Below are 57,671 nucleotides of genomic sequence, written 5' to 3' on the forward strand. Positions count from 1 at the left end.
GCGGTGCAGTCCTAGACAGCTCCACCACACCGGAGGTCTTCGCCATGATCAAGCACCGGCACGTGTCAACAACGCTCGTGATCAATACACCTAGGCCCTGTCCGGCGGATCACGGTCGGAGCCATAAGCGGATCGCGGCGGCGGTTACGGTGCCATGGAAGACGTAGGCCCTCTTGAGGACCTCGATCATCTGCGGTGCGTCGCCCCACTGGCCGGGCGTGAGCAGGAAGGCCATCGGCCGGCATCCGCCTTCACCCGCGAGGTGGATCTTGCAGGTCAGGCCGCCCCGGGACCGTCCGAGTCCTTCGTCGGGGCGGTGGTGCCGGGGCGTTGTCCTTTTTTCGGGACGCGTGGCTTCCCCTTCCGGGCGCCGGCCGCGTGCTGATGGGCACGGCAGGACGTCGAGTCGACGCCGACCATGCTCCAGTCGATCCGGCCCCCGAGATCGGCGTCGGCCTGGACGGCGCGCAGGATCCGGTCCCACGTGCCGTCCGCCGACCAGCGCCGGTGCCGCTCATGGACGGTCTTCCAACCGCCGAAACGCCCGGGAAGGTCGCGCCACGGTATGCCCGTTCGGACCCGGAACAAGATCCCGTTAATCATCTTCCGGTGATCGGTCCACCGTCCGCCACGCCGTCCCGATACCGGCAAGTACGGCTCCAGCCGGACCCACTCCGTATTCGTCAGATCACCCCGCCCCATACCGGGTACAACGAGCAGGCAATCCGACGGTCACACGATCCGCCAGACACTGCCTAGACGCCCAGGAGACCTTCACGGCAGCCCAGGAACTCCTCGCCGCCCGTGGCCGCGGACCCCAGGAGAACAAGGGCCGCCGCAGCCGCAACCACTACATCTTCCGAGGGGCCATGACCTGCGGTCTGTGCTCGCGGAAGATGCAAGGCCAGCAGAGCCACCACGAGCCCTACTACCGCTGCCGCTTCCCCGAGGAGTACGCGCTCGCCAACCGGATCCAGCACCCCCGCAACGTCTTTCTCCGGGAAGCGGACGTCATCGGCCCGCTCGACTCCTGGCTCGTCCGGGCATTCGCCCCCCACCGACTGGAAACCACGCTCACAGCCCTGGCCGAGGCAGCCAGGAACGACACCGAGGACAACGGCGCGGAGACGGAGCGGATCCAGCAGCAGCTCCGTGAGTGCGACACCAAGCTCGCGCGCTACCAGGCCGCCCTCGACGCCGGCGGAGACCCGGCCACTATCGTCGGATGGACGAATCAGGTCACGGCCGAGAAGACCAAAGCCCAGGCACGCCTGCGCGCGATACCCCGGAAGGCGGCCTCGTCGAAACAAGACATCAAGACCCTCATCACCGGCCTCGGCGACATCATCGCCGCGATCCACGGCGCCACGCCTCAGGAGAAGGCCGCCGTCTACCGCAGCCTCGGCATACAAGGCACCTACCACCCCGGAAAACACCAGGTCCGGACAGAGGCGAACCTCTATCCGGACCTGGTCACTGCTTCCGCATCACCCCGTGGGGTAATGGTTCGTGTCCGAGGGGGGACTTGAACCCCCACGCCCGATAAAGGGCACTAGCACCTCAAGCTAGCGCGTCTGCCATTCCGCCACCCGGACGAGTGGTCGAACCGCGGGTTTGTGCGCGGCGACGGGGATAACGATACCAGGGGATCGGGGTGGTCCTCACCCGTATATGTGGTGGTCAGGGGGCGCGTGGGGGGCCGTGTGGGATATGCCGTACGGCACCCCACGCGCTCGCGGGGCGGTGTCAGTGGCTGTCGGTCAGGGGCAGGGTCAGGGCATCAGGTGGTAGTCCGGGAAGTTGCCCGGCGGGCGTTCGCCCGGAGGGCCGTCCGTGACCGCTCGTACGAGGAGTTCCCCGCCGACGAAGGCGCCTCGCCAGGAGTGGCCGAAGCCGCCGAAGAGTTCGTCGCGGTCGCCGCGGGAGCGGGGCTTGCCGTGGCCTACCTTGAAGGCGCGGATCTGCGGGGAGAGCCGGGCGTAGGTGGCCGGGTCGTCGGTGGAGAGAGTGGCGACGAGGGCGCCGTTCGAGGCGTTCATCGCGGCCAGCAGTTCCGCCTCCGTGTCGACCAGGACGATGGTGTCGACCGGGCCGAAGGGCTCCGCGTGGTGCAGCGGTGAGGACGGCGGCGGATTGAGGAGAGTCACCGGCGGGAGGTACGCGCTGGTGTCCTGGCCAGGCAGGAACAGACCGTCGGACAGCGATCCCTCGTGCAGCGGGACCGCGCCGCGGCTGATCGCCTCGGCCACATGGTCCGCCAGCTCCTTGGCCTTGGCCGCGTTGATGAGCGGCCCGAAGTCGAGCTCGGGCAGCGGGTCCCCGGACTGCTCGACCGCCAGGGGATGGCCCAGCCGGATGGAGCGTACGGCGGGCAGATACGCCGCGAGGAAGTCCGCGAAGAGCGAGCGCTGGACGACAAAGCGCGGATACGCCGTGCAGCGCTGCTTGCCGTAGTCGAACAGCTTGGGGATGACGGCCGTCAGGGCGCTCCAGTCGCTGTAGTTCCAGATGCCCCAGGTGTTCAGTCCCTCCTGTTCGAGCACATGGCGCTTGCCGAGGTCGGCCACCGCGGTGGCGATCCTGGCGCCGGTGTCCCGGCCGCCGACGAAGGAGACACAGCCGATCTCCGGTGAGCGCACGAGCGCCTCGGAGAGCTCGCCGCCGCTGCCGCTGACCAGGGTGATCGGGATGCCCTCGCGGACGGCGAGCGCGGAGGCCAGCGTCAGACAGGCCACTCCCCCGTCGGTGGGAGCCTTGGCGATCACGGCGTTGCCGGCCAGCGCCTGCACCAACATGGCGTGGACCAGGACCGACATCGGATAGTTCCAGCTCGCGATGTTGGAGACCGGGCCCGCCAGCGGGCTCCGGCCCTCCAGCATCCGGTCCACGTTGTCCACGTACCAGCGCACGCCGTCGATCGCACGGTCGACGTCGGCCTGGGCGAGGCGCCACGGCTTGCCGATCTCCCACACAAGGAGCAGGGCGAGCAGTTCACGGTGTTCGGTGAGCGCGTCGAGCGTGGCGCTCACCCGCGCCTTGCGCACCGTGAGCGGAACGTGCCGCCACACGCGGTGCTCGTCCAGACAGGCTCGCACAGCCTGCTGGGCGGTGGCCGCGTCCAGCCGCGGCGGGCCCGCTATAGGACTCCCGTCGACCGGGCTGGTGGCGGGCAGGGCGCGGCCGTCGGACTGCCACGAGCCGGCCCAGAGATTCAGCACACGGTCGTCCTGGAAGGCCTCGGGCGCCACGGCGAGGCAGCGCTCCCAGGCGTCGGACCAGGCTGTGCCGGGCTTCAGCGACAGAGTCAATTGAGGAGTGAGGGTGGGTGCCATTGAGGGTCTCCGCTTTCAGGGGCGGGAAATGACATGGCTCGGCTTGCCTGCCGTGGAAGCCGGAAGGCAAGGAGTGGTGATGTAGGTGGAGATAGCAGTGGAGATGGAGAGAATCAGGTCGTCATGGGACTCGTCATGGGACGCGATCTCTTGCTTATTTCGACTTACTCGGCTTACTTGACGTCGGCTTGCGCCGCGGCACGCACTCCGTTCAATTATGAGTGACGTCACGTGTCGCCGCGAGGCGGTCGAGGACCAGCCTCGCCGTCTCCGAGGGAGTCGAGCCGACCCGTACGCCGACCGCCTCCAAGGCCCGTTTCTTGGCCTCGGCCGTCCCTGAGGAGCCGGAGACGATCGCCCCCGCGTGCCCCATGGTCTTGCCCTCGGGCGCGGTGAATCCGGCGATGTAGCCGATCACCGGCTTGCTGACACGGGCCGCGATATAGGCCGCCGCCCGCTCCTCCGCGTCGCCGCCGATCTCACCGATGAGCACGATGATCTCGGTGTCCGGGTCGTCCTCGAACGCGGCGAGGCAGTCGATATGGGTGGTGCCCACGACGGGATCGCCGCCGATTCCTACCGCCGAGGAGAAGCCCGTCTCGCGCAGTTCGTACATGAGCTGATAAGTGAGCGTGCCGGATTTGGAGACGAGTCCGATCCGGCCGGGCTTGGCGGCGATGTCCGCCGGGATGATGCCCGCGTTGGACTGTCCTGGACTGATCAGTCCGGGACAGTTGGGACCGACGATACGGGTGCCCCGCTCCTTCGCGTACGCCTGGAAGGCGACCGCGTCATGGACCGGGATGCCCTCGGTGATCACGACCGCCAGTTCGATGCCCGCGTCCGCGGCCTCGATGACGGCGGCCTTCGCGAACGGCGGCGGTACGAAGACGACCGTGACATCCGCGCCCGTCGCCTCCATGCCTTCACGCACCGAGCCGAAGACGGGCACGGCGCGGTCGTCGAAGTCGACGGTACGGCCCGCCTTGCGCGGGTTGACACCGCCGACGACATCGGTGCCGGCGGCGAGCATCCGCCGGGTGTGCTTCATGCCCTCGCCGCCGGTCATGCCCTGGACGAGGACCTTGCTCTCCTTGGTCAGAAAGATCGCCATGGTGTCCGCTCTCCTTGAGCCGGGTGGCCGGATCCGGGTGGTCGGGCCTCTTGGTGCCGGACGTGCCGGACCTCTTGGTGGTGAGGCGTCCTGGCCGGCTATCCGGCGGACGCCAGTACGGCGGCCTGGCGGGCCGCCCCGTCCATCGTGGTGACCTGGTCCACGAGCGGATGCGCGCGGTCCGCGAGGATCGCACGGCCGCGGGCGGCGCTGTTGCCGTCGAGGCGCACCACGAGCGGCTTGGTCAGCCGCACCGATTCCAGGGCCTGGACGATCCCTTCGGCGACGGCGTCACAGGCCGTGATGCCGCCGAAGACATTGACGAACACGGACTTGACGTCCGGATCGGAGAGGATGACGGACAGCCCGTCCGCCATCACCTGCGCGGACGCCCCTCCCCCGATGTCGAGGAAGTTGGCGGGACGTGCGCCGCAGCCGGCGACCACATCGAGAGTCGACATGACCAGGCCCGCGCCGTTGCCGATGATGCCGACCTCGCCGTCGAGCTTGACGTAGTTGAGCCCCTTGGCCGCCGCGGCGGCTTCGAGCGGATCGGCGTGCGGATCCTCTCCGGTGTCGCCCCAACGCACCTGCCGGAAGCGCGCGTTGTCGTCAAGAGTGACTTTGCCGTCGAGGGCGATAATCAGCCCGTTCGCCGTACGTACCAAAGGGTTCACCTCGACCAGCAGGGCGTCCTCGCGGACCAGCACCTGCCACAGCGCCTGGAGTACCGGAACGGTGTCCGGAGGCAGCTTCGCGGCGGCGGCGATCTCCGCCGCCTTGGCCTCGGTGACTCCCTCCCTGTGATCGATCGGGATACGGGCGACAGCCTCCGGACGGCTGGCCGCGACCTCCTCGATCTCCATTCCGCCCTCGGCCGAGGCGATCGCGACGAAGGTCCCCGCCGCACGGTCGAGGACATACGAAACGTAGAACTCGGCTTCGATGTCGACTGGTTGAGCGAGCATCACCTTCCTGACGGTGTGGCCCTTGATATCCATGCCGAGGATCTGACGCGCGGTCAGTTCGGCGGCGGCCGGGTCGATCGCGAGCTTGACGCCGCCCGCCTTCCCCCGGCCGCCCGTCTTCACCTGTGCCTTGACGACCACACGGCCGCCGAGACGCTCGGCGGCGAACCGGGCCTCCCTGGCCAGTTCCACCACTTCGGCCTCGGGCACCGGGATGCCGTAGTCCGCGAAGAGTTCTCTTGCCTGGTGCTCATACAGATCCATGCCGGCTCCCATTTGACGAAAGTGCCGCACGCCCCCTGGACACCATCCACCGGATGCGGGATAACAAGCTTCATACAGTATTCGTCGACTGTATGCAATGTACCGGGAGGGCCACCGCCCTCCCCTACGAAGGGACAGGACCGCCCTCATGTCCGATGCCAGCCAGGAGCTTGTTTCCGGTGGTCATCTGGTCGCCAAGGTACTCAAAGCGGAAGGTGTAGAGGTCGTCTACACCCTCGGCGGCGGCCGGATCACCGACCTCCATGACGGCTGCGCCGACGAAGGCATCGACGTGGTCGGCGTACGGCAGGAGCGGACGGCCGTCCATGCCGCCGACGGCCACGCGAGGATCACCGGCCGGCCCGGCTGCGCGCTGGTCACCTCCGGTCCCGGTATCACCGACGCCCTCACCGGCGTCGCGGGCGCGTTCCGCGCCGAGTCCCCGATGCTGCTCATCGGCGGCCGGGGCGCGGACGGCCGGCACACGATGGGGTCGCTCCAGGAACCGCCGTACGTGGACCTGATGGACCCGGTCACCAAATTCGCCGCCACCGTGCCGGACCCGGCACACGCGGCCGGCCTGGTGTCGATGGCGTTCCGCGAGTGCTACCTCGGCGCGCCCGGCCCGTCCTTCCTGGAGATCCCGAGCGATGTACTGGATGCCAAGGTGCCACTGGAGAAGGCCCGGATCCCCGAGGCCGGTCACCACCGGGCCCCGGCCCGCGCGGCCGGTGACCCCGAGGCCGTCGAGAAGCTCGCCGATCTGCTCGTCCGGGCCGAGAAGCCGGCCGTCCTGCTCGGCGGCCAGGTCTGGACGACCCGTGGGACGGACGCCGCCGTCGCGCTGGTGCGGGCGCTGAACGTACCCGCCTATACGAACGGAGCGGGCCGTGGCACCCTGGCGCCCGGCGATCCGCACCACTTCGAGCTCTCCCGCCCGTACGCGTTCGCCAACGCCGATCTCATCGTCGTCGTCGGCACTCCGTTCGACATCCGCGTGGGATACGGCACACGGCTCTCGCCGACCGCGACCGTCGTCCAGATCGATCTCGACCACCGCACCGTCGACAAGAACCGCGACATCGATCTCGGCATCACGGGCGACGCGGGCCTGGTGCTCTCGTCGGCCACCGAGGCCGCGAGCGCGCGGATCGACTCGGGCTCCGTCCGGCGCAAGGCCTGGCTGGAGGAGCTGCGTACCGCCGAGCGGACGGCGGCCGACAAGCTGCTGCCGCAGCTCACCTCGGACGCCGCGCCCATCCACCCGTACCGGCTGGTCCATGAGATCGACCGGTTCCTCACCGAGGACTCGGTCTACATCGGCGACGGCGGCGGCATCGTCACCCTCGCCGGCCAGATCGTCCAGCCCAAGTCCCCCGGTCACTGGCTGGATCCGGGCCCGCTCGGCACGCCCGGTGTCGGCATCCCGTTCGTCCTCGCCGCCAAGCGGGCCCGGCCCGACAAGGAGGTCGTGGCGCTCTTCGGCGACGGCGCCTTCCCGCGGACCGGCTGGGACTTCGAGACCCTCGTCCGTCACAACCTGCCGTTCGTCGGCATCATCGGCAACAACTCCCCGATCGATCCGACCCGTTACGCCGAGGCCGCCGCATACGGCCACAAGCGTGAGCGGGCCGGCGGCCACCACCTCGGAGACATCAGCTACGACACATTCGCCCAGATGCTGGGTGGTTACGGCGAAGAGGTACGCGACCCGGCCGACATCGCGCCCGCGCTCCGGCGGGCCCGCGAGTCCGGGCTGCCCTCGCTGATCAACGTCCGGGTCGATCCCGACGCGTACGTCCCCGCAACCATGAACCAGACCAGGTACAAGTAGAGGAGCCCCCTCATGACGCAGGCTCTTGAGACCGCAGTGGGAACGAAGGCGCTCACAGGCATACGGGTGCTGGACATGACGCACGTTCAGTCCGGGCCCTCGGCCACGCAGTTGCTCGGCTGGCTCGGCGCCGACGTGCTGAAGCTGGAGGCACCCACCGGCGACATCACCCGTAAGCAGCTCCGTGACATCCCCGATGTCGACTCGCTGTACTTCACGATGCTCAACTGCAACAAGCGGTCCATCACCCTCAACACCAAGACGGAGCGCGGCAAGGAGATCCTCACGGAGCTCATCCGCCGCTCCGATGTGATGGTGGAGAACTTCGGTCCGGGAGCCGTGGACCGTATGGGGTTCACCTGGGAGCGCATCCGGGAGATCAATCCGCGGATCGTCTACGCCTCCATCAAGGGCTTCGGCGACGGCCCGTACACCAACTTCAAGGCGTACGAGGTCGTCGCGCAGGCCATGGGCGGCTCGATGGCCACCACCGGCTTCGAGGACGGGCCGCCGCTCGCGACCGGCGCGCAGATCGGCGACTCCGGCACCGGCATCCACGCCGTCGCCGCCATTCTCGCCGCGCTCTTCCAGCGTGAGCACACCGGCCGCGGCCAGCGCGTCAATGTGGCGATGCAGCACGCCGTGCTCAATCTCTGCCGGGTGAAGCTGCGCGACCAGCAGCGGCTGGCCAACGGCCCGCTCGCCGAGTACCCGAACGAGGACTTCGGCGACCAGGTGCCGCGCAGCGGCAACGCGAGCGGCGGCGGCCAGCCCGGCTGGGCGGTCAGATGCGCGCCCGGCGGCCCCAACGACTATGTGTATGTGATCGTCCAGCCCGTCGGCTGGCGGCCGGTCACCGAGCTGATGGGCCGGCCCGAGCTGGCGGACGACCCGGAGTGGGCGACGCCGGAGGCCCGGCTGCCCAAGCTGAGCAAGATGTTCCAGCTCATCGAGGAGTGGACGAGCACCCTGCCCAAGTGGGAGGTGCTGGAGAAGCTCAACGCCCACAACATCCCGTGCGGACCGATCCTCTCCACCAAGGAGATCATCGAGGACGCCTCGCTGGCCGCGAACGACATGGTCATCGAGGTCCCTCACCCCAAGCGCGGTTCGTTCACCACCGTCGGCAACCCGCTGAAGCTCTCCGACTCCCCCGTGGACGTCGTCACCTCACCTCTGCTGGGCGAGCACAACGAAGAGGTGTACATCGGCGAGCTCGGTCTCGACGACGAGGAACTGCGCCTGCTCAAGTCGAACGGAGTCATCTAGCCGATGGACAGCACGGAACCGAATCAGCAGGCCGTACGGGCGGTCCTGGACGCCGCGCTCGCCGCAGGCCGTACGGCCCTGACCGCTCCCGAGGGGAAGGCCGTCACGGACGCGTACGGCATTCCCACCCCGGCCGAGGCGCTCGCCGAGACCGTCGACGACGCCGTGGCTCTCGCGGACCGGATCGGTTTCCCGGTCGCACTGAAGATCGTCTCTCCGGAGATCCTGCACAAGACGGAGGCGGGCGGTGTGAGAATCGGCCTGAATTCGACCGCGGAGGTACGTGGCGCTTTCCTGTCGATCGTCACCAATGTCCGGGCGTACGACCCGGAGGCGCGGATCTTCGGCGTCCAGGTGCAGCAGATGGTGCCGGCCGGTACGGAGGTGCTGATCGGCACCGTCACCGACCCGACCTTCGGCAAGATCGTGGCCTTCGGCCTCGGCGGAGTCCTGGTGGAGGTCCTGAAGGATGTCACTTTTCGGCTCGCGCCGGCGACGAGGGACGACGCGCTGTCGATGCTGGACGGGATCCGCGCCGCGGAGATCCTGCGCGGCGTGCGCGGCGGCGCGGCCGTCGACCGGGAGGCGCTGGCCGGGCTGGTGGTCAAGGTGTCACGGCTGGCGGCCGACTTCCCCGAGATCGCGGAGGTCGACCTCAATCCGGTGTTCGCGTCCGAGAACGGGGTGATGGCCGCCGACGTACGGATCCTGCTGACCAGGGAGGTTCCGGCCGCGCGGCGTACGTACACCCGCGAGGAGATCCTCGCGTCCATGGGACGGCTGATGAAGCCCGCCTCGGTCGCGGTGATCGGGGCCTCCGGCGAGCAGGGCAAGATCGGCAACTCGGTCATGCGCAATCTGATCGACGGCGGTTTTCCGGGCGAGATCCATCCGGTGAACCCCAAAGCCGATGACATACTCGGCCGTAAGGCGTACAAGAGCGTGATGGACGTGCCTGGTGAGCCTGATGTGGCGGTCTTCGCGATCCCCGCGAAGCTCGTCCCGGCGGCCCTGGAGGAAGTCGGCCGCAAGGGCATACCGAACGCCGTGCTGATCCCGTCCGGCTTCGCCGAGAGCGGCGAGCACGAACTCCAGGCGCGGATCGTGTCCATCGGCGAGGAGTACGGCGTACGGCTGCTGGGGCCGAACATCTACGGCTACTACTCCACCTGGCAGGACCTCTGCGCCACCTTCTGCACACCGTACGACGTCAAGGGCGGCGTGGCGCTGACCTCGCAGTCCGGCGGTATCGGTATGGCGATCCTGGGCTTCGCCAGGACCACCAGGACGGGCGTCTCGGCGATCGTCGGCCTCGGCAACAAGTCGGACCTCGACGAGGACGATCTGCTGACCTGGTTCGGCGAGGACCCGAACACGGACTGCATCGCGATGCATCTGGAGGACCTCAAGGACGGGCGCGCCTTCGTGGAGGCGGCGCGCGCGACCGTACCGAAGAAGCCGGTGGTGGTCCTCAAGGCCGGGCGCACGGCGGCCGGGGCCAGGGCGGCGGGCTCGCACACCGGCGCGCTCGCCGGTGACGACGCGGTGTACGACGACATCCTGCGGCAGGCCGGTGTCATCCGGGCGCCGGGGCTGGGCGAGATGCTGGAGTACGCGCGGGCGCTGCCCGTGATGCCCACTCCGCGGGGCGGCAATGTCGTGATCATCACGGGCGCGGGCGGCTCCGGTGTGCTGCTCTCGGACGCCCTCGTCGACAACGGTCTGTCGCTGATGGAGATCCCGCCGGATCTGGACGCGGCGTTCCGTGCCTTCATCCCGCCCTTCGGCTCGGCCGGCAATCCGGTGGACATCACCGGTGGTGAGCCTCCCTCCACCTACGAGGCGACGATCAGGCTGGGCCTGGAGGATCCGCGGATCCACGCGCTGGTGCTCGGGTACTGGCACACGATCGTCACTCCGCCGATGGTCTTCGCCGAACTGACGGCGCGGGTCGTGGCGGAGTTCCGGGCCCGTGGCATCCACAAGCCGGTGGTGGCGTCGCTCGCGGGCGATGTGGAGGTGGAGGAGGCGTGCCAGTACCTCTTCGAGCGCGGTGTGGTGGCGTACCCGTACACCACGGAGAAACCGGTCGCCGCGCTCGGTGCGAAGTATCAGTGGGCGCGGGCTGCGGGGTTGCTGTGATACGCCGCGAGCACACCGAAACGGCCGGGGGTACGGGGGTTGCCCCCGGGAGAACACAGCCGGTGGGCACGGGCTGCGGGGCTGCTGTGATACGCCGCGAGCACACCGCATCCGCTGATATGACACACCGTCAGAACACACAGTCGTCCGGTGGACCGGGTTTCGTACCCGGGGCCGCCGGAGGTCCGGGGGTTGCACCCGGGACAACACAGCCAGTGGGCCAGGACCGCGGGATCTTCACGAGACACCGTCAGTTCCGTATCCCTGGCAAACCTGGCGCACCGTCAGAACGGCACACCGGTCAGGTGGTTGGGAGGTTACCGATGACCTAGCCCGCCCGGGGCAGCACGAAAGGTTTTGGACAGGGGGCGCTGGCCAGCTCTTTCGATGCAAGGGGTGCAACACCACATGACAACTACCGAGATCCCTACTTCCGTCCCCTACAAGGAGGTGACGGACGGCAACGGCCGTGTGTACCGGATCGGTGAGACCGACCGGCACATCATGGGCCGTCCCCGATGGACGATGGTGCTCTTCCCTTGGATGGGAATGATGGGCATCAGTTCGTCGGAGTACGCGTTCACCTCGGCGGAGGACACTCTGCACGAGGCACACCTGTGGAGCAGCGGGCATATCTTCTGGCTGATGGGTGTCTGGATCTTCTTCCAGGCGGCCGTGGCCTTCCCCGCAGGGCAGCTCCGTGAGAGCGGCAAGCTGCCCGCCCGGTACGCCATGATGCTCGGCGCGCTGGGTACGGTCCTCGGCTATCTCTCCCTGGCCTTCGCGCCGCATGTGATCGTGGCGTACATAGGCTTCGGAATGTTCAGCGGCATAGGCGCGGGTCTGGTCTATGCCACCTGTGTGAACATGGTCGGCAAGTGGTATCCGGAGCGGAAGGGAGGCAAGACCGGCCTCGTCAACGGCGGTTTCGCCTATGGCTCCGTGCCCTTCGTCTTCCTCTTCACCTCGTACATGGACCTGAGCAACTACCAGACAGTTCTGGTGGCTGTCGGTGTCATCTGCTGCCTGGTCGTCGCCGTCGCCGGCTGGTTCTTCAAGGACCCGCCGAAGTACTGGTGGCCCACGGGAGCGGACCCGCTCAAGACGTCGGAGGACCCCCGTATCCGGCGTGCGCTGGCGAAGAACCCGCCGGCGCTGAAGCAGTACACACCGAAGGAAGCGGCACGGACACCCGTGCTGTGGATGATGTGGTTCTGCCTGCTCTGCACGGCCGGAATCAATATCTTCGGTATCGCCTTCCAGGTGCCCTTCGGCAAGGACATGGGCTTCGCGGGCGGGATCGTGGCAACCGCGATGTCGCTCAAGGCGATCGTGAACGGAACGGGACGCGGTGTCATCGGCTGGATCTCCGACCGGTACGGACGCCGTAACACACTGATCTTCGTCTGTCTGGTCCTGGGCAGCGCGCAGTTCGGTGTGCTCGTCTCCGGCTCCATGGGAAGCATGCCGTTCTTCCTGTTCTGCTCGATGGTCTCCGGCTTCGGCGGCGGCGCGATCTTCCCGCTCTTCGCGGCGATGACGGCGGACTACTTCGGCGAGAACAACAACGCTTCCAACTACGGCATGGTCTACAGCTCCAAGCTGATATCCGGCCTGGTCGGCTCCGGTATGGGAGCCGTGGTGGTGGCCGCCTGGGACTACGAGGGCGCGTTCATCATCGCCGGAAGCATCGGTCTCGCATCGGCGGTACTGGCCTTGTTCCTGAAGGCGCCAGGCAGGCCGAGTCACAAGAAGATCCAGCCCAACCCCAACCCGATCGGTCGGGAGATCGCCTGAAATGACAGCACAACCTCTCTCCGGTACGTCCGCGTCGGCTTCGGCCGGCGCGGGCTACCGCGAAATCACCGACGCACGCGGCCGTGTCTATCGGATCGGTGAATCCGACCGGCAGATCCTCGGCCTCCCCCGCTGGACGATGGTGGCGCTGCCCTGGCTCGCCATGCTCGCCATCAGCGTCTTCGAGTACGCCTTCGGGGCTGCGGAGGAGACCCTGTCCAAGGCTCATCACTGGAGTTCGACGAACACCTTCTGGGTGCTCAGCGTCTGGATCTTCTTCCAGGCCGCCGTCTCCTTCCCGGCCGGCCGGCTGCGGGAGAAGGGCATCCTCAACAGCAGGGCGGCCATGCTCATCGGCTCGTTCTTCTCGCTGGTGGGATTCGTCAGCCTCAGTCATGCGCCGAACATCTGGCTCGCGCTGGTGGGCTTCGGCCTGCTGGGCGGGCTCGGCTCCGGACTGATCTACTCGACCTGTGTGAATATGGTCGGCAAGTGGTACCCGGAGCGCAGGGGCGGCAAAACCGGGCTGGTCAACGGGGCGTTCGCCTATGGCGCCGTGCCGTTCATCTTCCTCTTCACCTACGGTTTCGACACCTCGAACTACCACACGGTGCTCGATCTGGTGGGGATCTATGTCCTGGTGCTGACGCTGGTCTCGGGCCTGTTCTTCAAGGATCCGCCGAAGAACTGGTGGCCGGAGGAGGTGGATCCGCTCAATATCGCCGGGGATTCGAAGACCGGCAGGGCTCTCGCCAAGAACCCGCCCGCGGTACGGCAGTTCACGCCGAAGGAGGCGTTGAAGACGGGTGTGGTGCCACTGATGTGGCTCTGCATGCTCTGCTGTGCCGGTGTGTCGATCTTCGGTATCTCGTTCCAGGTGCCGTTCGCGAAGGAGATGGGCTTCGGCCCGCTCATCGCGGCGTCGTCCATGGGTGTGATGTCGGTGATCAACGGCACCGGGCGTGGTGTGGTGGGCTGGCTGTCGGACAAGCTGGGCCGGCGGACCACGCTGACCTATGTGTGTCTGACGCTGGCCGTGGCCCAGTTCGGTGTGCTGTGGGCGGGCGAGATCCGCAACCAGACACTGTTCCTGGTCTTCGCCTTCCTGTCGGGCTTCGGCGGCGGTGCGTTCTACCCGCTGTTCGCCGCGCTGGTGCCCGACTACTTCGGGGAGAACAACAACGCCTCGAACTACGGCATGGTCTACAGCGCCAAGCTGATCAGCGGCTTGTTCGGCGGTGGTCTCGGCGCGGTCGTGGTGGCCTCGTGGGGCTTCGTCGGCGCGTACGTGGCATCCGGTGTGGTCTCGCTGATCGCCGCGGGACTCTCACTGGTACTGCGGCAGCCCGGCGGTCCGGAACGCGGGCGAAGGAGTGTCGTACTGCCGTGGGCGCGTACGCGCGCGCCGGGTGAGGCGCCCGCCTGACCCGGTGAGGGCGGGCGTCATCACACAGACGGCCCTCCGCGCGGCTTCCTCGGAAGTCGCACGGAGGGCCGTTCTCCGTGTGTGGCAGGCGTTGTGCGCGGCGGACGTTACCGCCGTTCGCGCAGCGAGTGCAGATGCGCGGAGGACTTCTGGGCGAAGGTGATCGAGTCCACCGGCTGGTCGTGCTCGACCTGCCAGTGGTGGTCACGGCGGCCACCGCGGGTCTTGTTCACCGCCGATATGAAGCGCTGGTAGTCGATGTCACCGTCACCGACGTCCACCATCCGGTACCCGTCGCGGGCGGTGATGTCCTCGATGCCGTCCTTGACATGGAAGAGCGGATAGCGGTCGGGCTGCTTGAGCACATAACGCAGCGGATCGAAGGGCGCGGGCTTGCCCTCCGCAGTCTTGCTGAAGCGGAACTGGCCCGCGAAGGCCCAGTAGATGTCCATCTCCAGATAGACCAGATCGGGATCGGTCTCGGCCAGCAGTACGTCGTAGAGACGGACGTCGGGCTGGTCGGTGGCGAAGGAGAACTCCTCCGCGTGGTTGTGCTGGTAGAACTTCAGCCCACGCCGTCTGGCCGCCGCGCCATAGGTGTTGAAGTCCTCGGCGGCCCGCTTCCAGGCGTCCACGGTGGAGCCGTAGCGGAACGGTCCCGAGGCCGTTCCCACATGTTCCAGACCGAGGGTCTGGGCGTCGTCCAGGACCTTTTCGAGGTTCTGGGCGAAGCTGTAGGCGTCCGGGTTGTTGTTGTCGTAGTAGTTGACATGGCTGCCGATGGGCTTGAGCCCATGGTTCCTGGCCAGCCGCTTGAGCTGAGGCAGTGTGATCTCTCCGGCGGAGCCCTGGGTGTATCCGGCGAACTCGATCTCGTCGTAGCCGAAGCGCTCCAGCTCGTCGAAGACCTTGGCGAAGCCGATCGTGGAGACCTTGTCGCGCAGCGAGTAGAGCTGGATGCCGAGGCGGCCCGGAGGCAGGACCGGCTGTCCCTTGCCGTGTCCGTGCCCGTGCCCATCGCCGTGGCCATGTCCCTTGCCGTGTGCGGCGGCCGGGGTGGCCGCGGCACCGAGGACCGCGGCGGCGGTGGCGCCGGCCGCGACTCCGAGCATGCTCCGTCTGCTGAGCTTCTGCGCGAGCTCGGGATCGGCTGACTTCTTGCGGCTCATTGCGGAACTCCTTCTGTCAGTGGGGTGTCAGTGCAGTCCGGCAAGGTGGAGGAGGAGTGACTTCACATCGGTGGCCGCGACACGGCCATCGACGGCATCGGGGGTGGAGCAGAGGATGAGCGGACCTTCCTCGTCGCTCGCGGGAAGCCGCCCGTGGCTGCCGCGGATCGGTGAGGGATCGAGAGGCACGACCGCGAGCCGGTAGCGCATACCGAGCTTCTTGCGGGCGATCGCCTTGGCCGCCTTGAGCTTGACGTACGGATCGAGCGGATCCATGAAGAGCTCGACCGGGTCGTATCCCGGCTTGCGGTGGATCTCGACAAGCTGGGCGAAGTCCGGCGCCCGGTCGTCGTCCAGCCAGTAGTAGTACGTGAACCACGCGTCGGGTTCGGCGATGGCGACCAGTTCGCCCGAGCGCGGATGGTCGAGACCGTGCGCCTTCTTGCCCTCGTCGTCCAGGATCTCGTCGATACCGGGCAGGTCCTGGAGCGCCTCACGGGTCGCGTCGAGATCCTCGGGACGGCGCACATAGACATGGGCGAGCTGGTGGTCGGAGACGGCGAAGGCCCGGGAGGCCATCGGATCGAGATACTCCATGCCGTCCTGGGTGTGGACCTCCAGCAGCCCGGCCCTGCGCAGCGCCCGGTTGATGTCGACGGCCCGGGAGACCCGGGTGATGCCGTACTCGGAGAGCGCGACGACGGTACGGCCCTCCTCCCTGGCGTCGGCCAGGAGCGGTGCCATCGCGGTGTCCAGCTCGGCCGCCGCGCGGTGGGAACGCGGGTCGTCGGGACCGTAGCGCTGGAGGTCGTAGTCGAGATGCGGCAGATAGCAGAGCGCCAGATCGGGTGTGCGGGTGCGGATGATGTGGCGGGTGGCGTCGATGATCCACTGGGAGGAGACGATGTCGGCGCCCGGGCCCCAGAAGTGGAAGAGCGGGAACGTGCCGAGCTTCTCGGTGAGTTCGTCGTGCAGCGCCGGCGGACGGGTGTAGCAGTCGGGCTCCTTGCGGCCGTCGGCGTAGTAGACCGGGCGCGGGGTGACGGTGTAGTCGGTGTCCGCGCCCATCGCGTACCACCAGCAGATATTGGCGACCGTATAGCCGGGATGGACACGGCGGGCGGCGTCCCAGAGCTTGTCGCCGGAGACCAGACCGTTGTGCTGGCGCCAGAGCAGTACGTCGCCCAGCTCGCGGAAGTACCAGCCGTTGCCGACGATGCCGTGTTCGGCCGGGAGCGTGCCGGTGAGGAAGGTGGACTGCGCGCTACAGGTGACGGCGGGCAGCACCGTGCTCAGCGGAGCCTGGGAGCCGGTGCCCGCCAGCTTGCGCAAGTTCGGCATGTGCGCGAGGAGTTGAGGCGTGAGCCCGACGACATCCAGCACCAGCAGCGGCGTTGGCTTCGGGGCCGGGGCCGACTCCGGGGCCGGGGCTTCGGCGGCGGTGTCGGCCGGCGGTGCGGCCGAGGTCTCGGTCATGGCAGCTCCTTCAGGCCGAGGTCGACCAACAGGTCGCGGGCCAGGGTGAGTTCGGCGGCGATGCCCTCGGCGAGCTGCCCGCGCGAGCGCGGACGCAGCTGGACCGGGAGCGCCTGCCAGGTATAGGTCTCGACCTCCAGATGGCGGGTCCGCGGCGCGGCGCCGCCGATCAGCCTGGTCAGGGCGTCCTGGAGCACGGGAAGCGTGGAGGTGAGCGGCGGCGCGGGCGGCGCGTGCAGCGGGACATGGAAGTGCGCGCGCCAGGGAGCGCCGTCGGGCAGCGCCTCGCCGCCGAGTGCCTCGTCCAGATCGTCGGTGCCGCGCAGCCCGGCGGCGGTGCGCGTACGGGTCTGGTGGAGGAAGCGCGGCTCGGCGAACGCGCCGAGGGCCTCCCGTACCTCCGGCAGATGCGGGTTCTCGGCGTGCAGCGCGGCGGAGAGCTGGGCCTTGGGGATGACGACACCCGCGGCCTCCAGCGCGCCCAGGGCGGTGGCCGGATCCTCGAAGGAGGTGGCGAGATGGCAGGTGTCGATACAGATGCCGATCCGGTCGCTGCCGATCTCCGTGAGCGGGCCGATCGCGTCGGCGGTGGTCTCGACGGTGCAGCCGGGCTCCGGTTCCAGGGCGATCCTGATGGACTTGCCGGTCAGCTCCTCCAGCGCGTCGAGCCGTTCGGCCAGCGTGGTCAGCGCGGTGCGGGCGGCACCGGCCGCGGTGGCGTCGAAGGCGGTGCGCCAGGCGAGCGGGAGGGTGGAGACGGAGCCCTCGGTGACATCGTCCGGCAGCAGCGCGGCCAGCAGCCTGGCCAGATCGCTGGTGTGGGCGAGCCGCTCGGGATCGGCCCAGTCCGGCTTGTAGACGCGGTACTTGACCTCTTCGGCGCCGAATCCCTCGTACGGAAAGCCGTTGAGCGTGACGACTTCGAGGCCGCGCCGGTCCAGCTCGGCACGGAGTCCGCGCAGCGCGGCCGGATCGTTGATCAGGGCCTGGGCCGCGCCCTTGGCGAGCCAGAGGCCGATGCCGAGACGGTCGCGGCCGAGCCGTTTGCGTACCGGCTCGCAGTGGTCGCGCAGTTGGGCGAGTACGCCTTCGAGATTCTCGGCGGGATGGACATTGGTGCAGTACGAGAGATGGACGGTGGAGCCGTCGGGATGGCGGAAGCGCATGGGATCACTCCCCGCCGCGGAGAATGGAGTTGCCCTCGTGGAGGGCCTCCGGCGCGGGGACGTCGAGCTGGAGTCTCCCGCTGAGCCCGTAGAAGGCGACGGGATTGCGCCACAGGACCTTGTCGACGTCGTCCTCGCCGAAACCGGCGGCGAGCATCGCGTCCGCGACCTTGCGGGTCTTGAGCGGATCGCTCTTGCCCCAGTCCGCGGCCGAGTTGACGAGCACCTTGTCGGTGCCATGGGCCTTGAGGACGGCGACCATCCGGTCCTCGTCCATCTTGGTGTCGGGATAGATGGAGAAGCCCAGCCAACTCCCGCTCTCCGCCGCGTCCTTGACGGTCGTCTCGTTGAGATGGTCGAGCAGGACCCACTCCGGGTCCAGCGCGGATTCCCGTACGACGTCGACGGTGCGGCGCAGACCGGACAGCTTGTCGCGGTGCGGAGTGTGGACCAGCGCGGGCAGTTGGTGGTCGGCGGCGAGCTGGAGCTGTGCGGCGAGCGCGGTGTCCTCGGCCGGAGTCATGGAGTCGTAGCCGATCTCGCCGACGGCGACGACACCGTCCTTGACGAGATAGCGCGGCAGGGCGTCCAGCACGGGCGCGCAGCGCGGATCGTTCGCCTCTTTGGGGTTGAGGGCGAGTGTGCAGTGGTGGGCGATGCCGTACTGGGCGGCGCGGAACGCTTCCCAGCCGAGGAGCGCGTCGAAGTAGTCGAAGAAGCTCGCCGGAGAGGTACGGGGCTGGCCCAGCCAGAAGGACGGCTCGACCAGGGCGCGCACACCGGAGGCGTACATCGCCTGGTAGTCGTCCGTGGTGCGGGAGGTCATATGGATGTGGGGGTCGAAGATGCGCATCAGGACTCCTCGCCGGTCAGATTCAGCGCGTGGTGCAGGTCGGCGGGTACGGGACGGCCGGCCGCGGTGCGCTCGGCCGCGAAGTCGGCGAGCATACGGGCCAGTTCGGCGTCTCCGTGGGCGCGTCTTTCCAGGCCGTCGACGGCGGTGACGGGCACTTCGGTGAAGAGGCATTTGAGGATGGCGTGCCGCCAGCCGTGGGAGTCGAGATGGGCGGCGGCGTACGGACCGACGGCGGCGGCCACCAGCCGGGTGTCATTGGTCCGCAGGGCGTCCTCGATCAGCGGCAGCGCGCCGGGTCCTGTGACGCGGTGAGGCAGGGCGAGCAGCACGGCGCGGCGTTCGGCGGCGGTGCCCTGGTGGTAGAGCCGGGTGAGGACGGTGAGGTCGGCGCGGGCCCGCTGGAGGAGCAGGACGCGTACGGAGTCGGCGTGTTCCTGGCCGCAGTGGCGTCCGGCGGCGGCGAAGCGCAGCTCCCAGGGCGCGACGGCGGGAGCGACGGCAACGTTGTCGCTCTCTCCGGTGCGCCCGGCGTCCACGGCTGCGTAGGCGGCTGCGTCGGCGGCCTCGGCCAGGGCGGTGTCGAGCCACGCCCGGGCGGCGGCGTCCAGGCCGGGAGCCAGATCCTCGCGGGTCGGCGGCTGGTTCGAGGTCATGCTGCTCCCTTCGTACGGAGGAAGTCCATGGAGGTACGGGCGAGTTCGGGGCCCGCGTGGGAGTGGCGCGGCAGTTCGACCACGGTCAGGCCCTCGTAGCCGGTGGCGGCCAGCGCGGCGAGCACCGGCGGGAAGTCGATCTCGCCGTCGCCGAAAGGCAGATGCTGGTGCACTCCGCGCCGCATGTCCTCGATCTGTACATGGCGCAGCCAGGGCGCGGCCTCACGGATGCAGTCGGCGGGCGGAGCAGGCTCCAAGCACTGGCAGTGGCCTATGTCGAGGGTGAGGCCGAGCGGATCGGGATCGCCGAGACGGTGTCTGAGCTGATGGAAACCGGCGAGGTCCGAGAGGAGATGGCCGGGCTCGGGCTCGACGGCGAGCGGGATGTCGGCGTGCTCGGCGGCGTCGACCACAGGTGTCAGCGACTCTTCGAGCCGCTTCCAGGCGGTGTCGGTGTCGGTGCCCGGCGGAGTGACACCGCTGAAGCAGTGCACGGCGTGCGCGCCGAGATCGGCGGCGACCTGAACGGCCGTCAGCAGCAGCCCGGTGCGGGCGGCGCGGCCCTCCGGCTCGGCGTCGAGCAGTGTGGGCCCGTGCTTGCGGCGTGGATCGAGCACATAGCGCGCACCGGTCTCGACGGTGACACTGAGCCCCAGCTCGCCCAGCCGCCGGGCGACACGCTGAGTGCGGGCGGCGAGGTCGGGCGCCATCGGATCGAGATGCATATGGTCGAGAGTGAGCCCGACACCGTCGTAGCCGAGATCGGCGAGGAGCGCGAGCGCGTCGTCGAGCCGGAGATCGGTGAGCCCGTTGGTGCCGTACCCGAAACGCAGACTCATGTCAGGCTCACTTTCCGTGCGAATTTCCGTGCCAGTGGTACGAGCGCCATGATTCCCAGCGCGGTCCCCGCGGCCCCGCCGCGTGCGGCGAGCGCCGCCTGGAGCGGGATCATCGCCCGGATCCCGCCGCCGACGGCGCGCTGGGTGAGCGGCGGCGAGGGATTGAGCACGGCGTGCGCGAGGGGCTTTCCGGCGGTCCCGGCGTATACGGCGGCGAGGCCGCCGGCAGCCAGGGCGTCGGCGGAGACCGGGCCGCCGCGACGCCACCGCCCGGTCAGGCCGCCGAGCACGGCGGTGCCCATGAGCGCGGCGAGCGGCGCGAGCGTGGATCCGCCCTGCGCCTCGCGGCGCGACACGACGGTGACGCCGACGGTATGAGCCCCGAGCACGGCGGCGGCAGGCAGAGCCTTGCGCGCGGCCTCCGCGCCGACGCGCGGTGCGACGGCGCGCGGTGCAACGGCGGCGGCGCGTTTCGACGCCGTGGCCGTCGCGCCCAGAAGCAGGTCCAGGGAGCGGGCCGCGCCCATGGCCAGTGGGCCCGCCTGGGTGTGCTTGAGGCGGAGGTCGTACGACCAGACCGCGGCGGCCAGCGCCGTACCGACCGCCAGGGACGGGCGGCCGGCCCGCGAGGCGAGTGCCAGGCCCGCGGCGGTCAGCCCTGCCGCCGCCGTCAGGGCCGCCGCCGGGCTGATCCGGCCCGACGGGATGGGACGGTGCGGGCGGTCCACGGCGTCCTCGTCGCGGTCCGCCCAGTCGTTGAGCGCCATGCCCGCCTCGTACAGACAGAGCGAGGCGCCCACGGCCAGCGCCGTACCGCGGTTGGGTCGTGCGCCGAGGGCCGCCGCGCCGGCCAGGGCGTCGCCCGGGACCGTGAACAGGGCCGACACCCGCAGCAGTTCCGCCCAGGCACGCACCCGCCCGCGTACGTTCACCGGCTCTCCCGCAGCCGTTCGGCGAACGCCAGCAGCGCCTCGAACTGCTCGGCGAGCGCCGCGGGCCCGCTGTCCGGATCCTTGAAGTAGAAGCCGAGACCGGGCAGCGGACCGCTCAGTCCCGCCTCGTGCGCGCGCGACACCAGCCGCGCCAGGTCGAGCACCAGAGGCGCGGCGAGCGCCGAGTCGCAGCCCTGCCAGATCGTCTGGAGGATCATCCGCGAGCCGAGGAAGCCGTCGAAGGCGATATGGTCCCAGGCCGTCTTCCAGTCGCCCAGCGCCGGCACGTCGTCGATATGCACCTCGCCCTCGGGCGCCGTGCCCAGTGTGTCGGCGAGTACGCGCTCCTTGCCCGCGTTCTTGGCCGCCGCGGCAGCCGGGTCGGCCAGCGCCGCTCCGTCCCCGCCGCCCAGCAGATTCGTGCCCGACCAGGCCCGTACGGTCAGGGCACGCTGCACGAACATCGGGGCGAGCACGGAACGGAGCAGCGTCTGGCCTGTCTTGCCGTCGCGGCCGGCGTGGGGAAGTCCGGCGGCCTCGGCGGCGGCTGTGAGGGCCTCGGTGCGCAGCCCGGTGGACGGTGTGAAGTTGACGTACGAGCAGCCGGCCCGGACCGCCGCCGCCGCGTACAGCGAACTGGCGGGCAGCCGCGGATCGTCCGGCGCCGGGCTGGGCTCGGTGGAGGAGACATTGACGACGACGGTCCGCGCGACGCCCGTACGGCGGGCGAATCCGGCGATGTCGTCGGCGAAGGCGGCGATGAGTTCCTCGTCGCTCCTGGTGTCGCCCGGCTGTGGGCCGCCGGTCCTTATCTCCTGGTCGGCGGCGGTCAGTTCGGCGTGGATGGCGGCGGGCAGACCGTGCGGCAGCACTCCCGCGACGGTCAGCTCCTCCGCCCGCTTGGGCAGCGGACAGCTCGCCGTGTCATGTCCGCCGAAGACGAGTGAGGAGAGCGCGGGCAGGCCCGTACCCGCGAAGGGCGCGGTCTCGGTGACCATGCCCGTCGCGGGATGGAGGCCGGCCGTGACCGCCGCGCATCCCGCGACAGCCGTCGTGGCGACGGAGCCGCGCGCTCCGACGAACCAGACTCCGGTGCGTACTGCAGTCGATTCCGTACCGCTCGTCGTCACGGGCTGCCTCCCTGCCGATGGTGTGGTGGTGGTTGATGGACGGTGCTGGACGGTGCTGGTCGGTGCTGGTCGGTGGTGATTGGTGGACGGCGGGCGGGGGGTACGGCGCCTCCCCGCCCGCCGCCGGCTGACGGGCCGTCCGTCCTAGGAGTACCTAGGAGGCCGGCAGTTCCTTGAGCTGGATGTTGCGGAAGGAGGCCTGGTCGTCAGCGCCGTGGTTCTGCAGACCGATGTAGCCGTCCTTGAGGCTGCGCTCCGGATCCTTGTTGGTGAAGTCGTTGATCTTCGCCCCGTTGAGGAAGACCTGGAGACGCTCGCCCTGGACCCTGATCTCGTAGCTGTTCCACTGCCCGGGCGGGCGCAGCACCCGGTCCCTGGCCTTGAGGTCGGCCGACTTGAAGCCGTAGACCGAGCCGGTGGTGCGGTCCGGGGTGTCGGTGGCGTCGATCTGCACCTCGTATCCCTTGTCCACCGCGGACCAGGGGTCGTCGGAGGCCGGGAAGCCCACGAAGACACCGGAGTTGTCGTCGCCCTCCAGCTTCCAGTCCAGCTTCAGGGAGTAGGACTTCAGCTCCTTGGCCTGGTACCAGAGCAGGCCCATACCGCCCTCGGAGCGCAGTTCACCGTTCACGACGTTGAACTTGCCCGGTCCGGCCTGCTTCCAGCCCTCCGCCGTCTTTCCGTTGAAGAGGTCCCGGTAGCCGGTCTGCGGCTTGCAGTCGGCCTTGACCTGGCCGGCCGCGTACCGCAGTCCGCCCAGCAGATGCTGGCGGAAGGCGGTGTCCGTGTAGGACTCCTTGGTGTGGCCGCCGCCGGTGTAGAAGGCACGGCCGCCCTCGTACGTCTGGCACCAGGCGATCGGGTGGTCGCCCTTCATGGTGCCGCCCTGGTAGGTGGTCTCGTCGAGGGTGGCGAGGACTCGTGCCTGCTCACGCGGGTTGGTGCGGTAGTTGTACCACTCGTCGGTCCGCTGCCACTCGTCGTCGAGATGCGCGGTCGACGGGTGGTCGTGGTCCTCGACACGTACGGTGGCCGACTGGATCTGCGGATGGCCCTGGAAGTACGCGCCCACCAGGCCGCCGTAGAAGGCCCAGTCGTACTCGGTGTCGGCCGCGGCGTGCACGCCCATGTAGCCGCCGCCGGTGGCGACATAGTTCTCGAACGCCTGCTGCTGGTCGGCGTTGAGGACATCACCGGTGGTGGAGAGGAACACCACCGCGTCGTACCTGGCCAGGTTGTTGGTGGTGAACTGGGCGCCCGTCTCGGTGGAGTCGACCTTGATCCCGGTGGTCGCGCCCAGCTCCTTCAGCGCGGCGACACCAGCGGGGATCGAGTCATGGCGGAAGCCGGCGGTCTTGGAGAAGACCAGAACGCGCTTCTCCGTCCTGCCGGGCTCGGCCGTGGAGAGCTCGAAGTCGTCCAGGTCGAAGAGGGCGCCGCCGCCCACACCACCCTTGAAGACCAGGAACAGCTCGGTGGTCTTCTTCGGTACGGAGCGCAGCGGTACGTCGACGTCCTGGAAGGTCTCCCAGCCGCCGGTGATCGGAACCGGCGTGGAGCCCAGCAGTTCGCCGGTGGCGGAGCCCGTGCGTACTTCGAGGAATCCGCCGGCGCCGCCGGAGGAGATCCGGGCGGTCAGCGTCTTGGAACCGGTCAGGTTGTACGGCGTGAAGGAGATCCAGTCGCCGTCGTCGATGTCACCGACGGTCTTGCCGCCGTTGGCCGGTGCCTTGTCGTAGGTCCTGATGCCGGAGGAGGCGCTGAAGTGCTCGGCCTGCCGGTGGCGCGGCTGGAGCTGCGCCTGGTCGTGGCTGGTGAGCGCGGCCTGGCCGCCGCCTCCGCCGTCGGTGTACTCGGCGTCGATGACACCGAAGATATTGGCGTTGGGATCGTGCTCGGTGTCGGCGGGCGCGGTGATGGTGCCCTCACAGCCGTTGACCGAGGTGATCGGGTGGCCGTGGCTGTCATGGCCCAGGATGTAGCGGACGATGACCTTGGAGCAGTCGATCGGGCCGTTGTCCCGGTCCTCCCGGTCCTTGACCTTCACCTTGAACGGGATGGTGTCACCGAAGTTGAAGAGGTGTCCCTCGTTGGGCAGATCGAGCTCCACCTCGGGCGCGGTGTTGCCCACGACGATCCGTACGGAGGCGGTCGCGGTGCGCTCCGTCGGGTCGGTGACGGTCAGCCGTGCGGAGTAGGTGCCGTTCTTCTTGTACGTGTACGTGGGGTTGGCCTCGGTGGAGGTGCCTCCGTCGCCGAAGTCCCACGCGTAGGTGAGGGCGTCGCCGTCGGGGTCCGAGGTGCCGGCGGAGGAGAAGACCGCCTTCAGCGGGGACTTGCCGGACGTCTTGTCGACGGTGGCCTCGGCGATGGGCGACTTGCCGCCGGTGGAGTTCTCGATCCGGTAGAGGGCCGAGTGCTCGTCACCGCCGAACCAGGAGAGCCCGTAGTCGAGGACGTAGAGCGCGCCGTCGGGGCCGAACTCCATGTCCATGACCTGGGTGCCGGTCCACGGGAAGGGATTGATCGACTGGACGGTGCCGTCGTCGCCCTGCTCGATCCGCTTGATCCACTGGCGGCCGAACTCACCGGCGAAGTAGTCGCCGTCGTAGGACTCGGGGAACTTCACCGGAGAGTCCAGGTCGGCGTCGTAACGGTAGACGGGACCGCCCGTCGGGGACTCGGAGCCGGAGCCGAACTCGGGCACGTTGCCGCCGTCGTACGGGATCCACGCGGGCTGGGCCGGAGGCAGGTCCGTCAGTCCGGTGTTGTGCGGCGAGGTGTTCTTCGGTGCCGCGCAGTCGAAGGCGGCGCCGGAGGCCTGGGTCGCGAAGTTGTAGTCGATGTAGGCGTCGTTGTCGCCCGTGCAGTACGGCCAGCCGAAGTTTCCGGCCTTGATGACCCGGGCGAACTCCACCTGACCGGCCGGGCCGCGGGTCGGCGAGGCGGCGCCGGCGTCGGGGCCGTAGTCACCCACGTAGACGATGCCGGTCCTCTGGTCCACGGAGATACGGAACGGGTTGCGGAACCCCATCGCGTAGATCTCGGGCCGCGTCTTCTCGGTGCCGGGAGCGAAGAGATTGCCCTCCGGGATGGTGTACGAGCCGTCCTCGGCGACCTTGATACGGATGATCTTGCCGCGCAGGTCGTTGGTGTTGCCCGAGCTGCGCTGCGCGTCGAACGCCGGGTTGCGGTCCGGCCGTTCGTCGATCGGCGTGTAGCCGTCGGAGGCGAACGGGTTGGTGTCGTCACCGGTCGACAGATAGAGGTTGCCGTCCGCGTCGAAGGCGATGTCGCCGCCGACATGGCAGCAGGTGCCGCGGGAGGTGGCGACGTCGAGGACCTTCTTCTCGCTCGCCTTGTTCAGGGTGCCGTCCTCGTTGAGCGTGAAGCGCGAGAGGCGGTTGTATCCGTCGAAGGGAGCGAAGTCGGCGGCCGTGCCGTTCTCGGGCGCGTCACCGGCGGGAGTGTTGAGCTTGGGCGCGTAGAAGAGATAAATCGCGCGGTTCTCGGCGAAGTCGGGGTCGACCCCGACGCCCTGGAGACCTTCCTCGTCATGGTTGTAGACGTCCAGCGTGCCGGCGACGGTGGTGTCTCCGCCGGCGTCGGTGATCCTCAGTGTGCCGTCGCGCGAGGTGTGCAGCACCTGCCGGTCCGGCAGAACGGCGAGCGACATCGGCTCGCCCACCTCGTCGGCGCCCTTCGCGAGGGTCACCTGCTGAAAGCTTTCCTCCGCGACGTCCGGGTGATCCGGGTGCGCGGCGGCGGGTACGGCGCTGATGCTCGAACCTGCGAGCAGGGCGCCCGTCAGGAGTGCGAGGAGGGTTCTGGCTCTGGGGCGTTTTCTGTGCACGAAAGTCCTCCACAATGGGCTGTTCGTACGTGCGGGTTGCCAATGGAGCGCGGCATGCGATCGCGCTCGCCTCTCGGGGGCGGTGCTCGTCCTGCACCGGATCCTCGGGGGAGGTGGCTGAGTCACCGACATGCGCCGTCACATCGGGGACCACCTATGTCCTGTACATCTCAGTTACATCTCAGTGGACCGTAGCTGTGTTCGTCCGGGACCGAAAGCCCTTGCGCAGAGGAGATGTTGCACTTCTTCCTCCTTCAGGACAAAGGAGATTTCGGGCAGGCCGGACCGCCTGGTGGTAACGCTTACCACCAGGCTTGTCCGGCTCCGCAGGAGCCCGGACCGCTAGTCGCCGCCGCCGAAGGCCGCGTCGAAGGAGGCCGTGGGCGCGTCGAAGTCGAAGCGCTTCAGGTCCTTCAGGGCCTCGGGCGCGCCGGCCAGGCGGTCCATGCCCGCGTCCTCCCACTCGACCGAGATGGGGCCCTCGTAGCCGATCGACCGCAGCATCCGGAAGACGTCCTCCCAAGGGACATCGCCGTGGCCGGCCGAGACGAAGTCCCAGCCGCGCCGCGGATCGCCCCAGGGCAGATGCGAGCCGAGCCGGCCGTTGCGGCCGTCGAGGCGCTTGCGCGCCTCCTTGCAGTCGACGTGGTAGATCCGGTCCCGGAAGTCGTAGAGGAAGTTGACCGGGTCCAGGTCCTGCCAGACGAAGTGGCTCGGGTCGAAGTTGAGCCCGAACGCCGGCCGGTTGCCGACCGCCTCCAGCGCACGCTTCGTGGTCCAGTAGTCGTACGCGATCTCACTCGGATGGACCTCGTGCGCGAACCGCACGCCCTCGGCGTCGAAGACATCGAGGATCGGGTTCCACCGCTCCGCGAAGTCCTCGTACCCGCGCTCGATCATGCCGGGCGGCACGGGCGGGAACATCGCGACGAGGTGCCAGATCGAGGAGCCGGTGAAGCCGATGACCGTGTCGACGCCGAACGCCGCCGCGGCCCTGGCGGTGTCCTTGATCTCGGCGGCTGCTCGCTGCCGGACGCCCTCGGGCTCGCCGTCGCCCCAGATACGGGACGGCAGGATGCCCTGGTGGCGCTCGTCGATGGGATTGTCGCAGACGGCCTGGCCGACGAGATGGTTGGAGATCGCCCAGCACTTCAGACCGTACTTGTCGAGGAGCTGGTGGCGGCTGTCCAGATAGCCGGGGTCGGAGAGCGCCTTGTCGACCTCGAAGTGGTCTCCCCAGCAGGCGAGTTCCAGACCGTCGTAACCGAAGTCACGCGCGTGCCTGCACACCTCCTCCAAGGGCAGATCGGCCCACTGGCCGGTGAACAGCGTGAACGGACGTGGCATTCGGACCTCCTTCTCTAGGTGCTGTGCCTTCGCTTGGCACTACTGCGTCAGCTATGTCCTCTTCTACCTGTTACGCGGACGCGCCGTCGGTTTCAGACAGCTGCGGCACCGGCGTGTACACCGCGTTCTTCGCCGCGCTGTCCTCCACCGCCGCGAGCACCCGCTGCACCTGGAGCCCGTCCGCGAAGGACGGCACCGGATCGGTCCCGGCGGCGACCGCCTCGACCAGATCGCGGGCCTGGTGGACAAAGGTGTGCTCGTAGCCGAGCGCGTGGCCCGGCGGCCACCACGCGTCCAGATAGGGATGCTCCGGCTCCGTGACCAGGATCCGGCGGAAGCCGGAGGAGGCCGCGGGCTCGGTGTGGTCGTGGAACGACAGCTCGTTGAGCCGCTCCAGATCGAAGGCGAGCGAGCCGAGCTCGCCGTTGATCTCCAGATGCAGCGCGTTCTTGCGTCCGGCCGCCATCCGGCTGGCCTCGAAGGAGGCCAGCGCGCCCGAGGCGAGCCGGCCCGTGAAGACCGCGGCGTCGTCCACGGTCACCGGGCCGACCTCACCGCCGCCGGTCGCGGAGAGTCCCGCCGACACCCCGCTGACCAGCGGCCGTTCCTTGACAAAGGTCTCCGCGAGCGCGGACACACCGACCAGCGGTTCCCCCGTCAGGAACTGCGCCAGATCGATGATGTGCGCGCCCAGGTCGCCGAGCGCGCCCGATCCCGCCTGCTCGCGCTTGAGCCGCCAGGTGAGCGGGAACGCCGGATCGACCAGCCAGTCCTGGAGATAGGTGACCCGGACATGGCGCAGAGTGCCGAGCCGGCCCTCCTCGATCAGCTTCCTGGCGTACGAGACGGCGGGCACACGGCGGTAGTTGAAGCCCACCATGGCGAGCTGACCGCGTGCCCTCGCCGCCTCCGCGGCCCTGACCATGGCCTCGGCCTCGGCCACCGAGTTGGCGAGAGGCTTCTCGCACAGCACGTGCTTGCCCGCCTCCAGCGCGGCGATGGCGATCTCCGCATGGCTGTCCCCGGGTGTGCAGACGTCGACCACCTGCACATCGTCGCGCTCGATGAGCCGCCGCCAGTCGGTCTCGGCGGCGGCCCAGCCGTGTTTGGCCGCCGCGGCCCGTACCGCGCCCTCGTCACGGCCGCAGATCGCGGCGAGCACGGGCCGCACCGGCAGATCGAAGACATGTCCCGCGGTACGCCACCCCTGTGAGTGGGCGGCGCCCATGAACGCATATCCGACCATGCCGATACCGAGTGTCGGTGGCGCACCGGCCTCTTTCTCCGACGCTTCCGTGGGGGTCATACGGAGTACTCCTCGTCTGTCGCTGGTGGGGGCGGCCGGTAACAGGCCGGTCAGCTGAAGCCCGTGGGCAGGTACTGGTCGACGTTTTCCTTGTCGACGACGGCCGAGTAGCAGGTGAGCGAGGCCGGGATCTCCAGCTCGGCCAGACCGCTGACACCCTTGGCCTGGCCCAGTGCGCGGGCCAGGTCGATGGCGGAGGCGGCCATGGTCGGCGGGTAGAGCACGGTGGCCTTGAGCACGCTGTTGTCGGCCTTGATGGCGTCCATCGCCGCCTTGGCACCGGCGCCGCCGACCATCAGGAAGCCGTCACGGCCCGCCTGCTGGATGGCGCGCAGCGCACCCACACCCTGGTCGTCGTCGTGGTTCCAGAGCGCGTCGAAGCTGGGCTGTGCCTGAAGGAGCTGGGCCATCTTGGCCTGGCCCGACTCGACGGTGAAGTCGGCCGCCTGGCGGGCGACCTTCTTGATGTTCGGGAAGTTCTTGAGCGCGTCGTCGAAGCCCTGGGTGCGCTGCTGCGTCAGCTCCAGGTTGTCGATCCCGGCCAGCTCGATGACCTTGGCGTTCGGCTTGTCCCTGAGCTTCTCGCCGATGTAGTTGCCGGCGCTGACGCCCATGCCGTAGTTGTCGCCGCCCACCCAGCAGCGGTACGCCTGCGGATCGGCGAAGATCCGGTCCAGGTTGATGACCGGGATACCGGCGCGCATGGCCTTCAGCCCGACCTGGGTGAGCGCCTTGCCGTCGGCAGGCAGGATCACCAGGACGTCGACCTTCTTGTTGATCAGCGTCTCGACCTGGCCGATCTGGGCGGCGGTGTCGTTGGAGCCCTCGGTGATGTCCAGCGTCACCTCCGAGTACTTCGCCGCACGCGACTTGGCGTTCTCGTTGATCGCGTTGAGCCAGCCGTGGTCGGCCTGAGGGCCGGCGAAGCCGATGGTGACGGGCGAGCCGGGCTTGTCGTCGGCGGCGGCCGGCTGGGTGTTGGTCGCCGACTCCTTCTTCTCGGGCTCATTGCTGGTACAGGCGGTGAGGAAGGCACCCGCGGAGATGGCGGCGGTGCCGAAGAGCAGTCCTCTGCGGCTGGTTTCTGGCATGGCGGTTCAACCCTTCAAGTTAGGGCGGTACAGGGGTAGCGGGTGCGAGGTCGGAGGTCAGGCCTCGCCGTTGCGCACGGTGCGGCGCTGGACCAGTACGGCGGCGACGATGATGGCGCCCTTCGCGATCTGCTGGACATCGCTCTGGAGATTGTTGAGCGCGAAGATATTGGTGATCGTGGTGAAGACCAGAACACCGAGGACGGAGCCGACGATGGTGCCTCGGCCGCCGCTGAGCAGGGTGCCGCCGATGATCGCCGCGGCGATGGCGTCCAGCTCGTACAGGTTTCCGTTGGTGTTCTGTCCCGAGCCCGCCAGGATGATCAGCAGGAAGGCCGCGATACCGCAGCAGAGCCCGGAGAGCAGATAGAGATAGAGGCGCTGGCGCCGTACATCGATACCGGCGAGCCTGGCGGCCTCCGCGTTGCCGCCGACGGCGACGGTGCGCCGGCCGAAGGTCGTACGGTTGAGCACCAGCCAGCCGATGACCGTGACGGCGGCGAAGACCAGTACGAGCGGCGGTATCCCGAGGATGTACGAGTCGGGGATACCGAGGTCGAGCACCGAGTTGACGGTGACGATCTGGGTCTTGCCGTCGGTGAGCTGGAGGGCGAGACCGCGGGCGGAGGCGAGCATCGCGAGAGTCGCGATGAACGGCACCATCCCGCCGTACGCGATCAGCAGTCCGTTCACCAGTCCGCAGCCGAGACCGACAACCACGGCGGTGAAGAGGATGCCGGCGAAGCCGTACTCCTGGGTGGCGAGTGTCGTCGCCCAGACGGAGGACAGCGCCACGATCGCGCCCACCGACAGATCGATACCACCGCTGGTGATCACAAAGGTCATACCGACCGTGACCACACCGATGACCGAGGCCTGGGTGAGGACGAGCTGGAGGTTGTTGGTGTCCAGGAACTGATCCGGCTTGGTGATACCGCCGACGACGATCAGTGCGGCGAGCACGCCGAGCAGGGAGAGGTTACGGACGTCGAGACGGAGCCCGAGGGAACGCCACCCGCCCTTCTCCTCCGGGGACTTGGCTGCGGACGTGGATGAGGCAGTCGTGGCGGGCGTGGGCGGCTCGGACGTGGCCGCGGCGTCGGGCCCGCCCTGCTGCGCCTCGGAGGCAGGCTGTTTCATGGCGTCGGGCTCCCTTCCATCACAAGGTCGAGTACACGGTGCTCGTCAAGCTCCTGGGCGGGCGCCCGATGGACGATCCGGCCCTCACGGAGCACCAGCACCCGGTCGGCGAGGCCCAGTACTTCGGGTACCTCGCTGGAGACGAGCAGCACGGCGAGGCCTTCGTCGGCCAGCCGGCGGATCACGGCGTACAGCTCGGCGCGGGCGCCGACATCGACACCGCGTGTCGGTTCGTCAAGTAGCAGGACACGGCAGCCGCGCAGCAGCCAGCGGGCGAGGACCGCCTTCTGCTGATTGCCGCCGGAGAGCGTACGGATCGGGACGTCCGGGTTGTCGGGGCGCAGGGAGAGCTCCCTGGTGGCCGCCCTGGCCTCGGTCCGTTCCGCCGAGCGGTCGAGCCAGCCGATCCGCGCGAACCGGGAGAGCGACGACACCGACACATTGCGGGTGACCGATTCGAGCATCAGCAGGCCCTGGGCCTTGCGTTCCTCGGGCGCCAGCCCAAGTCCCGCGCGTACGGCGGCGGGTACGCTGCCGGGCCGCAGCGGAGTGCCGTTGACAAGAACACGGCCCGCACTGGGCTTGCGTGCTCCGTAGATGGTCTCCAGGATCTCGGAGCGTCCCGAGCCGACGAGTCCCGCGAGTCCGACGATCTCGCCGGGCCGCAGTTCGAGGTCGACCGGCTCGAACTCGCCGTCCCTGGCGAGCCCTTCGACACGCAGTACGGGCTCGGCCGACGCGGCTGCGGCCGTGGCCGGCGCGGGCCGCTCGGGGAAGACGTACTCGACATCGCGGCCGGTCATCAGGGCGACGACCTCGCGGGTCGGCGTCTCCTTGGCCGGCAGGGCGACGGCCACGGTACGGCCGTCCTTGATGACCGTGACACGGTCGCCGATGCGCCGGATCTCCTCCAGCCGGTGGGAGATGTAGATGACAGCGACATTGTCGGCGGTCAGTGTGGCCACCACCCGGAAGAGATTGTCGACCTCGTCGGGATCGAGTGCGGCCGACGGCTCGTCCATCACGATGAGCCGTACGTCGTGGGAGAGGGCCCGTGCCATGGACACGATCTGCTGCTGGGCGGCGGAGAGCGAGCCGACCGGCCGGTGCGCCTGGATCTCCGGGTGGCCGAGCCGCTTGAGCAGCGCCGTCGCCGCGCTCCTCGCCTCCCGGCCCTTGACCACGAAGCCCGCGGTGGTCGGTTCATGGCCGAGGAAGATGTTCTCGGCGACCGACAGGCCCTCGACCAGGTCGAGTTCCTGGTAGATGGTGGCGATCCCGAGCTTCATGGCGGCGACGGGCGACTTGAGCGTGACCTCCTCACCCTGCCAGGTGATCACTCCGCCGTCGGGCTGATGGGCCCCGGCGAGCACCTTGATGAGGGTGGACTTGCCGGCGCCGTTCTGGCCCAGCAGGCAGTGGACCTCGCCCGCCTGGACCTCCAGGTCCACACCGTCGAGCGCGCGGACGCCAGGAAAGATCTTGGTGATGCCGGACATGGTGAGCAGAGGGCTCTGTGGTGGTGCTGGTGCCATGGCGTAATCCCCTCGGCGGATGCGGCCCGCCCTGCGGGCAGGACAGAACAGAGGCGGAGCAGAACAAGGGCAGGGCGGAACCAGGTGCGGCGGAGCTGTGTGAGGTCGTACGGGTACGGCGACGCCGGTCGTACGGTGCGTGTGCTGCGGCTCGTGCTGACGCTGTGACGGTGGTGTGCGGCTCGTGCGGGTGCCGAGGGCCCGTGGGACACGGGAGCGCGGCGACATCGGGTACGGCTGGTGCCGGTGGTGCGGATGGATCAAGTGGCGCCGATGGTGCGGCTCTTACGGTGGTGCGCCGGTGGTACCGGTCGTGCTCGGCGGTGCTGACGGTGCGGGTGCTGCGTGTGGTGCCGGTTCTGCTGTGTAGTGCGGGCGGTGCCGGTACTGCTTGGTGGTGCGGGCGGTGCGGCTCCTGCGGGGTGGTGCAGGGTGGTGCTCGGTGGTGCGGCTCTTGCGGATGGTGCGTGGTGTCCGGTGGTGCGTGCCGCCGGCCTCAGGCCGGCGAGAACAGATGGTCGCTGATGAGCCGGGCCGCGCCGGTGACTCCGGCGGTCGGGCCCAACTCCCCCAGGACGATGGGGAGATTGCCGGTGGCCAGCGGCAGTGACTGCCGGTAGACCTGGGTGCGGACGCTGGCGAGCAGGGTGTGACCGAGGCCGGTCACACCGCCGCCGATCACCACCAGGCCCGGGTTGAAGAAGCTGACGAGGCCCGCGATGACCTGACCGACGCGGTTACCGCCCTCGCGTATCAGATCCAGCGCGGTGGGATCTCCGGCGGCGGCAGCCGCGGCCACATCGACGGCGGTGAGCCGGCCCGATGCCTCCAGCCGTCCGGCCAGCTCGGGCGAGCGCCCGGTGCGCGCCGCGTCCTCGGCGTCACGGGCGAGCGCGGCGCCGCTGAAGTAGGCCTCCAGACAGCCCTTGTTGCCACAGGCGCAGGCGCGGCCGTCCGCCACGACCTGGATATGGCCGATGTCACCGGCGCTGCCGGTCGTACCGCGGTAGACCTCGCCGCCGACGACGATGCCGCAGCCGATACCCGTGCCGATCTTGATGCAGAGGAAGTCTCCGGCGGAGCGCGCGACACCCGCGTGCTGCTCGCCCATCGCCATCAGATTCACATCGTTGTCGACCATGACCGGACAGCCGAGCTCCTGGCTGAGGGCCTCCCGTACCGGGAAGCCGTCCCAGCCGGGCATGATCGGCGGCGCGACCGGGACACCCTCGGGAAAGCGGACAGGACCCGGGACTCCGATCCCCGCACCGTCGAACTCCTCGGCGAGTCCGGTGACCTTGAGCTTGGCCGCCATGGCAAGCACCTGCTCGAAGACGGCGACGGGCCCTTCGCGGACATCCATGGGGTGGTTGAGATGTCCCAGTACCTCAAGCTCCGCGTTGGTCACGGCCACATCGATCGAGGTGGCGCCTATGTCGACGCCGAGGAAGCGCAGGGCGGGCGCCAGCCGGATGTTGTGGGAGCGCCGGCCGCCGCGTGAGGCGGCGAGCCCGTCGGCGACGACCAGACCGGTCTCCAGCAGCCGGTCCACCTCGACGGCGAGCTTGGAGCGCGACAGATCGACCTGATCGCCGAGCTGCGCACGGGAGTTGGGCCCACCGTCGCGCAGCAGTCTGAGCAGTCGCGCCTGATGGGCGTTCGCGGGTCGTGCCGTCATACGTCTCACGCGCCCCTCCCCGCCTTCTCGGCCATGTCTGTCGGCTTTCGAGGGAACGTAGCAGCGCTTGCCCTCAGTGGGAAGAAGTTGAGCGGGAATCAGTCCCAACTTTCTCCACACCGAGGACAAAGCTGTTTTTTGGCATGACTTTTGAGACCCCTTGGGGCCTTATGTGTGATTCGTCCGGATCAGCCGGTTATGGGCGGATCAGACCTGCGTACGGTGGTGATAGGTGCTGCGCGTGTGCTCCGTGTGGCCCTTCATGACCTCGACCGCACGCCGCTCGTCACGCGCCGAGATCGCGTCGATCAGCTCGCGGTGCTCGATCCAGGACTGCTTGCCGCGCTGTCTGGCGACCGGCGTGTAGTACCACCGGACCCGGCGGTCCACCTGCGCGGCCAGCTCGGCGAGCACGACATTGCCCGCCAGCTCCATGACCTTGGCGTGGAAGGCCGCGTTGGTGGCGACCGTCAGATCGACGTCGTCGTCCGCCACGGACTGCTCGCCCCGGGCGCAGAGCGCCTCCAGGGCGGCGATCCCGGCCGTGCCGGAGTTGGCCGCGGCCAGCCGGGCGGCCTCCGCCTCCAGGAGCGTACGGACCGAGAGGAGCTGATCCGCCTCCTCCTCCGTCGGCTCATGGACGAAGGCGCCCTGGGCCGGGCGCAGATCGACCCAGCCCTCCGTGTTCAGCCGCTGGAGCGCCTCGCGCACCGGCTGCCTGGACACTCCGAGATGGCCCGCGAGTTCACTCTCGACGAGATGCTGGCCGGGCCGGAGCGCCCTGGTCGTGATCAGTTCGAGCAGGGCTTCGTACACGCGCTCACGCAGCGGACCGGGCCGTTCGAGCTTGGGTACGGCTCCCTGTGCCAATTTCGCGGACAACATCGCGGGTCCCCCTCATGGCCGGCGGTGTCAATGACGGTAGCGACTCACTTCAAGACATTGGCTATCGTCTACAGTCTACCGAGAACGGCGAGGGTTATGGGCAGCGGATGACCTGGCCCGCGTAGGAGAGATTGCCTCCGAAGCCGAAGAGCAGCACCGGAGCACCGGATTCGACCTCTCGGCGTTCCACAAGTTTGGACAGGGCCATGGGGATCGACGCGGCGGACGTATTGCCCGATTCCACGACATCGCGGGCGATCACGGCGTTGACCGCGCCGATCTTCTGGGCGACCGGCTCGATGATCCGCAGATTGGCCTGATGGAGCACGACCGCGGCCAGTTCCTCGGGAGTGACTCCCGCCTTCTCGCAGACCTTGCGCGCGATGGGCGGCAGCTGGGTGGTGGCCCAGCGGTAGACCGACTGGCCCTCCTGGGCGAACCGCGGCGGAGTGCCCTCGATCCGTACGGCGTGGCCCATCTCCGGCACCGAGCCCCAGAGCACCGGACCGATGCCCGGCTCCTCGGCGTCACCGGTCGCCACGACCACCGCCGCGCCCGCGCCGTCGCCCACCAGCACACAGGTGGAACGATCCGCCCAGTCCGTGACGGCGGTCATCTTGTCGGCGCCGATGACCAGGACCCGGGACGCGGAGCCCGCCCGTACGGCATGGTCGGCCGTGGCCAGGGCATGGGTGAAGCCCGCGCACACGACATTGAGGTCCATCACCGCGGGCGAGGCCATGGAGAGCCGGGCGGCGACCCGGGCCGCCGTGTTCGGCGAGCGGTCGGTCGCGGTGGAGGTCGCGACCAGTACGAGATCGACGTCCGCCGGGGTGAGACCGGCCGCGGCGAGCGCCTTGGCGCCCGCGTGCGCGGCCAGCTCGTCCACCGGCTCGTCCGGTCCCGCCACATGGCGGGTCTTGATCCCTACCCGGCTGCTGATCCATTCATCACTGGTGTCGACCAGCGCCGCCAGATCGTGATTGGTGAGCACCTTGGCGGGCTGATAGTGCCCGAGCGCGGCGATACGAGTGCCGGTCATGCCCGGGACCCCCTCTGCTGTCGACGTCAGGAGTGCTCCAGTCTCCTCAGCGACTCACGAGTAAGGGGACAGGCGAACCAACAGGATTCGCCGCCGCCGCTTGGAGACTCCCGATCATCCGGTGAAGAGCTGCTTGGCCTTGAGGACCAGCTCGTACACACCGTACGCGAGCGGGAGGCCCACCCAAAGCCAGGCGAAGACGATCAGACCGGTACGCCGGGGTGTCTCAAGCGGCCCGGTCCCGGGCGTCGTGCTGCTGTTCGTCGGCGAGTTGGTCATCCGCTTCCTCCTTCGGGGCGTTCGGGGCGGGGACATGGTGGCGTGGATGGACGGGCCTGACGAGTTCATTGGCGACGAAGCCGACGACCAGCAGGCCGATCATGATGGTGAAGGAGAGTCCGTAGAGTCCGGAACCGCTCTTGCCCGCCTCCTCCTGGCTGTCCGCCACCCGGTTGACGATGAGCGGGCCGAGCACGCCCGCGGTGGACCACGCGGTCAGCAGCCGGCCGTGGATGGCGCCGACCTGGTAGGTGCCGAAGAGGTCCTTGAGATAGGCGGGGATGGTGGCGAAGCCGCCTCCGTAGAAGGAGAGGATCACCAGCGCGCAGATCACGAACAGCGGCTTGGAGGAGTCGCCGAACCGCGCGATCAGCAGATACATCACGGCGCCGACACCGAGATAGACACGGTAGACGTTCTTGCGGCCGATCAGGTCCGAGGTCGAGGACCAGCCGATACGGCCCGCCATATTGGCGGCGGAGAGCAGGGCCACAAAGCCGGCCGCGGCGGAGACGGAGACCGGTGTGTCCGTCCGCGCGAAGAAGTCGGTGATCATCGGCGCGGCCTTCTCCAGGATGCCGATGCCCGCGGTGACGTTCATGCACAGCACGACCCACAGACACCAGAACTGCGGAGTGCGTACGGCGGACCGCGCCGACACCTGGGCGGTGGAGATCAGCGCGCCGGCGGGCCGTACCGCGTCGGGAGCCTTGCGCGGCCGGTCGTCCGGGCGGGGCACCCGGACGAGCAGTACGCCGAGCGACATGAACACCGCGTACACCAGACCGTGCACCAGGAAGGCGAGCGCGATGCCCTTGCTGTCCGTACCGAACGACTCCAGCATCTGCGCCGACCAGGGCGAGGCGATGAGCGCGCCGCCGCCGAAGCCCATGATGGCGATGCCCGTGGCCATGCCGGGCCGGTCCGGGAACCACTTGATGAGCGTGGAGACCGGCGAGATATAGCCGATGCCGAGCCCGATGCCGCCGACGAAGCCGTAGCCGAAGACGATCAGCCAGTACTGCTCGGTGGCCGCGCCGAGCGCGGCGAGCAGAAAGCCGGAGGAGAAACAGCACAGGGCGACGGTCATCGCCCAGCGCGGTCCGTTGCGCTCGACGAGTGTGCCGCCGAAGGCGGCCGAGAGGCCGAGCATCACGATGCCGAGCTGGAAGGGCAGCGCGCTCGCGGTACCGGAGAGACCGAGCGCGGATTCGAGCGCGGGTTTGAACACGCTCCAGGCATATGCCTGGCCGATCGAGAGATGCACCGACAGCGCGGCGGGGGGCACCAGCCAACGGCTCCAGCCGGCGGGCGCGAGTGGTGGGGTCATTCGCCGAACTCTAGAAACCGAACGCCCAGGTTGGGAAGGTCCGGAGAAGATCCACCGCCGAGTTTGCCGACTGCATACCGAACGGAAGCCTTGTCGGCCAGATCTCCATACTGTAGACAATATATCGCCCGTCAGGGTGCGAGCAACAGAGTGTGACCCTTCCCTCGGTCTCCCTCAAACCGAACGGAGAGCCCCACATGAAAGTCGCAGTTGTCGGCGCCGGAGCCATCGGCGCCTATGTCGGAGCCGCCCTCGACCGGGCCGGTGCCGACGTCCATCTCATCGCCCGCGGGCCGCATCTGGCGGCCATGAGAGAGCACGGAGTCCGGGTGCTCAGCCCTCGCGGCGATTTCACCGCGCGGGTGCACGCCACCGACCGGCCCGAGGACATCGGCCCGGTCGACTATGTGTTCCTCGGCCTCAAGGCGAATTCCTATGCGGCGTGCGGGCCGCTGGTGACACCGCTGTTCAAGGAGAACACCGCGGTGATCGCCGCTCAGAACGGCATCCCTTGGTGGTATTTCCACGGTCACGGCGGCCCGTACGACGGCCGTCGCGTCGAGAGCGTGGATCCGCTCGGTTCGGTCAGCTCCGTGCTGCCGCCCGAGCGCGCGATCGGATGCGTGGTCTACGCCGCGACGGAACTGGAGGGACCGGGCGTCGTCCGGCATCTCGAAGGAACCCGTTTCTCCATCGGCGAACCGGACCGCTCGGTGTCCGGAAGGTGTCTGGAATTCAGCGAGGCCATGTGGACGGGCGGTCTCAAATGCCCCGTCGAGCCCGAGTTGCGCGATGACATCTGGATCAAGCTCCTCGGCAACATCTCCTTCAACCCGATCAGCGCCCTCACCCGGGCGACGATGCGGGAGATGTGCCTGCACGGCAGTACCCGTCAGGTGATCGAGCACATGATGTCCGAGACCCTGGCGGTCGCGGAGGCGCTCGGCTGCCGTCCCGACATCTCGATCGAGAAGCGGCTGGCCGGCGCCGAACGCGTCGGGGACCACCGCACGTCCACACTCCAGGACCTGGAGAAGGGCAAACCGCTGGAGCTGGACGTTCTGCTCTCGGCCGTGGTGGAGCTCGCGGACATCACCGGTGTGCCGGTGCCGACGCTCCGTACGGTGGAAGCGATCTCGGATCTGCTGGCCCGCGGCGTGGCCGCCTGATCTTCCCGCACTACCCGATCCTCACTCGCGATAGGCGGGTACGCGTCAATTCCCTTATAGAGGGTTCCCACGCGTACCCGCCTACTGAATACTGTATGCAATGGGCGCGGCCAGTTGGCCCTCACTCATGAGGAGAGCGCGGCGTGAAAAAACGAGACCGAACACCGAAGACGTATGCCCGTATCACCTATCCGATGGTCCGGGACGAAAAGGGCGGCCCTCTGCGCAGGGCGAGCTGGGACGAGGCGCTGGACCGGGCCGCGGCGGGCCTGGGTGCCGCGCGCGGAGCGTTCGGAATGTTCTCGTGCGCACGCGCGACCAACGAAATGAACTATGTGGCGCAGAAGTTCGCGCGTGTGGTCATGGGCACCAACAACGTGGACTCCTGCAACAGGACATGCCATGCGCCCAGCGTGGCCGGTCTCTCCGCGGTCTTCGGATCCGGTGGCGGCACCTCCTCGTACGGCGAGGTCGACCACACCGATCTGATCGTGATGTGGGGCTCCAACGCGCGCTTCGCGCATCCCATCTTCTTCCAGCATGTGCTGCGCGGTATCAGGAACGGCGCGCGTATGTATGCCGTCGATCCGCGCCGTACCTCCACCGCGGAATGGGCCGAGAGCTGGCTCGGACTCAATGTCGGTACGGACATTCCGCTGGCGCACGCGGTCGGCCGCGAGATCATTCACGCGGGACTGCACAATGTGTCCTTCATCGAGCGCGCGACCACCGGCTTCGAGGAGTACGCCGCCGAGGTCGAGCCGTGGACGCTCACGGTGGCCGAGAAGGTGACGGGCGTACCGGCCGAGGCCATCCGCGATCTGGCCCATGCCTATGCCCGCGCCGAACGGGCCCAGCTCTGCTGGACGCTGGGCATCACCGAGCACCACAACGGCACCGACAATGTCCGGGCGCTGATCAATCTCGCGCTGCTCACCGGCCATGTCGGACGGTACGGCTCCGGTGTGCAGCCGCTGCGCGGCCAGAACAACGTCCAGGGCGGCGGCGACATGGGAGCCATCCCCAACCGGCTGCCCGGCTTCCAGGACATCCTGGAGCCGGACGTACGGCAGAAGTTCGAGACCGCGTGGGACACCGTCATCCAACCCAGGTACGGGATGACGCTGACGGAGATGTTCGAGGCGATGGAGACCGGCGACCTCAAGGCCGTCTACTGCATCGGCGAGAATCCCGCGCAGTCCGAGGCGGACAGCGAGCAGGCCGTGGAGCGGATGAAGCAGCTCGACTATCTGGTGGTGCAGGACATCTTCCTCACCAAGACCGCCGAACTCGCCGATGTGGTGCTGCCCGCCACGGCCGCCTGGGCCGAGACCGACGGCACCACCACCAACAGCGAGCGCCGTGTGCAGCGCGTACGCAAGGCGGTCGAGCCGCCGGGCGAGGCGCGCGAGGACATCGACATCATCTGCGATCTGGCGGGCCGGCTCGGCCACCCGTGGAAGTACGCGGACGCGGAGTCGGTCTGGAACGAGCTGCGTTCGGTCTCTCCCGACCACTACGGGATGACCTATGAGCGGCTGGCCGAGCACCAGGGAATCCAGTGGCCGTGTCCGGACACGGAGAAGCTCGAACCCACCTATCTGCACGGCCGGCTGTGGGAGGCGGATCCCGCCAGGCGCGGCAGGCTCGCGCCGTTCGGCATCGTCAAGCACGATCCTCCGGTCGATCTGACAGATGATCAGTTCCCGATCAGGCTCACCACGGGCCGTCGGCTCGACTCGTACAACACCGGTGTGCAGAGCGGGAGTTTCGCCTCTCCGCTGCGGCGCGGCGAGTATGTGGAGCTGTGCCCGGAGGACGCCGAGCGGTACGGAGTGTCGGTCGGCGAGGAGGTACGGATCAGCTCGCGGCGCGGTGCGGTGCAGGCACCGGTCTGGATCGATCCCGGGCTGCGGCCGGGACTGGCCTTCATGACCATGCACTTCCCGGACGAGGTGGACACCAACCAGCTCACCATCGAGGCCAACTGCCCGATCGCCGGCACCGCCGAGTTCAAGGCGTCGGCGATCCGGATCGAGAAGCTGCCCGTGACCACCACCGCGTCCCTGTCCGCGTCCGCGTGAGGAGCTGAGCATCAGTGGATCTGCACTTCGGTGACAGCAAGCCGACCGACGAGGAACGGGCCGCGGTCGACGCGCTGCTCGGCCCGCCGGCCTCGGCGTGGGAAGGCGCGGACGACCGTACGGACACGGATCTGCGCTGGGCACGCGGCGGCCGTGAGGCACGCGAACGGCGGGACCTGCTGTTGCCGGGGCTGCACGCGGTCAACGACCGCATCGGCTGGATCAGCGAGGGCGCGCTGGACTATCTCTGCCGGCGGCTGACCGTGCCGCCGGCGGAGGCGTACGGCGTCGCCACGTTCTACGCGATGTTCGCGGTCAAGCCGCGCCCGGCGAAGGTGCTGCACGTCTGTACGGACGTGGCCTGCGCGGCCCATGGCTCCACGGCGCTCTGCGCGGCGCTGGAGGAGCGCCTCGGCGCGGCCGGCTCCGCCGCGGGCGGAGTCGTCTGGCAGCCGAGTCCCTGTCTCGGTCTCTGTGAACGGGCCCCGGCGGCGCTGGTCATCCAGGCCGGCGTCCCGTCCGAGGCCGCCACGGCCACTGTGAGCGCCGGCTCCGCGCGGGACGGCGCGGAGCCGGCACCAGCTCCCTGGGGCGCCCGGCCCTCCTGGCCGGCCGGGGCCGATCCGGCAGGCCCGCTGCGGCCGGCCGGGGCCACCGCCCCGGTGAACGGCGTACGGCCCGAGGGCACGCCTCAGGAGCCCGCGCCCCGGCCGTACGCCACGGCCGTCATCGCGCCCGCGACCGCCGAGGCCCTCGTCCTCGCGGCGGCCGAGCCCGAGGCGGCGCCCGGCGAACCGGCCGCCGCCATGGCCGTACCGCAGGCCGGACAGCCCGGGCTGACGCTGCTCGGACGCGTCGGTGTGGTCGATCCGTACAGCCTCGACGACTACCGCGCGCACGGCGGCTACACGGCGCTGCGGCGGGCCTTCGAGCTCGGGCCCGCCGGAGTCATCCGGGAGGTCACGGACGCCGGTCTGGTGGGCCGTGGCGGCGCGGCCTTCCCCACCGGGCGCAAGTGGCAGGCCACCGCCTCCCAGCCCGCCCATCCGCACTATCTGGTCTGCAACGCCGACGAGTCCGAGCCCGGCACCTTCAAGGACCGGGTGGTCATGGAGGGCGATCCGTACTCGCTGGTCGAGGCGATGACCATCGCCGGGTACGCGGTCGGCGCGCAGCGCGGCTTCCTCTATCTGCGCGGCGAGTATCCGCGCGCCCTGCGGCTCCTCCAGCACGCGATCGACCAGGCGCGCGCCCGCGGACTGCTCGGGGACGACGTCCTCGGCCAGGGATACGCGTTCGACATCGAGATCCGGCGCGGCGCCGGCGCGTACATCTGCGGTGAGGAGACCGCGCTGTTCAACTCGATCGAGGGCTATCGCGGCGAGCCGCGCTCCAAGCCTCCGTTCCCGGTGGAGAAGGGCCTGTTCGGCAAGCCCACCGTCGAGAACAACGTCGAGACGCTGATCAATGTGCTGCCCATCCTGACCGGCGGCGCGCAGGCGTACGCGGCGATCGGGACCGGCCAGTCCACCGGCCCCAAGCTCTTCTGTGTCTCGGGCAATGTGGAGCGGCCCGGTATCTACGAGCTGCCGTTCGGCGCCACGCTCGGCGAGCTGCTCCAACTGGCGGGCCCGTCGCCCACCATGCGGGCGATCCTCCTCGGCGGCGCGGCGGGCGGTTTCGTACGGCCGGACGAGCTGGACATCCCGCTCACCTTCGAGGGCACCCGGGCCGCGGGCACCACGCTGGGTTCCGGCGTGGTGCTGGTGCTGGACGACACGGTCGAACTGCCCAGGATCCTCGTCCGTATCGCCGAGTTCTTCCGTGACGAGTCCTGCGGCCAGTGCGTTCCCTGCCGGGTCGGCACGGTCCGCCAGGAGGAAGCGCTGCACCGGATCGTGGACCGTACCGGTGCCGCGGCGGCCGACGACATCGCGCTGCTGCGCGAGGTCGGTCAGGCCATGAAGGACGCCTCCATCTGCGGTCTGGGACAGACCGCGTGGAGTGCCGTCGAGTCCGCCATCGACCGTCTGGGGGCCTACAAGTGACCGCGATACCTCTCCAGTTGCCGCGCCGTCTGATCGAGTTCACACTCGACGGCCAGGAGACACGGGTGCCCGAAGGCTCCACGATCCTGGACGCCTGCCGGGCGGCGGGCAAGGACATCCCGACGCTCTGCGAGGGCGACACACTGACGCCGAAGAACGCCTGCCGGGTGTGTGTCGTGGAGGTCGAGGGCGCGCGTGTGCTCGCTCCGGCCTGCTCACGCAAGGCCGAGGCCGGTATGACAGTCAGCACGGACAGTGCGCGTGCCCGGCACAGCCGTAAGATCGTCCTCGAACTCCTCGCCTCCTCGACGGATCTCTCGACCACACCGAGGGCCGCCGAATGGATCAAGGAGTACGAGGCGAAGCCGGAGCGCTTCGGCGCGGACGCGGCCCGGCTCAACGAGGAGCCCAAGGTCGACAACGATCTGTACGTCCGTGACTACGACAAGTGCATCCAGTGCTATAAGTGTGTGGACGCATGCGGCGAACAGTGGCAGAACTCCTTCGCGATCTCTGTGGCGGGCCGGGGCTTCGACGCCCGTATCTCCACCGAGCACGACGCTCCGCTCACCGACTCCGCGTGTGTCTACTGCGGCAACTGCATCGAGGTGTGTCCGACCGGAGCGCTCAGCTTCAAGTCGGAGTTCGACATGCGGGAAGCCGGAACATGGGACGAGTCGGCGCAGACCGAGACCACCACGATCTGCGCGTACTGCGGCGTCGGATGCAATCTGACACTGCATGTACAGGAGAATGAGATCGTCAAGGTCACCTCTCCGCACGACAACCCCGTGACACACGGCAACCTCTGTATCAAGGGCCGCTTCGGCTACCAGCACGTACAGCAGCGCTGAACGCCTGACGAGTAGGACTGATCACCATGGGACGGGTCACCGAACGCCGTCGCACCATCCGTATCAGGGACGGAGTCGTCTCGGCCCGTCCTGACACCCTGGTGGCCGAGGAGCCACTGGAAATCCGGCTGAACGGCAAGCCGCTCGCCATCACCATGCGCACCCCGGGCGACGACTTCGCACTCGCGGCGGGCTTCCTGGTGAGCGAGGGCGTCCTCGCGAGCGCCGCCGATCTGCGCTCCATCGTGTACTGCGCCGGAGCCAAGGCCGACGGCTCCAACACCTACAACGTGGTCGATGTCCAGCTCGCTCCCGGTGTGCCGGTCCCGGACATCACACTGGAGCGCAACGTCTACACGACCTCCTCGTGCGGACTGTGCGGCAAGGCCAGCCTGGACGCGGTACGGACCACGGCCCGCTTCCCGATCGGTGACGATCCCCGGGTCCGGGTGGAGCCGGAGTTCCTCGCCGGACTCCCGGACCGGCTGCGGGCGGCACAGCAGGTCTTCGACCGGACCGGAGGGCTGCACGCGGCGGCCCTGTTCTCGGAGAGCGGCGAGATGCTGGACATCCGGGAAGACGTGGGCCGGCACAACGCGGTCGACAAGCTGGTCGGCCGGGCACTGCGGCAGGATCTGCTGCCGCTCTCCCGGGCGATCCTGCTGGTGTCGGGCCGTGCCTCCTTCGAGCTGGCGCAGAAAGCCGTGATGGCGGGAATCCCGGTGCTGGCGGCGGTCTCCGCGCCGTCATCGCTCGCCGTCGATCTCGCGGCCGAGACCGGGCTGACCCTGGTCGGCTTTCTGCGCGGCTCGTCCATGAACGTGTACGCGGGCGATGAGCGTATCGCCTTGCACACCGGGGTGTGACTCTCCCCGCTGCACGGGACAAGGACCTGGCCGGCGGGGAGCGCCCCCTGCGCCGGCCGGGTCCGTTCCGGTTGTTTTTTGAGGCTCGGTTCGCCTCCGGGCCCCTCTTTTTTGGGGCTCGGTTCGCCTCCGGGGCGCTTTATGTCGATGCCGACGGTCGACCGTGCTCGATTCGCTCGTACCTCGCGAACCTCCGCGCGCTCTCCCTTTCGGCACCGACGCGCCCCTTCGGCTCACTCGCCGGCGTCCGTGCGGGGCCGGGGCGTCTCCGCGACCCGGGGCGGCCGACCCGACCTGCCCGACCAGAAGATGTGGCGCATCGACCGCATCGCCGACTACCCGTCAGTGCGGTGGCGCAGCTGTGCGGGGGCGATCTCGCTCGGGCCGCCGTCGGTGTCGCGTACGCAGTGCCTCACGAGCCGGGGTGCGTGGTGGTGAGCGGTGGTGTGCCTTCTGCTGCTCGTTCCCTCTGGCGCCAGGTTCCTGGCGGGTGTCCGTGGTGGCGGCGGAAGGCGGCCGCGAACGCGAAGGGTGAGCCGTAGCCGACGGCGTCGGCGATCTGGGCGAGGGTGAGATCGTCGGCGCGCAGGTGGTCGCGGGCGAGCGTCATGCGCCATTCGGTCAGGTACTGCATGGGGGCTTGGCCGAGCGCCTCCCGGAACAGCCTCGCGAAGGCGGCCCGGGACAGTCCGCTGATCGCGGCGAGTTCGGGGACCGTCCACGGGTGGGCGGCGTTCTCGTGCATGGCTTGCAGCGCGGCGCCCAGCCGGGAATCTGCGGAGGCCCGGTACCAGCGCGGTGCGGTCGAGCTGCGGCGGAAGTCGCTGCGGATGGCGAGCACGAGAAGCAGGTCCAGGAGGCGGTCCAGTACGATCTGCTGGGCGGGTTCGGTCCGGACCAGCTCGCGGGACAGCAGGGTGATCACCTCCCGCAGGGGATCGTCGATCGCCGCCAAGAGGGTCATGACCTGGGGCAGTGCGTCGAGCAGTCCGCTGCCGACATCGCCGGAGAACTGATAGGCGCCGCAGAGGAACACTGTGGCCTGCGGGTTGTCGCCGGGGCCCGCCTGGGCGTGGCGTGCCCGGAACTCCTCCGGCTCCAGGCATTCGGCGCCCGGCTCGTGCGCAATGTAGTGGTTCGGCCCGCCGCGTACCAGCGCAACGGTTCCCGGTGCGAGCTCCACCGGCCTGCCGGGGGTGTCCAGCCAGAGGTAGGCCCGTCCGCGGACGACGGTGTGCACGGCGAGCTGGATCGAGCCGCCCAGCCGCAGTCCCCACGGCGGTTCGGCGACCGTCCGCGCGAACACCGCGCCGGTGGCGCGCGCCCGCACCAGGTGGTCAGACAGCAGGTCCATAAAATCATGGTTGAGCAGGACGAGCGTCTGGGTCAAGGTGCGAGAGTTTCACGTAAACAATCGAGCGGAACACGCATGGATTGTCTCGGCCTCGGCTTCGAGTATGGAGCCATGAACGATGAAGCACCTACCGCACTCATCCTGGGTGGCACCGGCCGGACCGGCTCGCTGTTGACGGGCGCACTCGCCCGGCGAGGAATCACCCCCCGTACCGCCGCGCGCCGCGGAGCCGACGTCCGGTTCGACTGGGACGACCCGGCCACCCATCCGGACGCCCTGGACGGCGTGGACCGCCTCTACCTGGTGACACCGGTCATGCGCGTCCGGTACGCGGACCAGGTCGCCGACTTCCTGGACGTCGCCGAGACGGCCGGCGTACACCACGTCACCTTCCTGAGCACCTACAACGCCCACCAGGCGCCACGGGAAATCGACATCGCAGCCGTCGAGGCCGACCTCGCCTCCCGGCGCGCCATGACGCATTCCGTTCTGCGCCCCGCCTGGGTGATGCAGAACTTCGCCGACGACCACCTCCCAGTCATCGATGGGGTGATCACGGCCCCGAGCGGCGGCGGCAGGGAGGCATTCGTCGACGCGGAAGACATCGCGGCAGCCGCGGCCGAGACGCTGCTGGACCCCGAAACGCACGCCGGGGCCACCTACGCGCTCACCGGCCCGCGGGCCCTCACCTTCCGCGAGGTCGCGGACACCATCGCCTCCGTGAGCGGCCGCCCCGTCTTCTACAACGACATCGACCAGGAGGCATGGATCAACGGCGCGCTCGCCGCGGGAGTCCCCGCCGACTACGCGGTGATGCTGCGCTGGCTCACCAGCGCCATCGTCACCGGCAACGGCTCCACGTCCACAGGCGACATCGAGAAGGTCACCGGCCGGCCGGCCACCACCTTCCGCGAGTTCGCCGAGCGCAACGCCCGCGCCTGGACAGTGGAGGCGTCATGAGCAAGACCGTTGGCGACAGCGCTCCCTTCGGGGCGAACAGCCCGTTCTTCCGCATCATCAAGGAGGGCCTGGACGGCCTGGTCGACGGGGAGGACTACTTCGATCTTCTCGCCGAGGACGTGGTCTTCGAGTACGTGATCTCCGTGCCGGGGTACCCCAAGCGGGTCGAGGGACGGCAGGGGATCATCGACCTCTACAGCAACTACGGCGACTACATGAAGCTGGGCAGCGCGGACAATCTCCGCGTCCACCGGGACCTCGAGACTTCCGTCGTGGTCCTGGAGTACGAAGTGCACGGCACGTCGGTCCAGACAGGCCGGCCCTACGACAACCGCTTCGTCTCGGTCGTGACCGTCAAGGACCGCAAGGTGATCCACTGGCGCGACTACCTGGACCCCGTCGCCGTCTTCGACGCAGCCGGATGGCCGCAAGGCCGCCACTCGTAACGGCCAGCGCATCAGGCACCTGTCAGCCGCGCCCACAGGGGCGCCACACAGATGCGTAGACGACCGGTCATTGGGTCGGCTGTATCGTGATGTTGTCCAAGCGCCCGCCCAGTTCACAGGGCTCCTCTGCGCTTCGGCTTCGCCGCCGCAGGCGCCCGCCGCCATCACCCGCAGCTGCCAGGCCCCGGGATACACTGCTCCGCCCCACCCCGACCGGAGGTCATCTCAGTGTTCCCCGCACGGGTACTTGCCGGTGCCCCGTTGGCTTTGTTGATTCTCGCCCTGTCCGGCTGCTCTACCCTCTGGGACTGCACCGACACGACGGCGGAGCGCGGTGAGGCCGGTGTCAGGGTGCAGGTCGAGAACACGTCCGGGCAGCCTCTCGGCGTCACCGCCGAGGTCGTTGACTGGCGACTTGAGCCCCACCCGCAGGTGCCCTCCGAAGGTGACCAGGTCCACTTCCACTACCGCTTCGACGGCGCCGATGAAATATCCGAACCTGGAGTGGATGCCTGCGCGGTCGACAAGGAGCGCGTGGCGTTGGGGTGTCAGACGGTTTATTCGTCCGGGGCGTGGCCCGGGCCGGACGGTGCCCTCACGGGCGACGACTGGCTCGCCGTCGAGCACCCTGAGCAGGTTGACGGAGTGCTGTTGATCCCCAATGACCAGTCCTACGACCGACGAACCTGCGAGCAGGACGTCAAGGACGGTGGCGGGACGCATCCTCCGGAACCAGCCCGCATGGGGGACCAGCTGTAAGGAGGTCAAGGCGGTTGAGCGCGAGGCACGGGTCTGCCGGCGCCCTGGTGTTTGCGCTGTTTGGTGGTCTGGTTGTGCGCCCCCAGAACTACCGGACCTGACACTCAACCGTCAGGCCGATAGCCCGACATCACCCCATCAAGTTCAGTAGCTGGTCAGCTCGGTGTCGGAGATTGGCCAGAGGGTCCGTCGTCATTGGCCGGTTCCTTGAGCGGCGAGTTCGGCGTCCAGGTCGATGACCGTCACGCGGCGGAGCTGGCGCAGGAGTTGATGGGCGAGAACGAAGCGGAGATCAGCTCTGCCGTATCCCACCTGAAGGGTCCTGGGCTCCGGTACGAGCCCGCCCATCGCCGGGAGAAAGGGCGTCGGCGGGAGGTACGGAACCCCGAACACTCCCCAGACGGTCGGTTTCTTGGCCCGCACGGCTGTGTACCGCCGCACAAGACGCGGGCACTGCTCACGGGAGAGCCGGGCGCACGGCAGGCACAACGGCGGCTGCCCGGTGGGCTCCTCCTCCAGCTCGGCGGCGCTGCGGACCGTTCCCTCCAATAAGAAAAGCGTGCCCAGCCGGGTCGTACTGGCGGGACCGGCACAGACCTGGCACAGCAGGTCCCGCATCGCCTGGCGCTGCCGCGAGAAACTCACATCGCGAAACCGCGGCTCACCGACCCCGGCGCGGCCGACGGTGCGCGCCCACAGCGCACCGAACTTGTCACGGTCGGCCGCGTCATCGTGCCGATAAAACAGCCCTTTCCTACTGAGGCACAGGTCCGCCCTTGACACATCCCGCTCGTCACTCCACCGCGTGATGAACGGGACCTTCAACTCGCCGGTCACGCCGCGACCTCCCGGGAGGGCCTGCGGATCTCGAACCAGACGTCCTTGCCCAGGGAGTGCCCCTCAACTCCCCAGGTATCGGCCATGCTTTCCAGGACGACCATGCCGCGTCCGCTCTCCGCGGCCCAGTCCGGTTCGCGGACGACCGGCAGTGCGCCGCTGGTGTCGCTGACCACTACGCGGACGCCGTCAAGTCGGCGCTGGAGAGTGAGCACACACTGCGCGGAATCGGTGTGCTTGCCCACATTGGACAGCAGCTCGTGCGTGCACAGCGCGGTGGTCTCCGCCAACGAGGCAAAGCCCCAGAGCCGTACGTACACGCCGACGATCTGACGGATACCCCCGAGGACACCCGGTCGAACGGTCAGCTCCTGCCGGTACTGCGTGGTGTCTGTGTCTGCCATGACGCCCATGGCTCCTTCGGCGCCCTGAACCAGGCGCATCGCAAGTGGCTTTGACGCCCCGTGACTTCTCGGACGCCATCTGTGATGGCAACAGAGTGGACCCACCCACGCCCGTACCGCAACTAGGTGAGCTACAAAATTGCAGATTGGCAAGAACTTGCCAACCGAGTCGGCGCGTGGCGACAGTTGGAGATGCTGTGGTTCGATACGGCACACCACTGCCGAACTCATCCGGAAAGGAGGCCGAGTTGCCAAGCCATCCACGTCCAACGGTCCGACGCCGCAAGGTAGGCGGCGAGTTCAAGCGCCTGCGCGAAGCGGCGGGCATCAAGATGGAGGAGGCCGCCGAGCGCATCGGCGGCGACAAGTCCAAGATCTCCCGCCAGGAGAACGGGCGTCAGGGAATCACCAAGCTGGAGGCCGAAGCGTTGCTGGCCCTGTACCGGGTTGAGGACCAGCGGCTGAAGACGGCGCTGACGACGATGGCGCGGGAGGGCCGACGGAAGGGCTGGTGGGCGCAGTACAGCGACCTCGTTGGCGAACATTTCGAGGAGCAGATCAGCATCGAGTCCGACGCAGTCCGGATACTGGCCTTCCAGCCGCTACTGGTCCCTGGCCTCCTGCAGACGCGGGAGTACGCGGAGGAATCCATCCGAAACGTTGAGAAGGGCGCTCCCGAGGATCGGATCGAGTCATTCATCACCGTACGGATGGACCGGCAGGAGATCCTGCGGAGGGAGAACGCACCCCAACTCGTCTGCCTGCTGGACGAATCCGTGCTTCATCGCGCGGTCGGCGGGCCGAAGGTAATGGCTGCCCAGCTCCAACGGCTGATCGAGTTGGACAACCCGCCACAGTTGTCCATCCAGGTCATCCCCTTCGGACAGGGCTGGCACGCGGGCCTGGATGGCGCGTTCACTATCTTCTCGTACCCGGATCCCATGGATCTGGACGTTGTCAGCCTGGGATACCTCGACGGGATGCTGTATCTGGAGGAGGATGGACCTGTCGACCGGTACAAGCTCGCTTTTGACCAACTCCGGGCGAGCGCTCTACCGTCGCGACAGTCCATGGCCCTGATCACACGAGTGGCCAGAGCGCTGACCAGCTAGAGGCAGGTAGACGAGATGATCCGGCACGGCCTCCCCGAGGACAAGTGGCAGAAGTCCTCCTACAGCCCTGACAACGGGGGGCAATGCTTCGAACGACAGACGACCGCCGAGGGCCTCGTCGCCGTCGGCGACAGCAAGAACCGCCCCCTGGGAGCCCACACCTTCGAACCGGCCGCATGGCAGCAGTTCATCAACGCCGTACGAACGGGCACCGTCTAGCTCCACAAGCACCCGCACCCCGCCGGCAGGCCACCCGCCTGGCGGGGAACGCTGGTGGGCGCCGCCGCGCGTATCGGCGGGGCGGCGCCTACCAGCGGGCGAGAGGCCGCTGAAGTGGATCAGAGGATCACACTAAGGTCATGCTGATCCGCTCTCCCTGTACGGTCCAGTGCTGGCGGAGCCCGGAGGGGTTGCACGGCTCCACGTTGGTCAGGCGGGTTTTCGGGTAGTCACTGGCGAGGCACATTTCGGGGTACACGGACTGCGAGATCGATTCGCCGTTGACGGTCCAGTGCTGGCGAGGCCCGGAGGGGTTGCACGGCTCTACGTTGATTATGCGGGTTTGCGGGTAGTTACTGGCCAGACACATATCGGGGTACAGGGACTGCGAGATCGATTCGCCGTTGATGGTCCAGTGCTGGCGGGGCCCGGAGGAGTTGCACGACTCCACGTTGACTATGCGAGTTCTCGGGTAGTCACTGGCCAGGCACATGGTGCCGACGGCCGAGACCGCGTCGACAGGTGCGACGGCCGCCACGGCGGCCGACGGCAGCGCGGAGGACGTCAGTGCGACAAGGGCGGGTACGAGGAGCCTACGAAACACGTTAGCCACGAGGTGGAACCCTCCATGGTCGGCAGATCCACATCAGCCGGGACGCATCTGCTGGTCCTGGCCAACGGATCTGGGTGATTGCAGCCTCGAAAGGTTCCCCTCATTCTTGAAGTCATATGCGCCACATGCAGTACATGGCTGTGGGATCGGATGGCCCCACCGCTGCCAAAGCGGCCCGCGCGGCGACACCTTCATACCTTCATCCCGGACGGCGGCCGGTTCCCCCCACCGGCCTCCGCGCCGCCCGGCGCACCCCGCGCCCCGGTACCGGCCGGCAAAACCCAGCCCGTCCGGCGATTGAGGACGGAACGGCCCCGCACAGACCCGGTGACCTTGCATCGGCGCTCAGCACTCGCGGCCAAGCGCGCGCCGGTCAGAGCGCGGCCCGTGCCCCCGCCGGCGGTGCGGCGCTTTCGCGCGGGAGAGGGTCAGGCACGGGCCCCGCGGCCGGCGGCGAGGCGCCGAGCGCCGATGCCCGGCGCTTCGCGATGACCGCGCACACCATCAGCTGCATCTGGTGGAAGAGCATCAGCGGCAGTACCGCGAGGCTCGCTCCCGACCCAAACAGCACGCTCGCCATGGGCAGTCCGGCCGCCAGGCTCTTCTTCGAGCCCGCGAACTGGATCGCGATCCGGTCCGCCCGACCGAAGCCCAGACGTTTCGCGCCGTACCAGCTCAGCGTCAGCATCGTCGCGAGCAGCACCGCCTCGACGGCCAGCAGCGCGGCCAGGGCGGCCGGAGTCACGCGGTGCCAGATGCCCGCCACCATGCCCTCGCCGAACGCGGTGTAGACGACCAGCAGGATCGAACCGCGGTCGACGAAGCCCAGCAGCTTCCGGTGCCGGGTGAGGAAGCCGCCGACCCAGCGGCGCAGCGCCTGGCCCGCCAGGAAGGGCAGCAGGAGCTGCACGACGATCCCGGCCAGCGAGTCGGCCGAGAAGCCGGCCGTGTCGCCGCCGATCAGCAGCGCCGCGAGCACCGGTGTGAGCACGATGCCCGCGAGGCTGGAGAACGATCCGGCGCAGATCGCCGCGGGCACATTGCCGCGCGCCATGGAGGTGAAGGCGATGGACGACTGGATGGTCGACGGCGCCAGACAGAGGAAGAGCAGCCCGTTGTAGAGCTGCGGAGTCAGCACCGACGGGACGAGTCCGCCTGCCGCCAGCCCGAGCAGCGGAAAGACCATGAACGTGCAGGCGAGGACGGTCAGATGGAGCCGCCAGTGCCGCAGTCCTTCGACCACCTCACGGGTGGACAGCCGGGCCCCGTAGAGGAAGAACAGCACCGCCACCGCGCCGGTCGACGCGCCGTCCGCGACCTCGGCGGCCCGGCCGGAGGCCGGCAGTACGGCCGCGAGCGCGACGCTCGCGAGAAGCGCCAGGATGAACGGATCGACGGGCAGCCATGACGGTATGCGCGGGCGTGGGGTACGGCGGCGGTCGATGTGCTCCACTACTGCAAGTGCTCCACTACTGGCTGTCGGTACGCGTCGTGCCTCCCCATCATCCGCCGATCGCCCTTGATCGGGAATCCCGTATACCGCACTGACTGTTATCAGGCTTCGTGATAACCACATGACCTGGCCATAACCTGGCCGTATGTACGACCCAGGACAGCTCCGCACTTTTCTCGCCGTGGCGCAGACGCTCAGCTTCACACGGGCGGCACGCAGACTGGGGCTGCGCCAGTCCACGGTGAGCCAGCACATCCGCCGGCTGGAGGATGCCACCGGGCGACCGCTGTTCATCCGGGACACCCACCGGGTGGAGCTGACGGAGGACGGCGAGGCCATGCTCGGCTTCGCCCGGACGATCCTGGCGGCCCATGAGCGCGCCGCGGCCTTCTTCACCGGCACCCGGCTGCGCGGCCGGCTCCGCTTCGGGGCCTCGGAGGACTTCGTACTGACCCGGCTGCCGGAGATCCTGGAGTCCTTCCGGCGCGACCATCCCGAGGTGGATCTGGAGCTGACGGTCGAGCTGTCCGGCACGCTGCACGCCCGGCTCGCGGCGGGCCGGCTCGATCTCGTACTGGCCAAACGGCGCCCGGGCGACACCCATGGCGAGCTCGTCTGGCAGTCCACGCTCGACTGGATCGGAGCGCCACGGCTACGGCTCGATCCGGACCGCCCGCTCCCGCTGATCCTCTTCCCGCCGCCCGCCATCACCCGCGCCCGCGCGCTGGAGGTGCTGGAGGCGCACGGCAGGAGCTGGCGCGCCGCGTGTACGAGCGCGAGCCTGAGCGGGCTGATCGCGGCGGCCCGCGCCGGGCTCGGCGTGATGGCCCATACGCGCGGGCTGATCCCGCCGGGCCTGCTGCCCGTACCGGCCAGGGCCGGCCTGCCCGAACTGGGCGAGGTGGACTTCGTCCTGCTGCACGGACGAGGCCGCGGGCACGCGGCGGCCCAGGAGGCGGCGGATGCCCTGGCCACGGCGATCCTGGCGGCCGGCGACCGGCTGCACCGCCTGTCGCCCACCGACGCCTGACGCGCCCGCCCGCCTCGTAGGTCCCGCCCGTAAGTCCGCCCCGTAGGTACGGACCAAGCTTCCCGGCGAGGGCTCACCCGTGTCAGTGACGTATCAGTGACGTACGGATTCGGTGCAGACTCCACCCGCTCCCGACCCACTCCCGCCGACTCCGTGGTCAGATGTCGGCCCCGCTCCGGCGCTGCGCGGAGCGTGACAAGGAGCAAGTCATTGCGCGAGTTCAGCCTCCCTCCTCTGCCGGCCGCCCCCCACGTCGGTGGGCTCGCGGACGCCGTCTTCGAGCACGCGCTCGACGATCCCGGTCATGTCGTGCTCGGCCGCAAGGACGAGGAGGGCCGCTGGCGGGACATCACCTCCGCCGCGTTCCGTGACGAGGTGCTCCGGCTGGCCAAAGGGCTGCTCGCGCACGGTGTACGGTTCGGCGACCGCGTCGCGATCATGTCCCGTACCCGCTACGAGTGGACGCTCTTCGACTTCGCGCTCTGGTCCGTCGGCGCCCAGCCCGTACCCGTCTATCCCACCTCCTCCGCCGAGCAGGTCCACTGGATGCTCCATGACGCCGAGGTCTCGGCCTGCGTGGTGGAGCACGAGGACCACGCCATGACCGTCGGTTCGGTGATCGACCGGCTGCCACGGCTCGAACGGCTCTGGCAGCTCGACGCCGGCGCGGTGGCGGAGCTGTTCGCGGCGGGCGCCGGGCTCGACGACGAGATGGTGCACCGCCATCGCAGGGCGGTGACACCGGACTCCGTGGCCACGGTGATCTACACCTCGGGCACCACCGGCCGGCCCAAGGGATGTGTGATCACCCACGCCAACTTCATGTTCGAGGCGGACACGGTGCTCGCCCGCTGGGAGCCGGTCTTCCACACCAGATCGGGCGACGAGGCGTCGACGCTGCTCTTCCTCCCGCTCTCCCATGTCTTCGGGCGGATGATCGAGATCGCGGCGATCCGCGGCCGGGTGAAGCTGGGCCATCAGCCCGCGCTCCAGGCGAGCGCGCTGCTGCCCGATCTGGCCGCGTTCCGGCCGTCGTTCATCCTGGCCGTGCCCTACATCTTCGAGAAGGTCTACGCGGCGGCGCGCCGCAAGGCGGAGACCGAGGGCAGAACGGGCCCGTTCGACAAGGCCGTGGATGTGGCCGTGCGTTACGCGGAGGCGGTGGAGCGGCGGGCCTTCGGCTTCGGCCCAGGGCCCTCCGCCGCGCTGCGCGTACAGCACCAGTTCTTCGACAAGGCCGTCTACGGCAAGGTCCGCGAGGCGATGGGCGGCCGGGTACGTCATGCCATGTCCGGCGGTTCCGCGATGGACCGGCGGCTCGGGCTCTTCTTCGCGGGCGCGGGCATCACCGTCTACGAGGGCTACGGGCTCACGGAGTCGAGCGCGGCGGCCACGGCCAATCCGCCCGAGCGCACGCGTTACGGCACGGTGGGACAGCCGGTCCCGGGCACCTCGGTGCGTATCGCCAGGGACGGCGAGGTGTGGCTGCGCGGCGGCCAGATCTTCTCCGGCTATCTCAATGACCCGAAGGCGACCGACGCCGTGCTGCGGGACGGCTGGCTCGCCACCGGAGATCTGGGCTCGCTCGACGAGGACGGCTATCTCACCATCACCGGGCGGAAGAAGGAGATCCTGGTGACCTCGGGCGGCAAGAGCGTGTCGCCCGGTGCTCTGGAGGAACGCGTACGGGCCCATGCGCTGGTGGCCCAGTGCATCGTGGTCGGCAATGACCGTCCGTATATCGCCGCGCTGGTCACCGTGGACCGGGACGCCGTGGACCACTGGCTCTCCGTCCAGGGCAAACCGCCGCTGAAACCGGCCGAGCTGGTCCGGGACCCGGATCTGGAGACGGAGATCAGACGAGCGGTGGTGGCCGCGAACACGGCGGTGTCCCAGGCCGAGTCGATCCGTACGTTCCGGATCCTGGCGCATCCGTTCACCGAGGAGCACGGGCTGCTCACGCCCTCGCTGAAGCTCAAGCGCAAGGCGATCGAGACCGCGTATGCCGCCGAGGTCGACGCACTCTACCGTTGAGGCGCTCCACCCCTGAGGAGGGCGGGAATCCGTCCGTCGCTGTGATCGTTGGAACAGCGAAGGAGCAGAGAAGAAGCCACCGACGACGTAAGGATCGACCGCTCGTGAGCAAGGTCCCCACGCTTACCCTCAACAACGGCATCGAGATGCCCCAGCTCGGCTTCGGCGTCTGGCAGGTACCGGACGCCGAGGCGGTGAAGGCGGTCGCCACCGCCCTGGAGTCCGGCTACCGGAGCATCGACACCGCCGCCATCTACGGCAACGAAGAGGGCACGGGCCAGGCCATCGCCGCCTCCGGGATCGCCCGGGAGGAACTGTTCGTCACCACCAAGCTGTGGAACAGCGACCAGGGATACGAGTCGGCCCTGCGCGCCTTCGACACCTCGCTGGAGAAGCTCGGGCTGGACTATGTCGACCTGTATCTCATCCACTGGCCGAGGCCCGACGCCGGCACCTATGTCGACACGTACAAGGCGTTCGAGAAGATCCACGCGGACGGCCGCGCCAAGGCCATCGGTGTCTCGAACTTCCTTCCCGCGCATCTGGAGCGGCTGATCGGCGAGACCTCCGTGGTCCCGGCCGTCAACCAGATCGAGCTGCATCCGCAGCTTCCGCAGACCGGGTCCCGCGCCTTCCACGCCGAGCACTCCATCACCACCGAGGCCTGGTCACCGCTGGGCCAGGGCAAGGGACTGCTGGAGGTGCCGACGGTGGTGGCGGTCGCGCGCAAGCACGAGCGGACTCCGGCGCAGGTGGTGCTGCGCTGGCATCTCCAGCTCGGGCATGTGGTGATCCCCAAGTCCGTGACGCCGTCGCGGATCCAGGAGAACATCGACGTCTTCGGCTTCGAGCTGGACGCGGACGATCTGGCGGCGTTCGCCGCGCTGGACGAGGGCAGGCGTCTCGGCCCGGACCCGGCGACGTTCAACGTCTGAGCCGGCGCCGGGCCCGTCCGGCGATCGAGGCCACACACGGCGCGCGGGCGCCGCGGCGCGAGGTCCATAGGGCCTACGCACCTGTCGCGGCGCCCGCGCGGTATTCCTGCGGGCTGACACCCCGTACGCGTTTGAAGGCGGCGCTCAGCGCGAACGAGCCGCTGTAGCCGACCTTTCTGGCCACCGACTCGACCGTCGCGTCCGTACCGCGCAGCAGATCGGCGGCGAGCGCGAGCCGCCAGCCGGTGAGATACGCCATCGGCGGCTCTCCGACGAGTTCGGCGAAGCGGCGCGCGAGTCCGGCCCGGGAGACTCCGCACGCGGCGGCGAGAGTGGCGACCGTCCAAGGACGGGCCGGCTCGTTCTGGAGGAGCCGCAGGGCGTTGCCGACCGCCGGATCGGCCATGGCACGGTACCAGCCGGGAGCCTCGGCGTCAGGCCGCGAGAACCACGCTCTGAGCACACCTATCAGCATCAGATCCAGCACCCGGTCGAGAACCACGCCCTGCCCGGGTTCGTCCCGCGAGATCTCCTCGTCCAGGACCGTCATCAGCGGGCTGTTCGAGGCGGTGGCGGGGAGTTGGATCAGCGAGGGCAGGGCGTCCAGCAGCCGTCGGCTGACCTCACCGTCCATCTGGTAC

The 57,671-nt window shown here is 68.8% G+C and carries 47 protein-coding genes, 1 tRNA gene and 1 pseudogene (1 of these 49 running past the window's edge); 19 read left to right on the forward strand and 30 right to left on the reverse strand.

Annotation, left to right across the window (positions count from 1 at the left end; genetic code table 11):
• Positions 1–160 precede the first annotated feature (160 nt).
• Positions 161–702 (reverse strand): annotated as a pseudogene (locus ACFV6H_RS25610) (IS5 family transposase); the annotation flags it as partial.
• A gap of 194 nt (positions 703–896) precedes the next feature.
• Here ACFV6H_RS25610 and ACFV6H_RS25615 point away from each other — a divergent pair.
• Positions 897–1,529 carry a hypothetical protein gene (locus ACFV6H_RS25615; RefSeq protein ID WP_385546253.1) on the forward strand — a complete coding sequence of 211 codons (633 nt, stop codon included), beginning with the start codon at positions 897–899 and terminating at the stop codon, positions 1,527–1,529.
• Here the strand turns inward: ACFV6H_RS25615 and ACFV6H_RS25620 are convergent.
• From ACFV6H_RS25620 to sucC, 4 genes are all read right to left on the reverse strand, one after another.
• A tRNA-Leu gene (locus tag ACFV6H_RS25620) sits at positions 1,511–1,595 on the reverse strand. The two genes, ACFV6H_RS25615 and ACFV6H_RS25620, sit on opposite strands and share 19 nt — an antisense overlap.
• A 177-nt stretch (positions 1,596–1,772) precedes the next feature.
• Complete coding sequence (locus ACFV6H_RS25625; RefSeq protein WP_385546256.1) at positions 1,773–3,332, reverse strand: aldehyde dehydrogenase family protein; 1,560 nt, start codon at positions 3,330–3,332, stop codon at positions 1,773–1,775.
• A gap of 211 nt (positions 3,333–3,543) precedes the next feature.
• The gene (gene sucD, locus ACFV6H_RS25630) at positions 3,544–4,446 is read right to left on the reverse strand and encodes a succinate--CoA ligase subunit alpha (RefSeq protein ID WP_384986723.1); all 903 of its coding nucleotides are present in this window, start codon (positions 4,444–4,446) and stop codon (positions 3,544–3,546) included.
• 98 nt (positions 4,447–4,544) lie between these two features.
• The gene (gene sucC, locus ACFV6H_RS25635) at positions 4,545–5,678 is read right to left on the reverse strand and encodes an ADP-forming succinate--CoA ligase subunit beta (RefSeq protein WP_385546260.1); all 1,134 of its coding nucleotides are present in this window, start codon (positions 5,676–5,678) and stop codon (positions 4,545–4,547) included.
• Positions 5,679–5,826: 148 nt separating this feature from the next.
• On the opposite strand from sucC, the gene ACFV6H_RS25640 reads away from it, so the two are divergent.
• The 5 genes from ACFV6H_RS25640 to ACFV6H_RS25660 all read left to right on the forward strand — a co-directional run bounded on the left by ACFV6H_RS25640 (position 5,827) and on the right by ACFV6H_RS25660 (position 14,146).
• Positions 5,827–7,512: a thiamine pyrophosphate-binding protein gene (locus ACFV6H_RS25640; RefSeq protein WP_385546263.1), complete on the forward strand. Its 1,686-nt coding sequence runs from the start codon at positions 5,827–5,829 to the stop codon at positions 7,510–7,512.
• A 12-nt stretch (positions 7,513–7,524) separates the two neighbouring features.
• Complete coding sequence (gene frc, locus ACFV6H_RS25645) at positions 7,525–8,781, forward strand: formyl-CoA transferase (protein ID WP_093599270.1); 1,257 nt, start codon at positions 7,525–7,527, stop codon at positions 8,779–8,781.
• A 3-nt stretch (positions 8,782–8,784) separates the two neighbouring features.
• Positions 8,785–10,923, forward strand: coding sequence for an acetate--CoA ligase family protein (locus tag ACFV6H_RS25650; RefSeq protein WP_385546266.1), 2,139 nt, complete (start codon positions 8,785–8,787; stop codon positions 10,921–10,923).
• A gap of 408 nt (positions 10,924–11,331) precedes the next feature.
• The gene (locus tag ACFV6H_RS25655; RefSeq protein WP_384986716.1) at positions 11,332–12,720 is read left to right on the forward strand and encodes an OFA family MFS transporter; all 1,389 of its coding nucleotides are present in this window, start codon (positions 11,332–11,334) and stop codon (positions 12,718–12,720) included.
• A gap of 1 nt (position 12,721) precedes the next feature.
• The gene (locus ACFV6H_RS25660; RefSeq protein WP_385546270.1) at positions 12,722–14,146 is read left to right on the forward strand and encodes an OFA family MFS transporter; all 1,425 of its coding nucleotides are present in this window, start codon (positions 12,722–12,724) and stop codon (positions 14,144–14,146) included.
• A 107-nt stretch (positions 14,147–14,253) separates the two neighbouring features.
• On the opposite strand, the gene ACFV6H_RS25665 is transcribed toward ACFV6H_RS25660, so the two are convergent.
• The 19 genes from ACFV6H_RS25665 to ACFV6H_RS25755 form a co-directional block, all read right to left on the reverse strand.
• On the reverse strand, positions 14,254–15,315 hold the full coding sequence (locus ACFV6H_RS25665; protein ID WP_385546277.1) for a sugar phosphate isomerase/epimerase family protein: 1,062 nt from the start codon (positions 15,313–15,315) through the stop codon (positions 14,254–14,256).
• A 27-nt stretch (positions 15,316–15,342) separates the two neighbouring features.
• Positions 15,343–16,791, reverse strand: a complete 1,449-nt coding sequence (locus ACFV6H_RS25670) for an alkaline phosphatase family protein (RefSeq protein WP_385546280.1) — start codon at positions 16,789–16,791, stop codon at positions 15,343–15,345.
• The gene (gene eboE / locus ACFV6H_RS25675) at positions 16,788–17,957 is read right to left on the reverse strand and encodes a metabolite traffic protein EboE (protein ID WP_384791840.1); all 1,170 of its coding nucleotides are present in this window, start codon (positions 17,955–17,957) and stop codon (positions 16,788–16,790) included. Before eboE ends, ACFV6H_RS25670 begins: the two co-directional genes overlap by 4 nt.
• 4 nt (positions 17,958–17,961) lie before the next feature.
• Positions 17,962–18,810 carry a TatD family hydrolase gene (locus ACFV6H_RS25680; protein WP_384791843.1) on the reverse strand — a complete coding sequence of 283 codons (849 nt, stop codon included), beginning with the start codon at positions 18,808–18,810 and terminating at the stop codon, positions 17,962–17,964.
• Positions 18,810–19,466, reverse strand: a complete 657-nt coding sequence (locus tag ACFV6H_RS25685) for an EboA domain-containing protein (RefSeq protein WP_385546285.1) — start codon at positions 19,464–19,466, stop codon at positions 18,810–18,812. The genes ACFV6H_RS25680 and ACFV6H_RS25685 overlap by 1 nt, the downstream gene beginning before the upstream one ends.
• On the reverse strand, positions 19,463–20,305 hold the full coding sequence (locus ACFV6H_RS25690) for a sugar phosphate isomerase/epimerase family protein (RefSeq protein ID WP_384986706.1): 843 nt from the start codon (positions 20,303–20,305) through the stop codon (positions 19,463–19,465). Before ACFV6H_RS25690 ends, ACFV6H_RS25685 begins: the two co-directional genes overlap by 4 nt.
• Positions 20,302–21,237: an SCO3242 family prenyltransferase gene (locus ACFV6H_RS25695; RefSeq protein WP_384986704.1), complete on the reverse strand. Its 936-nt coding sequence runs from the start codon at positions 21,235–21,237 to the stop codon at positions 20,302–20,304. Before ACFV6H_RS25695 ends, ACFV6H_RS25690 begins: the two co-directional genes overlap by 4 nt.
• The gene (locus tag ACFV6H_RS25700; RefSeq protein ID WP_385546290.1) at positions 21,234–22,367 is read right to left on the reverse strand and encodes an inositol-3-phosphate synthase; all 1,134 of its coding nucleotides are present in this window, start codon (positions 22,365–22,367) and stop codon (positions 21,234–21,236) included. The genes ACFV6H_RS25695 and ACFV6H_RS25700 overlap by 4 nt, the downstream gene beginning before the upstream one ends.
• A gap of 154 nt (positions 22,368–22,521) precedes the next feature.
• Positions 22,522–26,220: a ThuA domain-containing protein gene (locus tag ACFV6H_RS25705; RefSeq protein WP_385546293.1), complete on the reverse strand. Its 3,699-nt coding sequence runs from the start codon at positions 26,218–26,220 to the stop codon at positions 22,522–22,524.
• Positions 26,221–26,562: 342 nt separating this feature from the next.
• Positions 26,563–27,567 (reverse strand): sugar phosphate isomerase/epimerase family protein, encoded by a 1,005-nt coding sequence (locus tag ACFV6H_RS25710; protein ID WP_385546296.1) that lies wholly within the window; start codon positions 27,565–27,567, stop codon positions 26,563–26,565.
• Between the two features lie 70 nt (positions 27,568–27,637).
• Positions 27,638–28,873: a Gfo/Idh/MocA family protein gene (locus ACFV6H_RS25715; protein ID WP_384986698.1), complete on the reverse strand. Its 1,236-nt coding sequence runs from the start codon at positions 28,871–28,873 to the stop codon at positions 27,638–27,640.
• Between the two features lie 50 nt (positions 28,874–28,923).
• Entirely contained in the window at positions 28,924–29,964 is a 1,041-nt protein-coding gene (locus ACFV6H_RS25720; RefSeq protein ID WP_385546299.1) for a substrate-binding domain-containing protein, read from the reverse strand.
• A gap of 57 nt (positions 29,965–30,021) precedes the next feature.
• A complete protein-coding gene (locus ACFV6H_RS25725; RefSeq protein ID WP_384986695.1) occupies positions 30,022–31,104 on the reverse strand; it encodes an ABC transporter permease in 1,083 nt (360 codons plus the stop codon).
• The gene (locus ACFV6H_RS25730; RefSeq protein ID WP_385546302.1) at positions 31,101–32,639 is read right to left on the reverse strand and encodes a sugar ABC transporter ATP-binding protein; all 1,539 of its coding nucleotides are present in this window, start codon (positions 32,637–32,639) and stop codon (positions 31,101–31,103) included. The genes ACFV6H_RS25725 and ACFV6H_RS25730 overlap by 4 nt, the downstream gene beginning before the upstream one ends.
• Before the next feature lie 496 nt (positions 32,640–33,135).
• Positions 33,136–34,317, reverse strand: coding sequence for an ROK family protein (locus ACFV6H_RS25735; RefSeq protein WP_384791876.1), 1,182 nt, complete (start codon positions 34,315–34,317; stop codon positions 33,136–33,138).
• Positions 34,318–34,524: 207 nt separating this feature from the next.
• Positions 34,525–35,202 carry a GntR family transcriptional regulator gene (locus ACFV6H_RS25740; protein WP_385546306.1) on the reverse strand — a complete coding sequence of 226 codons (678 nt, stop codon included), beginning with the start codon at positions 35,200–35,202 and terminating at the stop codon, positions 34,525–34,527.
• Positions 35,203–35,296: 94 nt separating this feature from the next.
• Entirely contained in the window at positions 35,297–36,244 is a 948-nt protein-coding gene (locus ACFV6H_RS25745) for a beta-ketoacyl-ACP synthase III (RefSeq protein WP_385546309.1), read from the reverse strand.
• A 114-nt stretch (positions 36,245–36,358) separates the two neighbouring features.
• The gene (locus tag ACFV6H_RS25750) at positions 36,359–36,523 is read right to left on the reverse strand and encodes a hypothetical protein (protein WP_384986689.1); all 165 of its coding nucleotides are present in this window, start codon (positions 36,521–36,523) and stop codon (positions 36,359–36,361) included.
• Positions 36,471–37,853, reverse strand: coding sequence for an OFA family MFS transporter (locus ACFV6H_RS25755; protein ID WP_385546313.1), 1,383 nt, complete (start codon positions 37,851–37,853; stop codon positions 36,471–36,473). The genes ACFV6H_RS25750 and ACFV6H_RS25755 overlap by 53 nt, the downstream gene beginning before the upstream one ends.
• Before the next feature lie 197 nt (positions 37,854–38,050).
• On the opposite strand from ACFV6H_RS25755, the gene ACFV6H_RS25760 reads away from it, so the two are divergent.
• The 5 genes from ACFV6H_RS25760 to fdhD all read left to right on the forward strand — a co-directional run bounded on the left by ACFV6H_RS25760 (position 38,051) and on the right by fdhD (position 44,874).
• On the forward strand, positions 38,051–39,022 hold the full coding sequence (locus ACFV6H_RS25760) for a 2-dehydropantoate 2-reductase (protein WP_384791891.1): 972 nt from the start codon (positions 38,051–38,053) through the stop codon (positions 39,020–39,022).
• A gap of 143 nt (positions 39,023–39,165) precedes the next feature.
• Positions 39,166–41,106 carry a molybdopterin oxidoreductase family protein gene (locus tag ACFV6H_RS25765; protein WP_384986685.1) on the forward strand — a complete coding sequence of 647 codons (1,941 nt, stop codon included), beginning with the start codon at positions 39,166–39,168 and terminating at the stop codon, positions 41,104–41,106.
• 14 nt (positions 41,107–41,120) lie between these two features.
• Positions 41,121–43,154, forward strand: a complete 2,034-nt coding sequence (locus tag ACFV6H_RS25770) for an NAD(P)H-dependent oxidoreductase subunit E (RefSeq protein WP_385546317.1) — start codon at positions 41,121–41,123, stop codon at positions 43,152–43,154.
• Complete coding sequence (locus tag ACFV6H_RS25775; RefSeq protein WP_385546320.1) at positions 43,151–44,008, forward strand: 2Fe-2S iron-sulfur cluster-binding protein; 858 nt, start codon at positions 43,151–43,153, stop codon at positions 44,006–44,008. The genes ACFV6H_RS25770 and ACFV6H_RS25775 overlap by 4 nt, the downstream gene beginning before the upstream one ends.
• A 26-nt stretch (positions 44,009–44,034) precedes the next feature.
• Positions 44,035–44,874 carry a formate dehydrogenase accessory sulfurtransferase FdhD gene (fdhD, locus tag ACFV6H_RS25780; protein WP_385546323.1) on the forward strand — a complete coding sequence of 280 codons (840 nt, stop codon included), beginning with the start codon at positions 44,035–44,037 and terminating at the stop codon, positions 44,872–44,874.
• 412 nt (positions 44,875–45,286) lie between these two features.
• Here fdhD and ACFV6H_RS25785 read toward each other — a convergent pair whose 3' ends face one another.
• Positions 45,287–46,264, reverse strand: coding sequence for a cupin domain-containing protein (locus ACFV6H_RS25785; RefSeq protein WP_384986678.1), 978 nt, complete (start codon positions 46,262–46,264; stop codon positions 45,287–45,289).
• 75 nt (positions 46,265–46,339) lie between these two features.
• Between ACFV6H_RS25785 and ACFV6H_RS25790 the strand changes: the two genes are divergently transcribed.
• From ACFV6H_RS25790 to ACFV6H_RS25800, 3 genes are all read left to right on the forward strand, one after another.
• Positions 46,340–47,188: an NmrA family NAD(P)-binding protein gene (locus ACFV6H_RS25790; protein ID WP_384986677.1), complete on the forward strand. Its 849-nt coding sequence runs from the start codon at positions 46,340–46,342 to the stop codon at positions 47,186–47,188.
• Complete coding sequence (locus ACFV6H_RS25795) at positions 47,185–47,634, forward strand: nuclear transport factor 2 family protein (protein ID WP_384986676.1); 450 nt, start codon at positions 47,185–47,187, stop codon at positions 47,632–47,634. The genes ACFV6H_RS25790 and ACFV6H_RS25795 overlap by 4 nt, the downstream gene beginning before the upstream one ends.
• A 228-nt stretch (positions 47,635–47,862) precedes the next feature.
• Complete coding sequence (locus ACFV6H_RS25800) at positions 47,863–48,393, forward strand: hypothetical protein (RefSeq protein ID WP_384986675.1); 531 nt, start codon at positions 47,863–47,865, stop codon at positions 48,391–48,393.
• A 192-nt stretch (positions 48,394–48,585) separates the two neighbouring features.
• On the opposite strand, the gene ACFV6H_RS25805 is transcribed toward ACFV6H_RS25800, so the two are convergent.
• Positions 48,586–49,230 carry a hypothetical protein gene (locus ACFV6H_RS25805; protein ID WP_385546328.1) on the reverse strand — a complete coding sequence of 215 codons (645 nt, stop codon included), beginning with the start codon at positions 49,228–49,230 and terminating at the stop codon, positions 48,586–48,588.
• A complete protein-coding gene (locus ACFV6H_RS25810) occupies positions 49,227–49,634 on the reverse strand; it encodes an ATP-binding protein (protein ID WP_385546331.1) in 408 nt (135 codons plus the stop codon). Before ACFV6H_RS25810 ends, ACFV6H_RS25805 begins: the two co-directional genes overlap by 4 nt.
• A gap of 248 nt (positions 49,635–49,882) precedes the next feature.
• Between ACFV6H_RS25810 and ACFV6H_RS25815 the strand changes: the two genes are divergently transcribed.
• Together ACFV6H_RS25815 and ACFV6H_RS25820 are read left to right on the forward strand one after the other, a co-directional pair.
• Positions 49,883–50,746, forward strand: a complete 864-nt coding sequence (locus tag ACFV6H_RS25815) for a helix-turn-helix domain-containing protein (protein WP_385546334.1) — start codon at positions 49,883–49,885, stop codon at positions 50,744–50,746.
• Positions 50,747–50,761: 15 nt separating this feature from the next.
• Positions 50,762–50,965 (forward strand): DUF397 domain-containing protein, encoded by a 204-nt coding sequence (locus tag ACFV6H_RS25820; RefSeq protein WP_385546337.1) that lies wholly within the window; start codon positions 50,762–50,764, stop codon positions 50,963–50,965.
• 127 nt (positions 50,966–51,092) lie between these two features.
• On the opposite strand, the gene ACFV6H_RS25825 is transcribed toward ACFV6H_RS25820, so the two are convergent.
• Together ACFV6H_RS25825 and ACFV6H_RS25830 are read right to left on the reverse strand one after the other, a co-directional pair.
• Positions 51,093–51,578, reverse strand: coding sequence for a ricin-type beta-trefoil lectin domain protein (locus ACFV6H_RS25825; protein WP_385546340.1), 486 nt, complete (start codon positions 51,576–51,578; stop codon positions 51,093–51,095).
• A gap of 373 nt (positions 51,579–51,951) precedes the next feature.
• On the reverse strand, positions 51,952–53,031 hold the full coding sequence (locus ACFV6H_RS25830; RefSeq protein WP_385546343.1) for a bile acid:sodium symporter family protein: 1,080 nt from the start codon (positions 53,029–53,031) through the stop codon (positions 51,952–51,954).
• A 145-nt stretch (positions 53,032–53,176) separates the two neighbouring features.
• Between ACFV6H_RS25830 and ACFV6H_RS25835 the strand changes: the two genes are divergently transcribed.
• The 3 genes from ACFV6H_RS25835 (at position 53,177) to ACFV6H_RS25845 (ending at position 57,030) form a co-directional block, all read left to right on the forward strand.
• Positions 53,177–54,061 (forward strand): LysR family transcriptional regulator, encoded by an 885-nt coding sequence (locus ACFV6H_RS25835; RefSeq protein WP_385546346.1) that lies wholly within the window; start codon positions 53,177–53,179, stop codon positions 54,059–54,061.
• Between the two features lie 234 nt (positions 54,062–54,295).
• The gene (locus ACFV6H_RS25840) at positions 54,296–56,095 is read left to right on the forward strand and encodes an AMP-dependent synthetase/ligase (protein ID WP_385546705.1); all 1,800 of its coding nucleotides are present in this window, start codon (positions 54,296–54,298) and stop codon (positions 56,093–56,095) included.
• 104 nt (positions 56,096–56,199) lie between these two features.
• Entirely contained in the window at positions 56,200–57,030 is an 831-nt protein-coding gene (locus tag ACFV6H_RS25845) for an aldo/keto reductase (protein ID WP_385546349.1), read from the forward strand.
• Positions 57,031–57,103: 73 nt separating this feature from the next.
• Here ACFV6H_RS25845 and ACFV6H_RS25850 read toward each other — a convergent pair whose 3' ends face one another.
• Positions 57,104–57,671 carry the 3' portion of an AraC family transcriptional regulator gene (locus tag ACFV6H_RS25850; protein ID WP_385546352.1) on the reverse strand. The gene runs 380 nt beyond the window's last position, so 568 of the gene's 948 nt are visible here — the last part of the coding sequence; its start codon lies beyond the right edge, outside the window; the stop codon is at positions 57,104–57,106.

This window comes from Streptomyces sp. NPDC059743 (assembly GCF_042732975.1).
Lineage (GTDB): Bacteria > Actinomycetota > Actinomycetes > Streptomycetales > Streptomycetaceae > Streptomyces.

What these genes read in the sequence shown, in the direction of transcription:
- ACFV6H_RS25835 (WP_385546346.1), top strand. Translation starts at nt 53,177, where the DNA reads ATGTACGACCCAGGACAGCTCCGCACTTTTCTCGCCGTGGCGCAGACG.
- ACFV6H_RS25680 (WP_384791843.1), bottom strand. Translation starts at nt 18,810, where the DNA reads ATGCGCATCTTCGACCCCCACATCCATATGACCTCCCGCACCACGGAC.
- ACFV6H_RS25625 (WP_385546256.1), bottom strand. Translation starts at nt 3,332, where the DNA reads ATGGCACCCACCCTCACTCCTCAATTGACTCTGTCGCTGAAGCCCGGC.
- ACFV6H_RS25735 (WP_384791876.1), bottom strand. Translation starts at nt 34,317, where the DNA reads ATGACGGCACGACCCGCGAACGCCCATCAGGCGCGACTGCTCAGACTG.
- frc (WP_093599270.1), top strand. Translation starts at nt 7,525, where the DNA reads ATGACGCAGGCTCTTGAGACCGCAGTGGGAACGAAGGCGCTCACAGGC.
- fdhD (WP_385546323.1), top strand. Translation starts at nt 44,035, where the DNA reads ATGGGACGGGTCACCGAACGCCGTCGCACCATCCGTATCAGGGACGGA.
- ACFV6H_RS25745 (WP_385546309.1), bottom strand. Translation starts at nt 36,244, where the DNA reads ATGACCGGCACTCGTATCGCCGCGCTCGGGCACTATCAGCCCGCCAAG.
- ACFV6H_RS25650 (WP_385546266.1), top strand. Translation starts at nt 8,785, where the DNA reads ATGGACAGCACGGAACCGAATCAGCAGGCCGTACGGGCGGTCCTGGAC.
- ACFV6H_RS25755 (WP_385546313.1), bottom strand. Translation starts at nt 37,853, where the DNA reads ATGACCCCACCACTCGCGCCCGCCGGCTGGAGCCGTTGGCTGGTGCCC.
- sucD (WP_384986723.1), bottom strand. Translation starts at nt 4,446, where the DNA reads ATGGCGATCTTTCTGACCAAGGAGAGCAAGGTCCTCGTCCAGGGCATG.
- ACFV6H_RS25660 (WP_385546270.1), top strand. Translation starts at nt 12,722, where the DNA reads ATGACAGCACAACCTCTCTCCGGTACGTCCGCGTCGGCTTCGGCCGGC.
- ACFV6H_RS25710 (WP_385546296.1), bottom strand. Translation starts at nt 27,567, where the DNA reads ATGCCACGTCCGTTCACGCTGTTCACCGGCCAGTGGGCCGATCTGCCC.
- ACFV6H_RS25665 (WP_385546277.1), bottom strand. Translation starts at nt 15,315, where the DNA reads ATGAGCCGCAAGAAGTCAGCCGATCCCGAGCTCGCGCAGAAGCTCAGC.
- ACFV6H_RS25655 (WP_384986716.1), top strand. Translation starts at nt 11,332, where the DNA reads ATGACAACTACCGAGATCCCTACTTCCGTCCCCTACAAGGAGGTGACG.
- sucC (WP_385546260.1), bottom strand. Translation starts at nt 5,678, where the DNA reads ATGGATCTGTATGAGCACCAGGCAAGAGAACTCTTCGCGGACTACGGC.
- ACFV6H_RS25725 (WP_384986695.1), bottom strand. Translation starts at nt 31,104, where the DNA reads ATGAAACAGCCTGCCTCCGAGGCGCAGCAGGGCGGGCCCGACGCCGCG.
- ACFV6H_RS25715 (WP_384986698.1), bottom strand. Translation starts at nt 28,873, where the DNA reads ATGACCCCCACGGAAGCGTCGGAGAAAGAGGCCGGTGCGCCACCGACA.
- ACFV6H_RS25690 (WP_384986706.1), bottom strand. Translation starts at nt 20,305, where the DNA reads ATGAGTCTGCGTTTCGGGTACGGCACCAACGGGCTCACCGATCTCCGG.
- eboE (WP_384791840.1), bottom strand. Translation starts at nt 17,957, where the DNA reads ATGCGCTTCCGCCATCCCGACGGCTCCACCGTCCATCTCTCGTACTGC.
- ACFV6H_RS25685 (WP_385546285.1), bottom strand. Translation starts at nt 19,466, where the DNA reads ATGACCTCGAACCAGCCGCCGACCCGCGAGGATCTGGCTCCCGGCCTG.
- ACFV6H_RS25790 (WP_384986677.1), top strand. Translation starts at nt 46,340, where the DNA reads ATGAACGATGAAGCACCTACCGCACTCATCCTGGGTGGCACCGGCCGG.
- ACFV6H_RS25670 (WP_385546280.1), bottom strand. Translation starts at nt 16,791, where the DNA reads ATGACCGAGACCTCGGCCGCACCGCCGGCCGACACCGCCGCCGAAGCC.
- ACFV6H_RS25820 (WP_385546337.1), top strand. Translation starts at nt 50,762, where the DNA reads ATGATCCGGCACGGCCTCCCCGAGGACAAGTGGCAGAAGTCCTCCTAC.
- ACFV6H_RS25750 (WP_384986689.1), bottom strand. Translation starts at nt 36,523, where the DNA reads ATGACCAACTCGCCGACGAACAGCAGCACGACGCCCGGGACCGGGCCG.
- ACFV6H_RS25730 (WP_385546302.1), bottom strand. Translation starts at nt 32,639, where the DNA reads ATGGCACCAGCACCACCACAGAGCCCTCTGCTCACCATGTCCGGCATC.
- ACFV6H_RS25760 (WP_384791891.1), top strand. Translation starts at nt 38,051, where the DNA reads ATGAAAGTCGCAGTTGTCGGCGCCGGAGCCATCGGCGCCTATGTCGGA.
- ACFV6H_RS25810 (WP_385546331.1), bottom strand. Translation starts at nt 49,634, where the DNA reads ATGGCAGACACAGACACCACGCAGTACCGGCAGGAGCTGACCGTTCGA.
- ACFV6H_RS25615 (WP_385546253.1), top strand. Translation starts at nt 897, where the DNA reads ATGCAAGGCCAGCAGAGCCACCACGAGCCCTACTACCGCTGCCGCTTC.
- ACFV6H_RS25795 (WP_384986676.1), top strand. Translation starts at nt 47,185, where the DNA reads ATGAGCAAGACCGTTGGCGACAGCGCTCCCTTCGGGGCGAACAGCCCG.
- ACFV6H_RS25740 (WP_385546306.1), bottom strand. Translation starts at nt 35,202, where the DNA reads ATGTTGTCCGCGAAATTGGCACAGGGAGCCGTACCCAAGCTCGAACGG.
- ACFV6H_RS25640 (WP_385546263.1), top strand. Translation starts at nt 5,827, where the DNA reads ATGTCCGATGCCAGCCAGGAGCTTGTTTCCGGTGGTCATCTGGTCGCC.
- ACFV6H_RS25720 (WP_385546299.1), bottom strand. Translation starts at nt 29,964, where the DNA reads ATGCCAGAAACCAGCCGCAGAGGACTGCTCTTCGGCACCGCCGCCATC.